We start from the raw sequence: 57,671 nt of genomic DNA, 5'->3' as shown, positions 1-57,671 counted from the left end.
AGCCTCAGGCATTGTTTTATTATAATCAGCTGGGTGTTTTAAGTGAGCGTCATCTTAAGCCCTTTGACAAGGCGCATGACGGGACTATCCTGGCAGAAGGGGCAGCCGCTCTAATCCTGGAAAGTGAGGAAAGCGCAAAAGCACGTGGTGCACAGTGTCTGGCTGAAGTTGCCGGCGGGATGGCATCAACAGAGGCGGCAGGACTATTTTCCCTGGAAGCTGAAGGGGAATCGCTCGCGCAACTGTTAGGGCGAACACTGGCAAGCTGCGGTTTAAGTGCTGGCGATATGGATTTAATCGTTGCGCATGGCAACGGAAATGCAAAATCAGATGACAGTGAAGCTTTGGCTATTCAACAGCTCTTACAGGGAGCTCCCGTTCCAGTGACTGCCTATAAATGGGCAATGGGTCATACGTTGACAGCCTCCGGCCTGCTCGATACTGTTTTGACTGTCAATGCAATTCAGGAAAACTGTATACCAGGGATTGCCAACCTGGCTGAACCCGCTCTTCATTGCGCTGAGCTTAATTTAAGCGCGGATTCTCGCGAATTTGCCAGTAACCGCAGCGCTCTCATAATCAACCGTGGTTTTGCTAGTATGAATGCCTGCGTGGTGATCAAAGCCTGTGACTGAATTAGCCGATAAAATCAATTCATTGCCCACAAGTTGGGCGGGTCGTTTAATGTACCGCTGCTTTCCCTATCGGAAAAAGGTCGTGATGGCCAATATTGATCAGGTTTATGGAGAACAGCTAAACAAGCATCAGAAACAGCACCTGGCGAAGGCATTTTATTCGCATTTGCTTGTATCAATCAAAGAAGGTTTGGCACTTCGCTTCATGAGTGAAAAGACGCTTAAAGAACGGGTCGAGGTCAAAGGCCATGAGCAAATGCTGTCTGTGGTTGCCCAAGGGAAAGGCGTACTGGTATTAACAGGCCATTTTGGCAATTGGGAGTTTGCACCGCTGGGAGGGATCCTTAATTTTAAGCAATTCCAAGGTCAGTTTCATTTCATTCGCCGTACTTTAGGGAACAAGACGATTGAGCGTATCTTGTTTGGCCGCTATTACCGGGCAGGATTAAATGTAATTCCCAAAAAAAATTCGCTCCAGCAGGTTTGCGATGCATTGGATAATAACCATGCGGTGATATTTGTCTTGGATCAGCATGCTTCGCTAGTGAATCGGGATGGGATTGCCGCAGAATTCTTTGGCAAAAAAGCGGGCACTTATCGAAGTCTGGCTAGTTTTTCGCGTCATACTGGCGTGCCGGTGGTGCCTGCTGCAGGCTATCGATTGCCGAATGGCAAACATGTTCTGGAGTTTTTTGAACCCATCGTCTGGCAGGACTATGAGAATACCCAGGAAGCCCTTTACCGCAATACGCTTGCTTATAATAAAGCCCTGGAGAAAATAATCCTGGCTAACCCGGCGCAGTGGATGTGGCTGCATAAGCGGTGGAAGCTGAAAGAACAAGATACAACGAAGCAAAAGTCTTAATCCTTGTCGAATCCCCAAGGCAAAGACCTCTCGAATCCCTCAGCGGGAGTCCTCTCGAATCCCTCAGTGGGAGACCTAACGAATCTCCCCTGCGGGAGTCCTAACGAATCCCCGCGGCTGCGACCGCGGGGCCCACACGAAGCCAATTTAATGTTAAGCACACTTGTTTATGACTACCTGTTAAACCCTATTTTTTGGCAAATTGTAACTTGTCTGACGATCATGCTAATCCAACAGGCATGGGCCCCGCGGTCGCTGCCGCGGGGATTCGGGGGGGAAACATTTTGTAGATAGCTATGGGTCTTCGCCGCGGGGATTCGGTTAGGCCTCCGAAGTTTAGAATTTCAGATTGTAATAATTGTGAAAAAAAAGTGTTTCTGTATAGAATTAACACATCTTTTTAAGCTAAACTAACTGCTTATATTCCTTCAATGAGCAAAAATGCCTGCCGTTCACTTGTTGTTAACACTTGTCGTCGTTGTAGTTTGGGGAGTTAACTTTCTATTCGTCAAATTGGGACTGGAGGAAATTTCTCCTCTTCTGCTCTGCGCCCTGCGCTTTGGGATGGCCAGTTTGCCTGCCATATTCTTTATAAAACCGCCGGCTCTCCCTGTTCGTACGATTATTTCCTATGGATTAGTCACCTTTGCCCTTCAGTTTACATTTTTCTTTGTCGGTATGTATGTAGGCATGACGCCAGGAATGGCTTCTTTAATCATTCAGACCCAGGTTTTCTTCAGCATGTTGTTCGCCCTGATTATCCTCAAGGAAAAACCAAATGTATGGCAGCTCATTGGCGCAATGGTGTCTTTTATAGGAATCGGGCTGGTTGCTCTCCACTTCGATAATCAGGTTTCTTTTACCGGATTTATATGCCTCTTGGGAGCGGCTGCTGCCTGGGGACTTGGTAATTTAATTATAAAAAAAGGACCGAGTGTTAATATGATGGCTGTTGTGGTTTGGGGGAGTTTCGTTGCATTTATTCCCATGCTGATACTTGCCATTGCGATTGATGGGCTGCACTCTTTCAGCAATACCATTAGTCATCTCAGCTGGAAGGGCATTGGCGCCTTGTTTTATATTGTCTACATGTCAACCTGGGTAGGTTATGGCGTATGGAACTGGTTGCTTAGCCGATACCCGATCGCGGTGATTGTTCCATACACCTTGCTGGTTCCAGTGGTGGGCATGATAAGTTCCTCCCTCTTTTTAGGCGAACCTTTCCAGCACTGGAAGTTAAACGCTGCTTTGCTCGTGCTTACCGGTTTGATAATCAATATTCTTAGTATCAAACTCCGTTCTCAGGTTAAATCGGGACCAGTAAACGCTGGAGGTGCCTCTATTTTACGCCGTGTTGAAGAAGAGGTGGAGCTTAACAAGTAATTACGAAAACTCGCCCAGCGCACCGGGCTTGATTTTTTCTCTGGTGGTTCTTTCGATTTTGTCGGAACAGGTATCTCCGTCTCCGCAATTTCGGCTGTAGGCTTCAGCTCCCTTGCCAAGGGGGCGAATGGGCCTGATTCGTTTTCCTGCGCTAGCAGCGATTGTATCTCTGCCATTTTCCCTTTTTGAAAATACAGGCTAAGTAATTGATGGCGATTATTAACAAGTAGCTCCTGGTGTTTAGCCAGCCATCGCTCAATTTTTCGATCCTTCAGTGCCTCTTTATGAATCAGCTGAGATACTTTATCAATTTGTTCGCGAAGCTGCAGCATATTGACTGGAGGCGGCTGCCATTCAAACTGCCGTAATGCTTCGTATAAGGCATTAAGCGCTCTCGGAGAGAAATCATGCTCAACATGCCTCAATAATAGTCCCAGTTCTTTCGGCAGGGAGGACGAGTCGCCGAGCGGTTGCATTTTACTATAACTCCAAAGGCTGGAGTCCACCCCCTGATGGAAGGGCAGCACATAGCGGGGAGTTCTGGGCGTTAACCATGTTTCCCAGCCATAGAAAAATGAACGCTTAAACCACAGACGCAAAGCAAGCAGCCAGCCCGACATCTCCATGGCCCTGGATTCGAATTGCGCTTCTTGTTTAGCCCGTTCGACATGGGGGAGCACCGCAGGATAATTCATTGCCAGCGGCTCTATCGTCTCACAAAAATGGATTAAGTCCTCGTAGTTTTTCTGCATCCCCATTGTTTGTAGAAACTTTTCCGCATTGAAACAAAGCAAATGCAATTTCATTGTATTGTTCAATAGATGAGGATGGTTTAGAAAGCAGTTAAACAGCGTTTGGCCTGTTGTTTGGGACAATTCGGCGCGGGTGAGAAGCCAGCTGATTTGCTCAAGGAATTTTTGCTGGTCATTGAAGGCTGTTGCTAAATACTCTTCCAGGCAGTTCTGCAATGCTTCTGGTTCGCCATGGTAATGGATTAAAAAATAACTTAAAAAACTAATGCTGTCCTCATTTCGAGCAATTTCATTTAACAGGGAATAATTTTCCCAGATTGGTGACGGCTGACTGTCTTTGCTATCGTCAGAAGAGGACAGATCACCAATTTGCCAAAGCGGCCTGGTGCCGGTTTGTGCTTTAAGCGAAACAGATTCCTGCATCCGCTTGGTATTAATTTGGCCATCATCGTAAAGTATTGAGCAATCAGAAAAGAGCGCATTGTTGTACCGATAGCGTTTAGTAATTTCTTCGATAGACTCTCTTAAGGATTCAAAATGCGGATCTTCGTAAAGACGAAGCAGGAGTTGCATACTTTGGTTCGAAAACACACCTACTCTTTGATACAGGTTTTGGATCATTTCGCAGATCAACTGGATCAGTGCAGGTTCCTCTTTTTCCCGGTGCATGTATAGATGAATGCAATAGTCAATATGTGACTCGTCACAACAGCTCGCCAAACCTTCCAGATTGTCTATCCTCTGCAATCCATATTTAAAGCCGGCTTCAAGAATAGTCCGAATAATTTTTTGCCGGGTCTGGTCATTTAATTTACTGACCAGAGAAAAAAAGTCGAGTACAACTTCCTGCAGCATGACTAAAACAGCTTGCGCCCCCGGCAGGGTGGCATAATGATTTAGCCAGTAAATTATAAGCGGTTCGCTTTGTTCGCCAACGCGGGCCAGTAATTGCTTCAGCAGGCCGGGGCTAAACTGGTTGAAGTGTTTCAGGGAGCAGATAAGTTCAGCTGCGGCATCCGCCTGAAAAAATTGCAGGATGGATTCGGATAATGAGCCTGGGGCCAGGGGGTGTAGAAGTGATTTTAGCCGCAGGGGTACATATTCCTGGCTGTTTGAAAGAAGTGCATTCAGCAGTGATTTACCAGGCAGCTGCTGGAGATAATCTGGTCGGCTGAGTAAATGGCTGAGCAGTAGTGTTTTTAAGCGGCTGTTGGTAATGGTTTTATATGCTTCGATGATGTTTCCTGCCGGCAGCTGGCTATCGAGCAGTAGCTGCAGGAAGGCTGTAATCGAATGCTCGTCCTGTAAAATGGATTGGAGGATAGATTCCTCTTGCAAAGCGATCTTTAGCCAGTCGCAACTGGCCAGGGTTTTCTTTTGAGCCTGTTGCCTGAGCCAATCCCAACTGATAAGCGGAGCAATTGAAGCGAATATGTTGTTAGTAATTGGAGTTGTCTGGACAATTTTTGTTAAGATCCAGAGGCGTTGCAATTCGGGAATGGCATGTAGCTGCTTACACAACTCCTCTGTTAGCCCTGCATTGATAAGTAGTTCAAGTGATTTTTCCAGCCACAGGGATTGTTCCATTTCGTCCGGATTAAAATGAAACAGCCATTTAGTCAGGCTTTCCACCAAATCTTCAGGGCATTTGCCCCAATAATAGATCCACAGCAGATAATGAAAATAGACGGCCGGATATTTTAGGTAAGCTGTTGCGCTCAGTGCTGCCATTGACTGTTGCAAAGATTCTTCAGGCGGTCCTGCTAAATCTGCAGCAAGAAAAAGCTTGTCCTGCAGTTGCGCATCAGGAGGAGTCCCAGCTTGCTCATACCAGCGGTTGAGACAGGCTTGTAAAGAGGCGATGGCACAGAAATGGGCTGCGTTATTTTTTTCTTCAAAAGGCAATTCACTTAACCAGGGTCTTAATTCTGCAACTGGTTCAATTGAAAAAAGTAATTTCTGCAAGGCGGTCAGCGAAGAAACCTGCTCCTCTTCAAGTTTTTGAAATTGGCTGGCATGTAATTCAGCGAGAGAAACAGGCAGTGGATCGGCTCCTGGAAAATAGCCGGCTAATTGCTGTTGTAGATAGCTTCTAATTTGCCTCGCACAGACCGCAGATAAATTCGGATCCTGGAGGAGTCTATTCAAGAACTTGTAATGCACAACCGGAGCGCTGCAAGCGGCTTTAATCGCAGCATCCAAAAGCACTTCGTTAAGGGAGTTAATGAGCTCTGGGGTTTTCTGGCTATCAAGCAGGTCGCTGAGGGTAAGCAAAAACTCTTTAATAGTCGCTGGATTAGGAGGATTGAAAATCGGCAAATAACTATTGAAAATGCTACCCAATTCCAGTCCATTTAATAAGGCGGAATGATCTTTCAATGAGGCGAGGCGCAAACGATCATATTTGTTTTGCCGGGACTTTAATGCTTCAGCGGCAATCATTCGGCAATGATTGTTAAGTTGTTCTCGAAATATTGGCAGGTGCTGGATTTCTGTATGAAGCCATTGCAGCTCAAGCTGCTGCCCCAGGGACTCAGGAAGAATCAATAGATAAAGTATATCGTCTGAAATATTGGCGGCTCTGGCTTTCTGCACCATCGACAGAAGCCTGGACGTATAATTTAATTGATAAAAATAACTGCAGGACAATAGTGAAGCAAGTTGCTCTCCATCCAATGCATAAAGCGCTTGCACAAACTCCTCAGTGGTGGGGTATTTCTTCAGTAATTTATTAAGCTTGGCGAGAGTATCAATATGTTCGCAGCTTTCGTCCTGTTTCAGATGGGCAATTAACATTGCCGGCGATACGGTGCTTAGAATTTTATGCAATAATTCCGGTGCTATGTTTAATCCCAATGGCGTAAACAAGCAGTTGCCCAGCAGCCATTCCTGAACCTCAATACGTTGTAAAAAACCAGGCAGTTTAAAAAAGCCGCTTAACAATTCATTGAATTGAATTCTAATTGAAAACTGATTCTTTTCCTGCCATTCCTTGTGGAGTGTCTGTGCCTTAGCCAATGCCTCGCTCTCGGCTTTGGGTAAAAGGGCAATGCGTTTTGCCTTAAGCCTGGCAAAATAGGAATCCGGATTGAATAAAGCATGCAGGCGGGGTGAGGTATAATATTCAATAGCAGTTAAATGGAGTTTAAATTGCTGCCATGCCTCTTGAATAGTTTTCATTTTCTCCAGTCTGAGTTTTTCCAGACAAGCTCCCTTGGGCGCATCCAGTTGAGCCGGGGCCGGATCAAGAAGCGCCTTAATCATATTGGGTAAATCGTTAACTAGCGGCTCAAAAACACCTCTTTTTTCTTGCTGTAATAGCGGCTGGATCACTGATTTGAACAAGGCTGAATCAACCCATACGCTGGAGGGGGTATTCGCCTCCCCTATTAGCTCCAGTAAAACCCCTTCAATGAGAGGAAGTCTCTGCAGCCAGCGGGCAGAAACAATGTTATTTTCCGCAATACTTTTGCGATTCCCCAATGGCTCATAAAATTCATTGAGCTTTAGTACTTCCTGTAGCTGCGCTACTTTAACCTGGAGGGCTGGAAGCGCATCAGAGAAGGTCAGGCAGTTTAAAAGCAGGGGGTGACTGCGCCAGCCTTGCCAGGGCGAAAGCCAGGCGCTTCGCACATAATGCTGTAATAACCCATTATCCTCTATGCGTATTTCCAAATCAGGATTTAACAAAAAATGCTGGACTTGCTGGCGCCGAGAAGGGGAGCCCATTAGAAGTTGATGCAATTGCTCCTGTTCTGCAGGTCTTGTTGTATAGTTTGCCAATACCGCAAGCGCCTGTTCGTCCGCATTTATTTTATCTAACCAATCCGAAAGGGGCCGATTCTGGCGCTGCAAATAGTCGAACAAGGTTTGAACAAAATTGAATTTAATCTGGTTAGGTGTTTGACTACTTAGTATCCGATACAGTTGGCCTGCAGAAGTTAATTCCGCTAACAGGGCATCAATTTGCTCTGGAGCCAGGCTATGAATCCCTTCAGGGTGTCTGGCAATTAAATCAACAAAAACAAAAAGTGTCTGGCTATGCAGGAAAATCTCGTACAATGTTTGTACCGATAGCACTTTGGCGAGGGTAATCAGTGAAGACCATTGTACGTCCTCCAGCTTGCTGCGCTGCAGTACCTCTACTGCTAATAGTTTCTGTCTATCGCTGCACAGTTTATGAAACAGTAATGCATATTGCTCCTCTGTCATTCGGGCCGGCGGCATCAGTAGAAGAAGTTGCAAAAACTGCTGACAGCACTCAGTCTCCATAAAAGGCTGATGTAAAATAATATCGAAATGATCCAGCAACATATTGATAAAAGGATGATGCTCGATATCTGCTTTTGATAAGTCCCTGAGCCAGATATCAATTGCTTTGGCAAATTCATTGCTTGCAAGAATAAGTGGGCTCCATGCACTATTTTGTTGTTGTAAAACAGCCATACTGTTAAAGGTAGTCTGCTGGAACTCCTGGACAAACTGGATATGATTGCGCTTATGAACTGCAGAATTGCCGGCAAGTTTTGTAAAAAAATCGATTTGATTGAATACCAGGACGCGATGGCTTTCCTGCTCAGGATTTAAAGTTAAATCCATAAGCATACGGTTAATTACAGGGATAACTTCAAGATTCACTAACTCGGGTTTAATCAGCCGATGTGCTTCAGAAAGCACTTGCTCTCTCTCTTCTGGCCTATGTAATTTAAGCTGTTCAAACAGCGTTGTATAATGAATTAAAGCCAGTGGTTGTTGCGCAAACTCAATAAACAGAGGTTGGAGATAAGGCCGTAATTCAGGAAGTGAATAGATAGAGCGCAGGAACGCCTGCTCCTTGGGCAATAGGGAAAAAAGAGCTGCCCTGTTCAAGTGATCCAGCCGGCCTGTTTTAATTAGCTGCTTTAACCAGCCTGAAAAATGCTGAACAATATAATCGGATCGACCGGCTTTAAGGATCCAGAACAAATCCTCCTGGGGGAGCGTGGCAAGCGTTTTTTTGAAATGCTGCAGTTGTGTAATAAATTGAAAAACATGCTTATCCAAAACAGGATTTTCCGCTTGTTGTTTAAGCTGGATAATCAGTTGCTGGATAAATGACTGAGGTGTTTTTCGTTGGTCAACCGCGTTTCTGACCTTATCCCAGTTACCTAATGTTGTGGGCTCGAGCGACTGAAAAAGAATTTTGATGAGGGCGGTGTCCGCGATATCATTAAGCAGTTTATTATCAATCTGGCTCAGGTAGTCGGGGCTTAGTATAGAGCGTTGTTCCTTGCCGAGCTTGACTGACAGATCTTCAAGAGCAGTTGAGTGCTTCAGTTGAAAGCAAAGAAATGTCTGGCATTCTGTTTCAGCATATTGTCCAGTATGAAGCAACTTCCAGCAGCTATGTTTTAGGGCGTTAAAATTTTTTTTACCCCTGTCGTCCAGGGAATTTTCAACTTTGTAAAGACTTTTAAAAATTTGCTGCAAAACGGCGGGTTGTCCTTTGTGAAAATGCAATAGCCGTAGCGCTTTCTCGTCCATTTCATCTGGTCTGTACTCAATTGTATTCAATACACGCACGGCACGAAGCCGCAAGTCGCTTTCGATTGCAGTAATCAACATGCCCTGGAGCATAGACGGAGTTATATTTTGAAGCAGGGATGAGCGTGAGCAAAGCGAATGCAGGCAGCGTGGTGTAGAGAATAAGTATTCGGCTATTGCGGGATACTTTGTCCATTGGTGTATGGCCGCATTCTCTTCCAGTGTGGTTTGCATACGTAAACATAATTGCATTAGCAATTGATGCAAAGGAGCAAGATAACTACTGTCCTGCTGCGATTTTTCTATCAGTTTGGCTATCAATTCAATAAGATGGACTGGCTCAAGCACTGGTAACACAGTATCGAGGATTTTCTGATGAACCTGTGGCGTCAGCAGCAGTAGATATTCAAAATAAGAATGCTTCTCCTTGTGCTTAAGATATTCACTTAAAAAATTAAATTTTTCCTCGCGGTTTTGATTGTCAAGAAAATAAATATAGAATCCATAAAATTCATCTTGATTAAGCTGATCAAGCAATAGTTGCTGTTCATTAGCGGGAAGGCTCCGTAAAAGACTTAAAAAATGGGGAAAGAACAGTGATTTATCGAGCGAATGGGCTGAGAGCGCGCGAAACCACTCAAATGACAATTTACTATGTCCGCTCAGGTTGCTCGTAATAAGCTCCAGAGGCTGCGCGCGAAATTCCTCTGGTAGAAAGAAAATATTCCTTGCGATGTTGGCACAATCCATTGCGGGGCTGATGGATGATTTCAATTTTTCACTCAATATGCGGCAATACTGTTTGCAAAGCGATTCTTCCTGTTGAAAAATCTGCTGTAGGGCGAGCACATGGCTGCAAATGGTAATCAGTTGTTCCACACCAAGCAGATTAAGCAAATTTTCAGTGAGTTGCGAGGATTGATTAAAATTCTGTGTTAAAAAATTAATGGTAAAACTGTGATCGGGAACTGTCTGATTTATTTCCTTCAAAAACAGCATGAGCAGGTCAATATCAGTTGTTTTTTTATACAGTTCACTTAAAAAGCGAATGAAAAATCCGACGTTAAGCTTTTCGCGCTGAAAGAATTGTCTGAATAGTTCTCTGCTGTTGCCTGTTTTATCGGCGCAGACTGCAATCATTGCAGGGAGGATTTCTCCGGTAAATTGCGAATCATTCCAATCAAATACCTGGTAATGGGACAGGGCTTCTGCGACTAACTTCTCCTGCAGGGTCTTTTCCGTACAGCTTTTTAGACTGGTTTGCATTAGCCGGTTGGCAAGATAGGGGCGATTAGCGACGATTTTCTGATAGGCGCTTTCAGAGGCGCTAGCCCTGACAGTTAGCACATTAATGAGGTTATCGTATTTAGCCAGGTAATTTTGCCTGGAAGCCGTAAAGCGTAAAACCTCCTGCTGTTCTCTGGCATAAGTAGAGGCAATGGCGGGCAATTTCAAAATGACTTCCACGAGTTGCTCATCTTCCAGTAGAAGCGCCAAGTTATTAAGACGCTGCACTGGCCATTCCGTTGGCGAGAGGAGCAGACAGATGCCAAGCCGTTGCAAATGTGCTTTGAACTCGTCATCGCTGCCGGCTTTTTTCTCGTCAATGTATTCAAAAAGCTCCAGGCTCCAGGCCGTTTCCTGTTCCAGGCTGTCCGTCAATGCGGCATACAGCATTTCGCATTGTGATGCAGATAAAGCGCTTAGCAAACCAGTTAAAGGTGTTTTTCGTTCAGCTGATTTGATCCAACGGCTTAAAACCAAGAGGCATTGAGGCCATAAAGCGGGAGCTGCGGTGATTTTTTCAAGGCTGGCCTTCAGTAGTTCTGAATCATTTTGCTCAAGATTCAGAGGTAGTAAATGAATGGATATTTTCGCAATGAGCATTTCCAGCTTGTCATCTGGATTGGCCCCAGCAAGAACATCCTGTAATGTTTGCAATGAATCGAAGGATTGTTGCCTGGCTAAATCATCAATAAGCTTGACCAGCAGCTCAGTGCCAGGTTTATCCCCTTCATAGGCTTTGGATAAAGAGAGGGGATCAGCTTTGGCAAGCAACGACTCGACAAAATGATTGGGCATTTAAAACCTCCTTGTTACAGCAACATCTAGCGTTCCCAGAAGCGGGGAGAAAACAGGATCAATAAAGAAAAAATTTCCAGGCGTCCGGCGATCATAGCAAATATGAGAACCCATTTGCTCCAGTGATTCAGAATGGCCATATTTTCGCTGATGGCCCCTAAGCCCGCCCCTGAATTGGATATGGAGATTGCAATTGCCGAAAATGAAGTCAGAAAATCATTGCCGAAGCCCATAAAAAGGAGCAGTAAGACAATAAATAAGGCAATGAATACAGAAATAAAACTCCACATGGATTGCAGAACAGGTTCAGGAAGGCAAATTTTGCCGATTTTAATGGGTACTATTGCATTGGGATGCACCAAACGAACCATTTCCCGTCTGGATTGTTTAAATATAATCAACGCGCGAATCACTTTAATGCCGCCGCTGGTTGAGGCAGCGCAGCCGCCCACCAGGCCAAGGAGAACAATTAAAATGGGCGTGAATGTCGGCCAATCATTGAACGGTTCAGCAAGAAAGCCAGTCGTTGTTGCCAGGGAGATAATATTAAACAAAACAGTGATTACTGTACTATGGCTCATATCAAAAAAATCATAAATAACCAGGCTGCCGGTCACAATCATCGTCGAAATTAATAAAAAACTGAGATAAGTGCGAAACTCTTCATCCCGCCAATAGTGTTTCAGGCTTCTTTTTTTGAAAGCAAAAAAATGGAGGGCAAAATTTGTGCCCCCAAGGAGCATAAAGAAACAGGCTATCAATTCAATTAGCTCGCTCCGATAGAAGGCAAAGCTATTATCATGCATAGAAAACCCGCCCGTTGACACGGTGGCAAAACTTTCGCCCAAGGCATCAAACCAGTCCATACCGCTTATCCAGTAACAAAGCATACAAAGCAGGGTTAGCAATACGTAAATGGACCACAAAGCCTTCGCTGTCTGCGCGATACGCGGCGTTAGCTTGCTATCCTTCATCGGGCCTGGGGTTTCCGCTCGATAAAGCTGCATACCCCCAACGCCAAGCATTGGCAGTATTGCGACTGCCAGAACCACAATTCCCATACCTCCCAAAAATTGCAGCTGCTGCCGGTAAAACAAAATGGCATGGGGAAGACTATCCAAATCACTAATAACTGTAGCGCCGGTGGTGGTAAGCCCGGAAACAGACTCAAAAAATGCGTCGGTGATTTGACTAGGACTATGAATTGCAAAAAGAAATGGCAGCGAAGCAAATAAAGAAAGGACTGTCCAGAAAAGGACGACTATCAAGAAGCCATCACGGGTTTTCAGTTCATTTCGATGTTGACGAAAGCTAAACCATAGGAAACAGCCGGTGCCAAAGGTGCATAGAAAGGCTGCCACAAAGGGCCATAAAAAGTTTTCTTGAAAAACGATATTAAAAATAATGGGGGTCAGCATGCTGATACTAAACAACATCAGCAGTACACCCAGAATCCTTAAAATCGTTTTAATCTGCATTTTTAACTCACAAAGCTTAAACTTACCTGGAAGAGGGATTCAATACTGCTGATATATTTTTTCTTTAGGATCAATAGAATAATATGATCGCCAGATTGTAATACCAGCTGAGAATCAACCATTAGTACTTGCCCTTCGCGAAAGATCGCGGCGATAGAACTGCCGGCTGGTAAATTCAATTGGTCCATGCTTCGCCCAACCACTTTTGAAGTCTGCGCATTCCCATGGATGATTAACTCTACAGCTTCTGCTTCACCATGCTGGAAACGATACACTTTTACCATATTACCGCGACGCAGCTTGGTCAGAATACTGCCTATGGTAATTAATTGGGGTGAAATGGCCTGGTCAATATTGCTGCCTTCAATTAAATCCACATAGGCATTTCGGTTTACGAGCGCCATAACCTGGCGGGCACCCAGACGTTTTGCCTGCAAACAGGACATGATATTCACTTCGTCATCATTCGTGACTGCACAAAATACATCAGTGAACTCAATATTTTCATTCACCAGGAGATCGCGATCGGCGACATCCCCTTGCAAAACCGTCCCTTTATGCAGTTGTGCTACCAATTCATGGGTGCGGTCGGGGCTGCGATCAATGACTTTTATCCGATAGCGTTTTTCCAGTGCCTGCGCTAATTCGGTGCCGATATGTCCACCGCCGGCAATAATAATACGACGATTAGGATGGGTATATCGTCCAAGGGCAATTAATGCCTGTTTAATTGCTTGCGGCGAGGCTATAAAAACCACTTCATCGCCGCCGTCAATCTGATGTTCATCGTCCTGTGGCTCAAGTACGGTTTTATCTCGAAAAACCATGACGACGCGTGCTTCAATGCTTTGCAGGTGTTCATGAAGCTGCCTGATGGTTTTACCCACCATTAAACCCGATGACATAGGCTTGATGGTTACCATCAATACATGGCCGTCTGCGAAATCAAGAACCTGAGAGACACCGGGATAATCAATCAGATTTTCAATGTGGTCCGTTACCAGCTTCTCCGGGCTGATGCAGACATCAACTGGCACATGTTCATTATGAAAGAGCTGGGGATATGTATAATAATTATGGGAGCGGATACGGGCTATTTTTGTAGGGGTGCGAAACAGGCTGTAGGCAATCTGGCAAGCCATCATGTTTATTTCATCGCTGTTAGTAACGGCAATAAGCATGTCTGCCTGTTCTATTCCTGCTTCAATCAGCACACTGGGGTAGGCCGCATTCCCGCGGACTGTCTGGATATCGAGGCGGTATTGCAGTTCCTGCAGACGTGTTTCATCCTGATCAATCAGGAAAATATCATTATTTTCTCTGGCCAGATTCTGCGCAAGGGTTCCGCCCACTTGCCCTGCGCCCAAAATTACGATGCGCATGGCAGTAAAATCCCTTCATAGACAAAGGTTGCAGGGCCTGTCAGATAGATTGGAGACTGCTTGTTTTGCCAGCGTACAGAGAGTTCTCCCCCCGGTAAATTAACCTGAATGGTCTCCTCCATCTGATAGAAGAGGCGTCCGATGGCCGCCGCGGCTACAGCTCCGCTGCCACAGGCTTGCGTTTCACCGCAGCCCCGCTCATAAACTCGAACCTGCAGACGATCATTGGATACAATTTCCATAAACTCGGCATTGGTCTGTTCTGGAAATAAGGGGTGAAAACTAATTTCTTCCCCAAGCGTTTTCACCGGCGCTTTCTGAATATCATTGACCAGTGTGACAGCATGCGGGTTGCCCACACTAATGGCATGAACTGCCACATTATTTCCTTTTGCCAGAGATAATATGTAGGATTCCTGCTGTTGCGTGACCAGGAAGGGAATTTCACTGGGATTTAAACGTGGGGGAGGCATTTCAATTGTTACCGAGTCATCCTTGTTCAGAATTAACTGCATGGTGGTGGTATGCGTTCCGACACGAATTTGTTTTTTAGTAGTTAGGCCGTAATGGAAGAGAAAGCGGGCGACGCAACGTGCTCCGTTGCCGCACTGTCCTACTTCTTGCCCATCAGCATTGATAATCCGATAAAAAAAATCCAGACCTTTTTCCTTCGCGGGTTCAACAATAAGACACTGATCAAAGCCAATGCCCTTATGACGGTCGCTAAGGTTTATTATCTCTTTGGCTGTCAAATCAACAGTCTGGTTAATTGCGTCTATGACGATAAAATCATTGCCTAAACCGTGCATCTTTGTGAATTTCAGACTCATGTTTGGCTCTCGGTTGGTCAGGAGTTGCTGGCTGTTTTCTGCTCCGGTAAATAGAGAGGTCCTTTTTGGCCGCAAGCTGAGACACTCATTGTTAAAGCAGTAAGGAGCAGGATTCGGCCAAGGATCTTTCCAGCTAATTTCATAGAAAACCCCGTGTCTATATTTTGATTATAATGAACGTCAGTTTGATATAAAAGAGAGCCGCTGTAAATGGTTCACAATTGGGTTTAGTCAGTGCTTTAAAAATTGCTCAGCATCGCGCCATTTTAAAGGCGTTCTCTGATTCAAGCTCGTCCAGCTTATTAAAAGTGTCGAGCAGGGCCTTGTTGACCCGCTGATGGGAGCAGGTGTTGATAATATGTTCTTTTTGCCTGTTTATTTTGCTGCCCTGCTCATTCGTTTCCGTCCAGCAGAGAATGTATTTCAATAATCGCGGTATACGGCTGCGTCCGGAATAATAGGGAATTACTTCAATCTCTATACTGCTGATGTGAGCTCCTTGCTTTTTTAGTTTTTTGGCGATGTCGTTTTCTACCGTTTCCAGAATGTTGTAATTGGCTGCAGCGGTTGCCGGAACAATGTTCTGTTGATCCTGACGGGCGGTAAAGCGCCAGGCGCCTAAATGGGTCCAGTGAAAATCATGCCCCTTGGATTTAACTTCAACAGGAATGCCATGGGCTTCGAATACATGTTTGCAGGTAGTTTTGAACAGGAAAAACTGGCTGCAGGGTCTGGGCTTGGCCCGGTTTTCTTCCATCTGTTGCAGTGTTGCTTTGAATGTCAATGCACCGGCAGGCTCCCATTCCTGTTTAATGCGGGAATGTATTGTTTCTTGTGAAATCTCCTCCAGCTCTAGTGCGCCCTTGAAATTATCACTATTGCGAGGGGTTATTGGCACATACACCTTCGCTGATTCTGTGCGGTGGACGAGCCGTACTTTTTGACCGCCCGGCGTTCTGCCTGTTTCGGTATTGATGTAACTACTGACAGGGCTGGCGGGAACAATTTTTGTAACGCGCAGTTTTTCTTTGAGAGGGGACTGGCAGAACTGGTTCCTGTCTTCCTCAGCCAGGATCAGCCGATTAGTGGAAAAATCTATTTCTTCAGAAGCATGATGCTTCCGCTTTTTGGAATGCTGTGTCTGGAACAAGGGGGCAGCGCCTCGTGGAAGATTTGGTTCCGCAAGTGCGGCAACCAGATTTTCATAAGGAATGTCCAGAAGAGAAGATAAATGGACGTGGAGGAAAAGCCGGGTTAAATGGCGGTTTTTCAAGGAATGAAAACGTTTGTATAATTCAAACCATACATAGGGAGTAAAACTCAAAACCCCATGGTTGGGTAACAGACGTAAAGCCCGAGCCCTGAATAGGTCAATCATTTCCTGATTAAAATGCTGCTGCAGGTAATTAAGGTTACTCCATCGGGTTATGCTAGAGCATGGCCTGGAGATGTACTTGCTGATGCAGTCTTCAGGCAGCCTCAATTGTAATGCCAGACCGTTTATCAGGTGAGATGCCTCTTCCTCTTTTCCTGCAGCTGCATATAATTGATGGGCTCTCTCCCAATCCTGTTGGGATAATTGAGTCGGCTGCATTTCCTGTATATATTGAAGGAATGATTCGATTTGCTCTGGCATTGTACTGCTTGTATAAGAATGATGCATCGGGGGCATCATTTTATCACTTATTTTGGACTTCCGCCAGAACCTGAATAAAAATATTGCTGCTTAAAAGCTCAACTATAGCCTTAGATAGTCATCTATTATTGCTTTTTCTTGCACTGTCGTAACTCATTGGTGATAATTTGTCTTTTTCTCGGAGGTCCTTGTTGAACGTTTACACAAAAGAGCCTAATACACCGCCCCTGGCTTCGATGATTTGGATGCATGGCCTGGGAGCTGATGCGTCAGACATGGCAGGGTTGGCGGCACAATATCCGATAAGCGCACTCCCCATTCGTCATGTTTTCATGAATGCCCCGATGCGAGCGGTAACAATTAATGGAGGCATGCATATGCCTGCCTGGTATGACATTGTCGGATTTGAGTTGACTGACCGCGAAGATGATGCAGGGATTAAAGAATCAGCAAAACAGATTAATGCGGCTATTCAATCACAGCTTGATGCGGGTATGAGCGAAAACCAAATTATTCTGGCCGGGTTTTCCCAGGGCGGTGCAATGGCCTTGCATACGGCATTGCATTGTCCTCATGCCCTCGCCGGCGTTGTCGCACTTTCCGGTTATCTACCCCTTGCTACTCAAAGTCAGTTCCATTTGCCTCGAAAGACTCCTTTTTTTATGGGCTATGGGCGTTTTGATAATGTGGTTTTACCCGAGTGGACTGCGTACTCTTATAAGCTATTGCAAGCGAATGGCTATCAAAATCTGAGCATCAAGGATTATCCTATGGAGCATTCCATTTGCCAGAGCGAGATTAATGATTTAGGGGACTGGTTAAAGAGTTTGTTGGGAGAAAAGGCATGACGATTGTACAAAAGTCACGCATTGTGAAGTTCAGCTGTGAGCAGATGTATACACTGGTCAATGAAGTCGAACATTATGCAGAGTTTCTTCCCTATTGCAGCCAAAGCATAATCCATCATCGTGATGCCGATGAAGTACAGGCAACACTGGTGATTGCAGCGGCTGGCATGAATAAATCATTTACCACTCGTAATCGTCTGCAAGCCAATAAAATGATTGAAATTCGTTTGGTAGATGGCCCCTTTAACCATTTGGAAGGTTTTTGGCGCTTTGATGAAGTTCCAGAGGGCTGCAAAATTTCTTTTGATTTGGAGTTTGAATTCGCAGGCAGAATGTTTTCCATGCTGCTTGGTCCTATTTTTGAGCAAATTACTAATAAAATGGTTGATGCTTTCTGCGAACGCGCTGAGAAAATATATGCTTGAAGTTGAATTGGTATTTATTCCGGCTGAAAATAAAATGTTTCAGGTGAAATGCAAACTGGCGGAAAAAGCCTGTGTAGGCAATGCGATTAAACAGTCTGGTCTGTTGCAGGCATACCCCGAAGCCCAGGATATGGAGTATGGCATTTTTTCAAAAAAAGTGACGGTGGATACTCTTTTGAAGGATGGCGACCGGGTTGAAGTGTATAGGCCCTTGACGAATGATCCTAAAGAGAAACGGCGGATACGGGCAAAGAAAGTTTAAGCTGTATTGCCATTCGTGCTCACTCGTTTGCCTCGGTTCCGAACCCGCGGCTGCGACCCATAACTATCTACACAAATGCGTCGAATCCCCGCGGCAACGACCGCGGGGCCCATGTCGGGTGGTCGAACATGCTCTTCAGATGAATTCCAATGTTGCCGAAAATAGCAATTAAATTTGTTAGAAACATGTCTTTTAAATATTATCCTAATTAGCAAAACCCATATTCTAAATAGGCTTCGTGTGGGCCCCGCGATCGCAGCCGCGGGGATTCGATATTTCTAATGCATTTGTGTTGAGACCTATGGCTTGGCAGCTAGGGCATGTGTTCGATTCGTGTTAAAACCCCATTACTGAAATACAGCGAAACATTCTTTATCTTCAGGGGCTCGCTGCCTTTGCGCCAGGTGTAGGCATAATCCCAACGGTTATTTGTAAAGGTAGGGCTTAAGAGACTGGTTCCCAGTAAAATGGCAACGTCCTGCTTAGTCATCCCCACCTTGAGCCGAGCGACTGTGGCTTGTGGTAGTAGATTTCCCTGTTGGACTATTCGCCTTGAAAAATCATAAGAGGCGCACGATGCAATGCTGAATGAAATTGTAAGAGCCAGTAAAAAACGAAACAATCGCATAATTTTGCCTGTCCTGAAAAATTTCGCCATAATACCATGTCATTCATAGAAAGACACTCCAATCGATTAGCTTTTTAAGGAGCCTGTGTGGAAGAGAGTCAACAGTTAAAAGACGCTGGATTAAAAATAACCATGCCGCGGCTCAAGGTTTTACAAATACTGGAGCAATCTAAAGAACATCATCTGAGTGCTGAAAATGTCTACAAGGCATTGTTAGACATGGGGGAAGATGTAGGCCTGGCTACGGTTTATCGCGTCTTGACTCAGTTTGAAGCCGCAGGCCTGGTTGCCCGGCACAATTTTGAAGGCGGATACTCTGTTTTTGAATTGACTCAGGGCGACCACCATGATCATTTGGTATGTGTAAAATGCGGACGGGTTGATGAATTTGTCGATGAAGTCATCGAAGAACGGCAGCGGCTCATTGCAGAGCGTGCCCATTTTAAAATGACCGATCATGCACTCAATATATATGGATTATGTCCAAATTGTCAGAAATAAGTAAAACTGCATTATACTTAGGTTCAAAAGGCCAGTATTTCAAGGACGTTACCAAATGAATGAGGAATTAGGCAAGGCTTATCAGGTGGGTGAGCTCCCCGCATTAGATCTTGGTGGAATCCTGGTTGACAACCAGTTATTACCTGATGCTCCCGTTAATCTCGTATTGAAGTCCTTTAACCGACATGGTCTGATTGCCGGTGCGACCGGAAGCGGTAAGACCAAAACCATGCAAGTACTTTGTGAGCAGTTGTCTCTGGCCGGTGTTCCCAGCCTGGTGATGGATATCAAGGGAGATGTCTCCGGTCTGGCGATGGCCGGCGTTGAGAGTGATTTTATACGCAAGCGTTGCCAGCAATTAGATTTAAGTTTTAACCCTCGTGGCTTTCCAGTTGAGATCCTAACCCTGAATGAAGAGCAGCAGGGGGTTCCTCTCCGAGCGACTGTTGCAGATTTTGGCCCCATCCTTTTTTCGCGCATGCTGGATATTAATGAAACCCAGGCTGGGGTAGTTACGGTGATATTTCAGTTTGCCAAGGAAGAGCAACTGCCATTAATTGATCTGGCCGACTTCAAAGCCTTGCTTCAGTATGTGCAATCGGATGCAGGTAAAGCGGAAATGGAGGCACGTTTTGGAGCGGTTGCTTCTTCATCAATAGGCATCATCACCCGTAAAATTATTGAGCTGGAAAGCCAGGGAGGCAACAGTTTTTTTGCGGAACCCGCTTTTAATGTGATGGATTTAATGCGCACAAACAATCAGGGCTTGGGTATTATTTCAATTCTTCGGCTTATGGATATGCAAGACAAGCCCAAACTATTCTCCACCTTCATGTTAAAGCTCTTATCTGACGTCTACCGAGTAATGCCTGAATTAGGTGATCCGGATAAACCTAAATTAGTGTTATTTATTGATGAAGCCCATCTGGTCTTCAATAATGCCAGCAAGGCTTTGCTTAATCTGCTGGATACAATCGTTAAACTAATTCGCTCTAAAGGCATCGGCCTCATTTTCAGCACGCAGACGCCCAATGATATTCCTGATTCAATTTTGAGCCAGCTGGGTTTGAAAGTACAGCATGCACTGAGGGCTTTTACCGCTAAAGATCGCCAAGCGATGAAGCTGGTGGCGCAAAACTTCCCGCCCTCCACGTATTATAATACGGAACAATTACTGACTTCATTGGGAATTGGCGAAGCCTTACTCAGTGCTCTTGATGGAAAAGGGCAGCCCACGCCGTTGATTCAGTGCATGGTGCGTGCACCGGAATCACGTATGGGGGCCTTGACTGAGCAGGAGTTATCTCAGGTTGTCAGCCAATCGACGCTTGTTATGCAATATCGTCGAAAGGTAAATACCCGTTCGGCGGCTGATATTCTGGCTGAAAGAAAAGAACAGGCCGCGGTGATGGATGAGAAGAATCATTCGGGTAAAACAGCAAAAAAAATACCTGAAGAGCCGTCCATAATCGATCAAATAAGTAAAAATACCTTGTTCCGGCAATTAGTTCGGCAATTTTTCCGGCAAATGACGCAGCAATTGCTTAAAATTCTGGGGATGAATAAGAAAAGCCGCTAGGCCGTGTTTGTAAACACAGAGCGGAGCTGCCTGGATAGGGCTCCGATCTGGATTGATTCGCCAAGGCTCGCAATGACGGTAGCGCCTCTGGGGATCTATTACTATACTTAAAACGACTAGTTGATAATAAAAAAGGGGTGACACGGAAGTGCTCTTTTTAAGTAATATGCAGAAATTGCGACATATCATTACTATAAAAGTCCTGGCTTCGTTTTCTTTGCTGCTCAGTTTGCTGGGTTTATCGCTATGGATATTTGCAGGCTATCCTTTTCAAATGGATGCCGGCAATCCCTATCCGATGCAATTTAATACGGCACTATGCATTGCTTTAAGCAGTATTTCGATCCTTGCCTTACCCTCCAGAAAACGCACCGCATTTTACTTAAGTCAGTTTGCCAATCTCGTAGCGGCGCTCTCCTTTCTGCAGTATTTAACAGGTATTAATTTTAATATTGATAATTTATTCGGCTATGCAAATTTAAATGTAAGCTATCCAGGACGGATGGCTCCTAATACCGCTTTGTGCCTGGTTCTGCTTAATACTGCAATTCTGATGTATTTAAAATGCCATTCCCGAATTGCCCGCTTTACACAGCTGACGCTTGTTTGTGTGGTTTTTGGCTTAACGTTGCTGGCTTCCCTGGCTTATTTTATGGAAATTAAAGCCATTTACCTCTGGTCAGGGTTGACAGCAATGTCTATTCATACCGCTTTGGCAATCATTTTCCTGAGCAGTTCACTCATTGCCTTGTTTTTGCTCCGCTTTAGAAAATTTTACATGGCATTGATTGAAACTATGGTCATAGTGGTTACTGGTACCCTGTCTTTTATTCTATTCTGGCAATTTTTGTACATGGATTTAGAAAATAATGTGCAGAGAAAAATCCAAAATGAAATGAGTGTGCTTTCAGCGTTGCCTACTTTTTTTCTTCTTTTCGGTTTAATCATAACCGGGTTGCTGGCATTTATTAATTATCTGAAGCACAACGTGCATTTAAAAAACGAGAAGCTTCACAGTCTGATGCAGAATAAAAGCCAGCAGTTCTCAGAGATAAAAACCAGGTATGAGCGCATCTATGAATATTCACCCGATATGCTTTTGTTCATAGATACTGGCAATCTGGTCACAGAATGTAATGAAACCTTTGTCGATACGATGGGTTATTTCAGAAAAAAAGGCATTCTGGGACGAAATGTATTTGATGTTTTGCATTTGAAAAATGAAAAAATAAGGCAGGATATCGCTAAAATATTAAAAGACCGGGGGGCAATTAAAAATCTGGAATTGACGTTAAGCAATCTCAACGGCGACGAGTTTCAAGTCATGCTGAAAGCCAGCCCCTTCCTGAATGAAAAAAAGGAACTGGTCGGCTACTCTTTCAGCCTGCGCGATACCTCTGACATACATGCATTAAAACAGGAGCTCATGGCTCGAGAATACAGCGTGAATCTGTTCCGTGAAAATATTGCGCTCTACGATCATATTCTCGACGAAACCACTGACGGTTGGTGGGATATTAATCTGGAAACCAGGGAGTGTCGATTATCAAGGAAATTATTGCGTTCCTTAGGTCTAAGTGAAAAGTTTTCGCATTCCAATGTCAATTTTTTTAAAGAGCACGTCATTCCTGAAGATTTTGCCATTGTTGAGAATAATCTCAAACAGCATATTCTTTCTAAAGGGCGTTTCCCGTTCAGGCAGGAACTGCGCTATCGGCATCAAAACGGGAAGCTGGTGTGGATATTTTGCCGTGGACAGGGAATTCTCGATCCCGATGGAAGAATCAGACGAATCGTGGGTACCCATGTTGATATCAGTGCATTAAAAATGACGCAGGCCAAGCTATCCCAGAAAATCAAGGAAATGGATTTAATTGATCAGTCGACCCACTTGATTTTGATGTCGGATGACATTGATAGCGCCCTGCTGAATTGTCTGTCCTTAATTGGCTTAACCACTCCTTTTTATAAGGGGGTACTCTATCGGTATATCCCTGCTGCCAACGAGATGATTGCCAGGGCAATCTGGACGAAAAAAGAGGTTGAACAGCAAACGCTGCTTGAGGGCGGATTTCCTGCTTTTTCCTATCGCTATGAAGAGGGTTTCATCGGGCGGGTGTGGAAAGAAGGTAAATCACAATTATCCAGGGTCGAGATGGAAAAAATGAAGGCAGTGGCGGTTAACAAATGGAACAAACAATCATTAGACCAGGTGGTGGCCATGCCTTTGTTTCTGAATGACAAGGTGGAGTGCATTTTCGAGTTCTATCCTGCTAAAAAAATGACGATTAATGAAAATGAATTAGGCTTATTTGATATGTTGGTTACTCAGCTTAGTCTGGCGCTGGAAAGGAAAAAAACGGATTATCTGTTGAAGCATTTAGCTTTGCATGATGAGCTGACACAGTTACCCAACCGCCGGGCCTGCCTGGAAATGCTGGAAATGACCTTAAGCCGTGCCAAACGAGGCAATGGCCGATTTGCCCTGATGTTTCTTGATTTGGATGGTTTTAAACACGTCAATGACAGTTTTGGGCACCATATCGGTGATTTATTGCTGGTTGAAGTGAGCCAGTTATTCAGAAAAGCTATCCGCCAACAGGATTATCTGGCGCGTTTGGCTGGTGATGAATTCATTATCATTATTCATGATTGGAATGACGAGCAGGTATTATCAGTCCTTGCTAACCGTCTGATCCAATCCCTTTGCCGGCCATTGGTGCTGGAAAATAATATTGTGAAGGTATCGGTAAGCATTGGCTGCGTTACCTATCCTGAAGCCGGAAAAAATATCGAGGAGATCCTCCGCCGCGCGGATTATGCGATGTATAAGGTGAAGCATGGAGGGAAGAACAGTTTCTCTGGATTCCGTACCTTGTAGATACACCCGCTATTTAACACGAACCGACAATTCCAGTATAAATTCAGCTACTTTTTCAGGGTTTTCCGGGTAGTTAACATAGGCATCAATCGCCACTTTTTTATTCACCCGTTCACCGCTGGTTTTGGACTCAAACAAGGCTGCCCTGACATCCTTTCCTTTGTCACAAACGAAGTAAACATCCGATTCCGGACGGCGAATGAAATTGGCATGGAAGGATTTAAAGACTAAAGACATATTCAGTTTCTCTTTGTCGGCATAATAAAATGCATGAAGCCCGCCTGCAACATCGGCACCCACTGCCAATGCACCAAAATACATCGAATGAAGGTGGTTGCGGCTGCGCCGGCGCAAAGGTATCTTCATGACAATCTGCTCATCTGTTAACACAAGAAGTTTAGGACGTAAATGGCCAATTAAGGGAACCTGGAAAGTTCCAAAGTACCAGAGAAAATACTTGAACCGTTTAAATAAGGTCATATCTTATCCTAAGTCGTAGTCCGGGCTGTAAAGCCCAGCCTTGCGTATTTGCTGGACTTACAGCCCAATCTGCATTAATGGTCTACAGTAAAAGTACCTGGCAATGTTTTCGGTATCCAGTTTGCGACAGGTGAAAACGCGTCTGCATGGGTGAAGGATGAAAAGATTGCAAGACTTAATAAAAATGATTTTATCAGTTTAATCATTATTTTTCTCGGCGAACGGACTTTTATTTTATCGTCAGCACAAAGTCATACTTTAATTAATCTCCACAAGCCAGAGCCAAAAGGGTATAATTGATTGTTTTTTGTTTTAGCAGGTCAGCCATGCACAGGATTAGTATACGCGGCGCAAGAACACACAATTTAAAAAATATTGATGTGGATATTCCGCGCAACCAGTTAACCGTGATTACAGGATTATCTGGCTCGGGGAAATCATCCCTTGCCTTTGATACGCTTTATGCAGAAGGTCAGCGGCGCTATGTGGAGTCATTGTCAGCTTATGCCAGGCAATTTCTATCCATGATGGAAAAGCCTGATGTGGACTCTATTGAAGGGCTTTCGCCCGCCATATCCATTGAGCAGAAAGCGACTTCCCATAACCCACGCTCCACAGTGGGGACGATTACCGAAATTTATGATTATCTGCGCTTATTATTTGCCCGGGTAGGAGAGCCGCGTTGCCCAACGCATCATCACAATTTGCATGCCCAGACGATTAGCCAGATGGTGGATCAGGTGCTGGCCTTGCCGGGTGAAGAGCGGGCGATGATTTTAGCGCCAGTGGTGAAGGAGCGCAAAGGCGAGCATCTTCAGTTAATGCAGCAATTACAAGCCCAGGGCTATGTTCGTGCCCGTATTGACGGCGAACTCTGTGAACTTGATGATCCGCCCAAACTCGCATTACGCCAGAAGCATACCATCGAAGTGGTGGTTGACCGATTCAAGATTAGAGAGGATATCGCCCAGCGCTTGAGTGAATCCTTTGAAAATGCACTTAATCTGGCAGAAGGTATTGCGATCGTCGCTTCTCTGGATGGCCGCTTTGACGAGATTGTTTTTTCATCCAAATTTGCCTGTCCGGAATGCGGTTACAGCTTAAGTGAACTGGAGCCGCGCTTATTCTCCTTTAATAATCCGGTGGGCGCTTGTCCTTCCTGTGACGGTTTGGGGGTGGATCAGTATTTTGATCCGCAGCGCATCATCCATGATCGAACAGCAAGCCTGGGTGCTGGAGCCATACGCGGCTGGGATAAGAAGACGACTTATTATTATCCTTTACTGGAATCGCTGGCCGACCATTATCAGTTCGATATCGAATTGCCTTTTGAGAAACTGCCCGAATCGGTTCAGCAGATTATTCTGTACGGCAGCGGTAAAGAGGAAATTGAATTCCGCTATCATCGGCCGCATGGCGGCAATATGCTGAAAAAACACCGCTTCGAGGGTGTTATCCCTAACATGGAGCGCCGTTACCGGGAATCTGACTCAAGCATGATGCGCGAGGAACTGGCGAAGTATTTGTCATCCCGCCCCTGCCAGCTTTGCCAGGGGGCGCGTTTGCGGGAAGAAGCCCGCAATGTGTTTATTCATGATATCAATTTACCCGAAATTGCCAATTACTCGATTGAAAAAGCGCACGAATTTTTTAAGCATCTGCATTTAAGCGGTTACCGCGGAGAGATTGCTGACAAAATTAATAAAGAAATTACCGAACGCCTGGGATTCTTGGTAAATGTCGGTCTGGATTATTTATCGCTGGCGCGGAGTGCGGAAACCCTTTCTGGCGGTGAAGCGCAGCGGATTCGTCTGGCTAGCCAGATTGGTTCTGGCCTGGTAGGGGTAATGTATATTCTGGATGAGCCATCTATCGGTTTGCATCAGCGCGACAATGATCGCCTGTTAAGCACACTGACTCATTTACGGAATCTGGGTAATACGGTCATTGTAGTGGAACATGACGAAGATGCCATTCGCTCTGCGGATTTTGTGCTTGACATTGGCCCGGGCGCGGGTGCCCATGGCGGGCGAATTATCGCTGCGGGTACACCAAAGGAAATTATGGCAGAAGAGAAATCGCTCACGGGGCAGTATCTTTCCGGGGTTCGATCCATCGAGGTTCCGAAACAACGTAAGCCGCTGGACAGCAAGCGTATGCTGCATTTAAGCGGGGTTTGCTGTAACAATCTGGTTAATGTCAATGTGAGTATTCCCTTAGGTTTGCTCACCTGTGTAACAGGAGTCTCGGGCTCTGGTAAATCCAGTTTGATTAATGACACCCTGTATCCACTGGCTGCAAACCAACTGAATCGGGCCAGTGTGATGACACCCGGTTCGCTTAAAGAAATCAGCGGCCTGGAACATTGCGATAAGGTTATCGATATTGACCAAAGCCCTATTGGACGTACCCCGCGTTCAAATCCGGCCACCTATACTGGTTTGTTTACTCCTATTCGTGAGTTATTCTCCGGAACCCCCGAAGCGCGGGCGCGCGGCTATCAGCCTGGCCGTTTCAGTTTCAATGTGAAAGGCGGGCGTTGTGAAGCCTGCCAGGGTGATGGTTTAATTAAGGTGGAAATGCATTTTCTGCCCGATATATATGTTGCCTGTGATATCTGCAAAGGGAAACGTTACAACCGTGAAACCCTGGAAATACAATACAAGGGAAAGAATATTCACGAAGTGCTTGATATGACCGTTGAGGATGCACGCAGCTTTTTTGATGCGATTCCTGTCATTGCCAGGAAATGCCAAACATTAATAGATGTCGGTTTATCCTATATTCGTCTCGGGCAGAGCGCGACCACCCTATCAGGCGGGGAAGCGCAACGTATCAAACTGGCGCGTGAATTATCAAAGCGCGATACCGGAAATACACTCTATATTCTTGACGAGCCTACGACAGGGCTGCATTTTCATGACACCCGCCAATTGCTGGGCGTGTTATTCCGCCTGCGGGATCAGGGAAATACCATTATTATTATTGAGCATAACCTGGATGTTATCAAAACGGCCGACTGGATTATTGATTTAGGGCCAGAAGGCGGCAATAAGGGCGGAAAAATTATTGCGACGGGTACGCCGGAAGACATTGCTAAAAATAAGGGATCTTATACGGGCATGTTTTTGAAGCCTTTATTGAAGAGGAGAAAAGAGGCAGTGCTTAGTTAACGGGCTGTCTTTGCGAACGCAGTGAAGCAATCCAGATCTTGTGCCGCATTCAGGCTCCGCTCTGGATTGCTTCGCCAAGGCTCGCAATGACGGGGGGAATGGCATAATACCCATTCGCTCCCCGTCTTTGCGAACAACGTGAAGCAATCCAGAAACGATCCTTGCTGGCACATCAATCTGGGTTGCTTCATCAAGACTCGCATCTCTGTTATACAGATAGCATTTCTGGCGCCGCCGCTTCATCGTTATGCGTATCCGGCCTGAAACTGAAAAAGGAAGGATTATACTGCCTTAACTCTTCACGCAGACGGTAACCCCAGCTGACAAACAAACCTAAACCCAGAAGGGTGATGAGAGGGGTTGATGTTGCCATCCCCAGGTACATAAATCCAACACCCCATAGTAAACCTGAGGGATTGGTCGCTGGATCACTGGTTCTCTGAAAATATTGGGCATGCTCAATTGCATTGTTATAGGAAACGGTAAAGCTGTCTTGTCCGGCTTTTGTTTCGAGTTCGCTCATAGCAGAAAACTATTAAAACTGTCATTTTATGAACCAAAAAAAGTAAAGTCAAGTGACTGACTGGTCGGTAACTAACCAGACTGAGCGGGGTGGAGAAATTTGATTTTTATCAGAAAGTTGCTATAACTTACCTTATAAAAACAAATTGGATGATAACATGGGAAAGTTCTTGCTATTCATTTTGGTGATCATTGCGCTGTTAGCTTTCTGGGTAATCAGCATCTATAACACCCTCATCGGGATGATCGAGGCGATCAACAATAATAAAAGGCAAATTGATATTCAGTTAGATCGCCGTTACAAGGTATTTGAATCACTGATTCAAACGGTCAACAAATACATGGATTATGAAAAGACTACGCTGAAGGATGTTGTGGCCCTACGTAATCAGGCGCAGGCGGCAAGAGCTGCAGGTGATGAAAAAACCAGAATGGCTGCAGAAAACCAAATCTCACAAATTGCATCCGGAATCAACCTGGTATTTGAACAGTATCCCGATCTGAAGGCCAGTCAGAATATGCTCCAGCTGCAAGAGGAAATTGTTAATACGGAAAATAAATTATCCTATGCCAAGCAGGCCTATAATGACAGCATAGAGCGTTATTATGCCAAGAAAAAATCCTTCGTAGAGGCCATGGTGGTTAACTTTTTTGGCGACAAACTGAATAAAGAATTTGAATACTGGTCCTTGCCTGAAGATCAAATCAAGGCTCGCGAAGATTACACTGTTAAATTTAACGAGTAAGCCATGCCGCTATCAGACTACCATGGGTCGGTAGGTGACTGGCGAGCCCAGTTGAAGAAAAACCAGCGTAAAACCAGGGTGGTCATCGCCCTGTTCATCCTGATTTATACCGGGGTGGGGCTGGTAGCGGATGTTTTCGTTCTGCAATCCACCCATCCCAATCTATCCCTCCAGCAAGCGTTCTATGCATTACTGACTCTGCAGATAATCCCTTATGCCACGCTTATTATGGGCGGAATTGCTGTGATTTCCTTGCTCATTACTTATGCCATGTATGATCGAATCATGCTAATGGGCACTGAGTATCGGGAAATTACCCCGGAAACAGCACAGAACCTACAGGAAAAACAATTATTTAATGTGGTGGAAGAAATGCGCGTTTCCGCCGGACTGAAATACATGCCTAAAGTATTTCTCATTGAAGCCAATTATATGAATGCTTTTGCCAGCGGTTACAGCGAAAAATCAGCGATGGTTGCCATTACCCGGGGGCTAATCGACAAACTCGATCGTGCGGAATTACAGGCAGTAATGGCGCATGAATTAAGCCATATCCGGCATCAGGATATTAAACTTACTTTAATGGTTGCTGTGCTGAGCAATATTCTGCTACTGGTCATCGATATGCTCTTTTATTCGATGATTTATAGGCGGGATAGACGGAATCAGGATAACCGCCTGTTTTTAATCATTATGGTTTTGCGTTGGGTCCTGCCCATACTGACAGTCGTCCTGGCTTTATTTTTAAGCCGTACCCGGGAGTACATGGCTGATTCGGGCGCCGTTGAACTCATGCGCGATAATGAACCCATGGCGCGTGCTTTATTAAAAATATCTGAGGATCATTCTACCAACGCAGAGGAATATACCCAGGAATATGGCAGAACACCCCATGAGCAGCTAAGGCAGGCTTCATATCTTTTTGATCCTTCCAGTATTGATCCGGTGAAATCCCTGTCGAGTGCTTTCTCTACCCATCCTCTGACTGAACAGCGTTTAGAGGCTATCGGGTTTAAGAAGAAGCAGAATAAATAGGCTTTTGAATCGCTTCTTCAAGCCCCGTAACGACGGCACCCGTCTTTGCGAATCCTTCGAGACGCCGCTAAGCGGCTCCTCAGGCCGAGCGGATTGTGGTTTTCCGCTCCAAATCCCAGCGGCATCACCATCCAATCCCTACGGCATCACCATCCGAATCCCCGCGGCAACGACCGCGGGGCCCACACGAAGATTTAGGATATCGGTTTTGCTAATTGAGGATAATGTTTGAAAGGCTTTTTTCTAATTGCTATTTCGGCAACATTGGAATTCATCTGAAGAGCATGCTCAGTTACCAGGCATGGATCCCGCGGTCGCTGCCGCGGGAATTCGGTGAAGCATCAAATCATTGGCTGAATCCGGCAACGAATCGAATAGTTCGTTTCAGTTTCTGGTTCAGTAAACGTTAACTCATCATTGTTATTGAGGGTAATCTTTTTATCGTGATAATAAACTCCCTCATTCTTCAATACATTCACCAGGTCTCCTCTCTGAAAAAGCCCGATGATATGTTTGATTAATGCTTTTGATGAGCTGTTATTAAAAATACCATGATAAGAGTTGATCACCTTGCTTTTATCGAGAATGCTGTCAATTTGTTTATCAATGTTCTTTTCAGAGTCCATGTGGGCTTTTAAAAAACTCTGATTGGCTAGCAAAAGCTCAATAAAGTTCAGGATATTTTCTGTTTTGACCGTTCGATACGACGACCAGAAGCTAAGCTTGGAACTGTATTTATTTTCCAGAAAGTCAAAAAGAGTGGAAAACTTATGAACGATCACAGTTTCATGATCCATTTCCTTCTCATAGAAGGCCATTCGTTCCTGTTGTTTTTCCAATTGGTGTAAGGCCAGGTTCAATTGCCGTTCAAGCTTTTCAATGATCGCCCGTTCCTGGCTAATGCTCGATTTCAAGGATTGAAAATCGTTTCTTAATTCCTCACTGGCTTTATTAAAGCTTTCCTCGTAGCGATTGAAGCGTTTGATAATACTTTCAATCCGGCCTTCCATTTCCTGTTTCAGCGAAAAGAGCTCCTGGCTGGCCTCCTTGGCCTCGGATGAGTCATTTCTGGAAAGTATGCCTCGTACCTTATCCAATTTGCCATCCAAAGCCGTACTTAGCTCCTTGATATCTTTTACATTATCGCTGAACTCGGAAAGAATGAGCTTAAAAATACCTTCATTCTTCTGTTCAATTTCTTCAATTTGCTGCAAGTGTTTTTTATTCTTATCTTTTAATTCCTGAACAATTTCCTCTGCTTGTTGAAATTGGTTCTTTACTTTGGCAATGTCGCTGGAAAGCCCAGCTATTTCTGCTTGCTGCTGCACATTTTGCCGGGTCAGGAGTTTGTTTCTGGTTTTTAATTTTTTTACTCGTTCACCATCCAAATCAATATGCTGAATCAAGGTTTTCATTTTCTCAATAATATCATTCAGCGCATGATGAAATTCATCTAAAGGATCGAGGGAATAGTCGCGAAACTGTTCTCTGATGTTATCCTGTAATTTAATTAATTTTTTATGATATTCGATAAATGAAAACAAATTGCCATGTTTTGGGTAATGAAAAACAAGCCGTTTCTCTTCCGAAACCAATGAGTTTTTTATGTCTTCCCAGCTAAACGCAGAGTCAGCCATTTGCTTTAGAATTTGATATAAAGTATGGGGGATATCGGCTTCTTTTTCTCCAAAAGCTAATTTATAACTGCTAACTTGCCCTCCTGAAATCTTTCCGGCTGTAAAAAAAGAGGAAATATGCAGTTTACCGGACAGTTTTTCAATGGCTTCATTTACCTCAGTCAGTTGGATCTGCGTGAATTTAAGCGAAGTAAATACTTCATTTTCGGAAGGGTCCACCTTGTTAAATTGTGCAGGTAACTCGGGGTTCAAGCCCAAAAGCCGGGTTAAATTATATTCTTCAAAAGTTCTGGCCACATTAAACAAATAAATTCTACTTTCTTTTGTAATATTATTGGGATCAAAGAATGCGCTGCTTTCAGACACATAATTTTTACCTAATGCATCCTGATTATATTGCATGCGCTGACGTAGAAACTCGAGCTCATTGAGGCAGCGTTGAAATACGGAGTTAGTAATAAACTCTTCACGCCGGATTAATTTATCCTGATCAATAATCTCGCTGGTTGAAATAAAGGACTGTCCTGGAGGGCTTGTTGGCAACTCATTACTGTCCATCCATTTGGGATCATTCATCAGATCCAGTAATTCCTTTATGTGCCTGTTTTTAGATAGTAAATCCGATAGGCGCTTCATGGTTTCCTGGTAGAGAATACCGATAACCAGGCGCTTGGAATGATATTCGCCTTTCTCTGACATTCCCTTAAAACCATATTGCACTGCCGATTGCAGGAAATCTTTTTCGAGTGCCTGGCAGATAAACAAAAGTTTAAAAATCGCTGTTATGTCGCGCGCTAATTGCTCTTTTGCATTTTTATCGATTGGCGTTTTAAGCGTGAAACCATTGCCTGGTTCCCAGGCAGCAATTTCTGCAAATAACTTTGGATTTTCGAATAAATCCTGGTAGCGGACAAACGATAGGGCATCATCGTCCTGGGCAACCTGATTGAGCTCCTCAGAGATCCTTGCCAAAGGTTTTAGGAGTTTGAAAATACCATTTTTATTAAACTCCACTTTTCCGGTAGCCTGTTTTGTATCCGCCCTCAGCATGTCCTGAGTCAACTTATAGGCTGAAATCTGCGTATCATCTTTAGCGGCCTGTGCGTCAAATAAGCGGGCAAAAATCTCCATTAAATGGTTGCTCATATCATAAATATCGCGCGTGCAATGGGCTGACATGGTTTGCACACTGATTTCACGCTGTTCAATGATTAATTGATCAATCAGCCCATCAAAATGTTCCTGTACTTTTTCCGCCAGTGTAGCCCGTTGTGTTTGCGTGGTCATAAAATATTCAAGAATCGTCTTGTTGCGATTTGCAACCAGGGCTTTATTGTTTAACACGTTGTTAAAATACGTTTTAATGATTGTTTTAAATTTTTCCAGACGCTCTTCGTTTTCCTGCCCGGGTAAGCTGGCAATTGCTTTCATTGCCTGAATGAGCAGAATGGTTGTGTTGTGCATAATTTGCACGGTGGCTACAGCAAGGGCACGGTTTTCAGATTTGATTTCCTGTCGATTGTTGAGGTAACTCTCAAAATATTCATCAATCGTTCGTTCTTTGGCAAAAGCCAGCGTATCGGGCGGTGTCAATGAGCGACTGCTTTGCTGCAGCTGATGAACCTGGAAAATACTGTCGTTTGCCTGAAGCGGGTGCAGCTTACAGAACTCTTCAAACTCGGGTTGCAACAGGTTACCGAGGTTCAATTGCAACTCGCAACCTTTGTCCAGATTGTTTAATTGTTTGATGGTGTTTTCGAAGATGCTTTTACAATTGGCATTGATGAACTCTGCGCCGCTTTTTGACAAGCCTTCCATTTGCATGATAAGTTTATTCTTGTCATGTTGCGCTTTTAAAGAACATATATAGCCTGTCACAACTGAACCGGCAACCGCACCTGCCCCACCTGCGATCACTTCGCTGGAAACCAACTTAGTGCCGATCATTGTGCTCAATAGTCCAAACATGTTCATCTCCCTTAATGCATCAATGAATGCTCTTCCGTGAAACGCTTAAACAATTCATTGAATTTTTCAACGTATTGTTTAAATCAGCATTGATTTGTTAACCATATAACAGGTTTGATAAAGTCGTCAACGCCTGTACAGCGAATAAAAACAATTTTTAGGAATGGGCATTTGGATTAAATAGTGTAGCAAAGATACGGCTTTTTAGCCTATGGATTTATGCTATGAAAAAGAGAGCCCAGGCGAATCGCATGTCGTTGCGCGCCCAGGTGTTTGGGGGGGTTAGGAGACCAGGCAGCATCCTGGTGCATCATCATTGCTGTCTTCCGGAGTTTCCTGTACAACAGGAAATAAATTGCCATAGACAATGAGTAAATTCTGCATAAAATCATTTGCGTCACTATTAAATGCCGCATGTTCGGGCAAGTGCCGGGAATGGTATTTTGCAGAAATATTATTTATTAGCTGCAGACAAAATGCATGTTGTTCGTTCCTGGGGGTAAGGGCGGCGAAGGCGCTTGAGAGAGGATTTTTTGGCTTGGGGGCATCTTCAAGCTCCACCATATAATTAAAGAGTGCCTGTATATCAAGCACATTCAGGCAGCGCATTAAGCTGGGATAATTGCACTCCAGACTGCAGTTGGTATTATCTAATAATTCAAGGCACAATTGGCGTAGTGGTTCTGCCTTGGCATTGAGAGGCAAGTCTACCAGTTTCTTGCGTGTCTCGCTTCGACGAACATCATTGTCTTCAAGGGTTTTTCTCCATCCCGCTATTTTTTGCAGGAGGGTCTCCTCAGTGAAATAGGTCATCTGCATCGGACTGGATTGTTTGGGAATGTCTTTGAAGACATTAACGGCATCCTCAAAATTATGAACGCCCTGTAATTTATTTTTTAGTAATGTAATCCGTTGACAAAACTGTGTCTCTTCTTCATTTGATTTAACAATGCGCTCAAGTTCCAAAATAAAATTCGAGAGAATAGTAGCTGACGACATATGACCTCCTTGCAGTGTTTATTCTCGCAATCCAACCCCTTTCTTTAGCAGTACCATATTGACACCAATTAATAATAACATCAACCCAAAAATAATGCACATCGATAAATTCATGTTCATTTCCTGCTTGCCAATCATCGCGTGACGCAATGCAGTAACCATATAAAGTATAGGGTTAAGATGGGATAACTTCTCCCAGAAAGGAGGCAACATCGCTGTGGAATAAAAGACCCCTCCGAGATAGGTTAACGGCGTTAGAACAAAGGTGGGAACCAGCATCACATCGTCAAAATTCCTTGCTACCATGGCATTGGTAAAACCCGCCAGGGAGAAAACAGCAGAAACCAGCAGTACGACCAATAAAGTCATTGGCAAATGGTGAAGATCAATAGGCACAAAATACCAGGACACCAGGAAAACCAGAAAAGCAACAATTAAGCCGCGCAGAACGCCGCCAAGCACATATCCCAGCAAAAGCAAGCCATCATGCATTGGGCTAACCAGCATTTCTTCGACGCTTTTCTGAAAGCGGGCAGTAAATAAAGAAGTCGAAACATTGCCGTAGGCATTCGTTATGACTGTCATCATAATCAAACCAGGGGCAATAAATTCCGGATAGTAAACCCCGTCAATCTTTCCAATTCTTGGGCCGATTAAAGTGCCAAAAATTAGAAAATACAGAGCTGTTGTTATAACAGGCGGTAGAAATACCTGGGAGCTGATACGAAACATCCGCACGAGTTCGCGTCGGACAACCGTATAGAAAGCAATCAGCTGTTGATTAATGGTCATGATTAATTAAATCCAGAAAAAGTTCTTCAAGGCGATTGGTTTTATTACGCAGACTTTGAATTTTGATACCTTTGGCGGTAAGCTCGGCAAATACATCATTTAGAGAAACATTATTGCTCACGCGAAGTTCGAAGGTGGTACAGTCAATAAGCTTGGTTTCAAACAAGGGCATTGGGGGTAATTGTTCGATGGGTTCCTGGGTATTAAAGACAAATGTCTGGTGATTCAGGCTATTTAAGAGATTTCGCATGGATGTGTTTTTTATAATCATCCCCTCATCAATAATGGCGATATGCTTGCAGAGCTGTTCTGCTTCTTCCAGGTAATGCGTGGTTAAAATAATGGTTGTGCCTTCTGCATTAGTTTGGGTTAGAAAGTCCCACATGCTGCGGCGAATTTCAATATCGACACCTGCTGTCGGCTCATCAAGGATGAGAACGCGCGGCTGATGCATAAGGGCTCTGGCAATCATCAGGCGCCGTTTCATTCCACCCGATAAATGCCGAACGATACTATTGCGTTTTTCCCATATACCCAATTGCTCCAGCAGGACATGTGCGCGGATTTTCGCCTTGCGGCGGGGGATCCCGTAAAAGCCTGCCTGATTCAGGAGGATCTGCTCGCAGGTTTCAAAAATATTAAGATTGAACTCCTGGGGCACTAAACCAAGGCAGGATTTGGCGAGATAGGGATGTTCATCCAAATCATAGCCGCAAATGCGAATGCTGCCTGACGTTTTAATCAGCAGAGTGGAAATCAGACCAATGGTCGTTGATTTCCCGGCCCCGTTTGCTCCCAATAAAGCAAAAAAATCGCCGGTTTTGACGGTCAGATCAATTCCCTTTAAGGCCTCAATTTGATTGCCATAGGTTTTGCGTAGTTGTCTAATTTCCAAAGCGTTCATGCTGGACATACTGATTGGAGAAAGATCCAGTATAGCTAAAATCCTCAGTTTGGGGAATTTAAGTGATCACTAAACTCATCTTCCTCATCTTCCTCCTCCTGCTCCTCATTTGAGGATACATTCCCTAAATTAGCCTTTCTTATCTCCTCAAGTTTTTTTAATACCTCTGTGTTACACCAGTCTGGAAGGAATTTTTTTTTTTATCATCAGCGCTCGCCTCAGTGTCATCTATTTTGTTCAGATTTTTCAGGACATGCTCCAGTTCTTCTTGCACGCTCTTAAAAAATGGCGTTTGCCCTGTCCGTTTGACTACTGTCTGAAGTTTGATAGCCCGTTTTGCCGTAACCTGCTCCCCTTGCGGGACGGTTGCCGGACGTGGGGGAAGACCTGGCGGAGGAGGGGGCGCTGCCGGCGGTTTTGCTGTGGGTAAGGGACTTGATTTTGAAGAAGTATCTGGCTCAGGGGATGCAGTGATGATCACGGGGGCTGTAGCCGGTTGTTTCTCTGCTTCTTTGATCACAGGCTTTGCAGGAAGCTGTATCCCCGGCGGTTCTTTGTCATTTACGGCATGCGGGTTCACCGAATGGCTGGCTTTCTGTATAAGGCCCCATGCTTCGTTGTAGCGATTAACCTGTTCTCTAAGATTTTGTAATTCATCTTCCTTATCGCCCCGATGCCGTTCCAGTTCATCGTTTTGCAACTTCAGGTCGAGTATTTGCTGAGATAGCTGTTCTATCTGGGTCTGCAGTGTCTGTATCTTGTCTCTGTAAGCTAAAATTTCTAAACAGTGAGCATTTCTTTCCTTGAAAATAGCTTCCATTAAGTTGCCTGTAAGGCTGGTTTTCGCATTGATTTTTATCATTAAAGCAGTGCCGAGGTGATGCTCATCCTTCCTGTTTTTTGCATGCTGCTTGTTAAACTCTCCCATATGGGTTAAGAAAATCGGATCATCCGTGAGGAGCTGCAGGGAGGAACGGTTTAAATAATCGAGCAAATTGTCTTCATCAAAAACATCAGGTGTTGTACTAAAACAATTGTAAAGGGATTTGATATTCTCGAGAATTTTTTCAGCATGGACATCTTTTTTCCAGGAGGCCAAGGATAAATAGCGGCTTAAATTACTTTTTTCATATTGTTCAATTAAGGTACTAAACAGCGAAATAAATTCTTTGCTGAGGCTCATTTTCCACTCCCTGGATTTGAAAAGGGCAAGTCCCTTCAATCCATTTAATAGCAATCGGCTAATAAATTCAACAGACTGAATTAATAATTTGATCGGTATTCGAGCGCTTCAACCATCCGGCAATGCTGATACGGGTTTGCTGCGTTAACTCAACTTCATGGGGGAGATCGCTGGTGAAGCAGATAAATCGATCCGCCTGCGGTAAAACAGAGGTCAGGAGTTGTTCTTCTTTATTGTAAAGTTTTAAAGCGCCGCCGTATTCAGTTTGCCAGGTTTCATTGAGATAATAAACACAGGAAATACGCCTGCTTTTATCATTCTGAAATTGATCGACGTGTTTTTTATAGAAGGTGCCGGGTTGATAAATGGCATAATGGGTTTCGAACTGATTTAAACCGAGAAACAGAACGTTGTTTAACTCGCGAACGATTTGATTTATTTTTTGAAAATAAGTGCTGACTGCCAAATCAAACTCATCGGGATCGAGCCAGAGAATGCTGTCACCGCGGATTTCATGTTGACTTATCGCCGAATTACCAACACGTGCCAGCCTGAAACGCTGGTCTGCATCGCCGCTTAAAGCGTTCGTCCTAAGCTGTTTAGCGTGTTCGCCGCCCAGAAAATTATCTACAATATGAAAGCCTTGGTTGCAAAGATCATCAATCAGATTTGAGTCGACCAACATGGACATCCACAAAAAAGGAGAAATCATAGTCCATTTTTGAATGGAGAGCGAGGATTTATCAGAAATCCTTTACCTCTACATTAGCAAATCCTTTGACTGCTACGTTCTGCGTTTTATCCGCAGAATCCAGCGATCTTGCCAGGCGCCTCGAGCCCGCGTGCAAAGCCATAGGTATCTGCACAAATGCAGTCGAATCCCCGCGGCAGCGACCGCGGGGCCCATGTCTGGTGGCCGAACATGCCCTTCAGAGGAATCCTATGTTGCTGAAAATAGCAATTAATTACAGTTAGTAACAAGTCTTTCAAACATTATCCTTAAATTAGCAAAACCAATATTCTCAATAGGCTTCGTGTGAGCCCCGCGGTCGTTGCCGCGGGGATTCGGATGGTGTTGCCCCCGCTATTTCCCATTCAGCAATCTGCGCCGTTCCTGCCAGTCAGGCAAAAATTGAGTCATGAATCGTTTAAACCGATGATTATGGCTCGCTTCAAGCAGATGAACCATCTCATGTACGAACACATATTCAATGCATTCAAAAGGATGGTGAATTAACTGTAAATTCAGACAGATACGCCCTGTTTTCGTATTACAGGAACCCCAGCGGCTCTTCATCGAGCGAATGTCAAAATAGTTGGGGAATACCTTAATGAGCGGCTGCCATTTTTCAAGCAATATTTTAATATGATTAGTTAACTCCTGGCGATACCAGCTATTCAGTAAACGATCGATAGTGTTTCCAGGCTGGAGTGAGTAATGTAATGTCTTATCATTGAGTCCATGAATCTGATTGCTCTCCTGGTCCTGTAACCCCAGAAAATAGGTTTTTCCCAGATATTTTATTTGATCTGCTGGAAGAGGATGAGGCTGACGGTGTTCTTTGACCTGCCGATGCTTTTCAACAATCCAGGCTCGCCTGCTTTCTATAAATTGTTCGATTGATGAGTTTGCCATTTGTAATGGCGCGCTGACAACAATGTCACCATGTGGTGCTGTTATTTTTAAATAAAGATGCTTAATCGGCTTTCGGATAATTGTAACAAGCAATTCCTTCGTTATAATTTGTTGAACCACGCTGCCATCCCGATTAACTCAAAAGCCCATTATAACTGCTCTATCGTTCTGCCGGTATACATGGGCTGTCAACGTATTCACCATTAATCTTCAGCACCATATTAACGCTGCGTCGATGATAGCGTGAGAGTAAATCATATTGGGCTTTAGTCATATAACCATAGCTGTTACCGCAATAAACCAGCGAGTGAGCCGAAGCGGAGGGGCCCGGTTTCAAAGGTAAATCACATTCCCATCGAAAACGGGTAATATCGCAGTTTGCAAATGATAAGGAAACTGGCAAGATGAACAAAAGGGACGCTATACTTTTTTTCATGGCAGGCTCTTTTTATTATTGTTTAATTACCATATCGGCTATTGCCATTATTTCTTTAGTGGGATAAGCCCTTGCAAGGAGTAGCAGCGTGGCATTAACAACCAAGGATTATCTCGATTTTTTACGGGCGGGTGACTATCTCCGTGCACTGGACTGGATCATTTATCTTGAACAAAAATGCGGTGCAAAGCCTGGGAGCGGCGATGATTTGTTGCCGATTGCTACATTTGAATTAATCCGATATGGATTTCGTTTGGAAGACATGAAGCATATTAGCCTTCTTTATGCTGCACAGGGTGAAAGTCTGTTTAAGGGCGCAGCGGGATATGGTTGTACTCAGTTCATAAGCGCTGCGCTTCAGTATGTCGTTTATTTTAAAAATAGCCAACTGATGTTCTATGCAACCAATGATCCCTGGGGTTCGAATGAGCAGTGGGACAGCAAGGCGGTTCTCGAATATATGGGAAGAGAAAATCCCGTTCTTACAGCCACTAAAAACAACAAAATGCTTGACATAGAATTTGAACAGCTTGACAAGGATTCTCAGAAGCTCGAAACCGAGATTGCAGTATTAAGAATGAATGTTGAGTTCCTGGAGCCCTATCGTGAAATCTGCAGTGATTATATAGAACAGCTTGGGAAGACTGACTCCATGGCAGAGTCCGTCCGTCTGGGGCTGGTAAAGTTACTCAACGACTATTTGAACAAATCAATGAAAACGACGATCGACTGGGAGAAGGTAAAATTTCTACTGGATGAAATAAAAGCGCAGCAGCCCCTTGAATGGGAACTCCATTATTTGCGAAGAATGCAGCCGCCGATGAGTTTTCGCGAGATGGTCGAGGCTCCGCAAAGCTGGCTGTTATTTTTGGGCAAGAACTGCATCCAGACCGTTATTGGATGTGACAACTCGCCTGCTACAGACAGGAAGCTCCAGGTGAAAAGTGCTTGATTTTTGCACACATAAGGGTATAATAGTGCAAATTTTACGCACTCCTGGAGAGTAATTATGGTTGATGTTGTCGTGGTCGGTGCTGGTCCTATCGGGCTTCTCTATGCCTGGTCGATGAAGAAAATAAACCCCGCCTTAAATATTGTCATTTACGAAAAATACAGTGAATACCAGCGCAAACACACGCTTGTAATGAAATGGGAACATATGGAAGCGATGATGAAAGCGACTGAAACAGAAAACCATCCTCGTTTGAAACCTTTGCTTGAAAGACTAAAAAAAGATCCGCATATCCGCACCAGCGAGCTTGAAGAATTATATAAAGATTTAAGCCAGGAAACCGAATCTGGTTTTGATCCTTCCAAAATTATCATTGAAGAAATTACCGAAGAAAATATCAGGGAAAAAGTGCTTGAAGCCTATCCTGACGCTAAAATGATCATTGGCGCAGACGGAACGCATAGTGTTGTGAGTCAAAGTTTTTTTGGCGAAGAGAATCAAGTCAAGCATGAATTTGATTACGTATTGCAGCTTCGATACGAAATTAATGGCGAGTATAAAGACTCCGGGATAGCAACAGCAGCTTTTTATCAGGAAATGGCTCGCAATGGCCTCATCGCTAATGAGTATGTCGGCCACTATGCGGATGGCAAAACGCCGATTACCATGCAGATGATGATCTCGAAAGAGGTATTTCAGCATCTGACAAAAGTAGCTGTATCCAAAAAGCCAATTTACTTAAATTCTGACGACAAGGACAAAATCCCGGAGCATATACGACATTTCCTTAGCCGTTATCTGGAGCATAAAATTCAAAAATGCCATAAGGAACGCTCTTTAATAGATATGAAGACTGTTCGTGTCAGTGTAAATGAAGCGCCTGCCACGCATGCCAAACAAGTGAGCAAACAGGTAGAACGACAAGACGGATCCAGGGTGAATGTGCAATTAGTGGGTGATGCCAGTCTGGGTCTTTCCTATTTTATGGGCTTGAATGCCGGAAACGAAGCCGCAGCAATTTTCATCGGCTCCATGAAAGAACAAATTAAAGATAAGTTTGCAAATACTGAAGCTGTGGAGGCGGGGTTGGCTGAGTACCAGAAATGGTTCACAGAGGAGTTTGCGCCCAGAAAAGTGAATCAGGTATCGCAATACAGCAAGCGCAATATCCGTATCCCGATGCGATTCATGGAAAAAGTGGCCTTATTCAAAGGGGTTTCAGTGATGGAAGATAATGATGCTTCCGAGGGCTTGCTGAATGCCTATTTTAATTTACAACAGGCTCCAGCCCATGAGGTAAGATTGGAAAAGGAATGGAGAAAATACCCGCATCGCAGCTATGATCCCGTGAGATTGGGGGACTGGTCTTATATTCCTGTCAGGCATCACCTCAAGAAGATTATCAAATTATTCACGGATTTTTTCACCCCCTATAAATCGACTGATTCCTATTATCCTCTTAAGCAGGATATGCGGCAGCCTTTAATGGGTCTGGCTAATTTGGGCAGCGGTTTTGCCAAAACCCTTGTCGGCTTATTTACTTTAAATCCCTGGCGATTTGTGGATGGTGTTTTCAGCTTGTTGAGGGGAGGTATTGAAATAGTAACAACGCCTTTGACCTGGCTGCTAAAACCAATTACCAGAGGATTTTCAACAATGGTTTACAAGGCGATCTGGGGACCCAAGCGAATTGAAGACAATAGCAGTATGCGCAAGATCGCCAAACTGGGCAGAAAGTCTATCGATCAATTTGAAGAAACACTGAAAGATCATGAGCCAAGCGCTCAATCCACCTATGATATTCTGGCGATGTGCGATGATATGCATCGTAAATTCAAAAAAGCGATGCGTCATACACAAATTACTGATATTGCCCATGATGAGCATATTGCTTACAAAGAAGTCATGAAAGATGGGGTAGTAGACCCGAAAGCGGTCCGTCAATATTTTTCGCTGTTCAATCAAAAGCCTCAGATGGAGACGAGGAATTATGACAGTGCGGAACATCAGACTGGTTTAGGTAAAAATTAAACCTCGATCTGTTCGACCTGAGGAGCCGCTTTAGCGGCATCTCGATGGTCTCGCTGGGTATCCGCGCATAAAGCGCGGTAACCAGGCGTTTTCATACAAATCAGAAGACTAAATCAATCTTCTTTCTTGGTGGCTAACTTCTCTTTGATACGGGCAGCGCGGCCTGCCAAATCACGCAGATAATACAATTTAGCACGGCGAACGTCCCCGCGGCGTTTTACAGTGATGCTGTCAACGATAGGGCTGTAAGTTTGGAATACACGCTCAACACCAACGTTATGAGAAATTTTACGCACAGTAAACGCAGAGTTTAAGCCGCGGTTGCGTTTGGCAATTACAACGCCTTCAAAAGCCTGTAAACGCTCACGGGTGCCTTCTTTCACTTTTACCTGTACTAAAACGGTATCACCTGGGCTGAAATCAGGAATATTTTTGCCTTGCATCTGCTCGGCATTCAGCTGATCAATAATGTTAGTCATGAATCATCACTCCTCAAGTATGGTCTGTCGCTGCGAGAGCCAGTTATTCAGGATGCTTCCTGATGCTGCAGGCATACTGCTGTCAGCGGAAAGTAACACCCCAGTTGCTTTATCAGGAGTTTCTGTGCTCGTTTTGAAACTCGCTCAGTAACTCTTTGTCCAAATCGCTTAAATCGATTTTTTCCAGTAAATCCGGTCTTTTCAACCAGGTATTTCCTAAAGATGCCTTGCGCCGCCACCGCTCTATATCCCGATGGTTCCCATTTAACAAAACTTTCGGTACATCGAGGCCGTTCACCGAGGCTGGCCGGGTGTAATGCGGACAGTCCAGTAAGCCATTCATAAACGAATCCTGCTCTGCAGAATCCACATGGCCCAGACTGCCGGGCAATAAACGCAAAATTGCATCAATAAAAATCATGGCGGCCAGTTCGCCGCCGCTCATTACGAAATCCCCAACAGTCCATTCTTCATCAACATGCTGTTGGATAATTCGCTCGTCAATTCCTTCATACCGTCCTGCTATAAAAAGCAAAGACTGCTTCTGTGCAGCTATTTCATTCAGGTCTTTTTGCCTGATTTGCCTGCCCTGGGGACTCAGATAGATAGTCCGAAATCCTGAAGGCAGAATGGTTTTGGCATGCTCTATTGCGGCATGCAAGGGCTCATACATCATTACCATGCCAGGACCACCGCCATAAGGCTTGTCGTCAATTTGGCGATATGGCCTGTTTGCCCAATCCCGGGGTGTCCAATGGTCAATTCGAGCCAAGCCCTGCTCAAGCGCTCTGCCAGTAACACCATAACTCAAACTGTCAAAAATCTCTGGAAGGAGACTAATCACACCGAGATGTAACATTAGAAGTCGGCATCCCAATCGACCAGAATGGTTTGCTGGCTTAAATCAACCTTTACAACATATTGACCGGGTAGATATGGAATCAGATAGCGGCGCTCTCCCTTTACAATCAGAACATCATTGGAGCCTGTCGCTATTACTTCAGTGACCGTACCTAATAATTCATTCGATTGGTTAATCACTTTAAGCCCAACAAGTTGATGCCAATAAAACTCACCCGGGTCCAGCACAGGCAATTGCCTGCTATGAATCGCAATGTCAATGTTTGTCAGACTGGCCGCTTTTTCCCGCTCATCATAGCCTTTGACTTTAACCAGGATGTGCTTGTCGCTCAGTTCAACTTGTGAAAGTTCAACAGGTTGCCACTGTTTATTAATTGACATATGCCAGTCTGCATAGTCGAGAATATTATTACGCGGTTCTGTAAACGAATGAACGGTAATAAGGCCTTTAATGCCATGCACTCGACCAAAACGACCTACAATAATCCAGTCAGCTGCATCACTCACGTTATTCAGCGTCAGCTTTCTTCTTATGTTCTTTAACAAGAGCGCTTACACGGTCAGACAACTGAGCGCCAACATTGGTCCAATGGGCTAGCTTATCCATTTCAATGTGAAGACGAATTTCCTGTCCCTTGGCGATTGGGTTAAAATAACCGATACGTTCGATATAGTTTCCATCACGACGTTTGCGGCTGTCTGTAACAACCATATGGTAAAAAGGACGCTTTTTAGCGCCTGCTCTTGATAAACGTATAACGACCATTATTTTCCTCTTCTAAGAGTGGTTACGTAAAAATGCCGTGTATTGTACGAAAATTCACACGACATGTGAAGTCATTCTGACAATTATTTGAAATCGTCGGGTAAAATACCCTTCATGCCAGTTAAACCGCCCAATCCACGCATCATTTGTTTCAGTGCGCCGGGCTTGGCGATTTTTTTCATCATTTTTTGCATTTGCTCATATTGCTTTAATAATCGATTTACATCCTGAATCTGTGTGCCGGAGCCTTCTGCAATCCGCTTCTTGCGGGAACCAATAATAATTTTAGGCATACGGCGCTCTTTTTTAGTCATTGAGTTGATGATAGCAATGGTTTTTGCCAATGCTTTATCATTCACCTGAGACATCGCCTGCTGCGGAATTTGGCTCATGCCGGGCAGTTTGCTCATCATGCTGCTGATGCCGCCCATGTTATTCATTTGCAGAAGTTGCTGTTTGAAATCCTCCAAATCAAAACCACGCCCCTTTTTCAGCTTTTGTGCCAGCTTTTCGCTGGTCTTCTTATCGGCTTTGCGCTCAACTTCTTCAATCAGCGTCAGGATGTCACCCATTCCCAAAATACGGGAGGCGACCCGATCGGGATAGAATGGCTCGAGGGCATCAATTTTCTCACCTGTTCCCATGAACTTGATGGGCTGGCCTGTAATCTGCTTCACGGATAAGGCCGCTCCACCGCGGGCATCCCCATCCGTTTTGGTTAGGATAATACCAGTTAAGGGCAGGGCATCGTGAAAAGCCTTGGCCGTATTGGCTGCATCCTGTCCCGTCATACTGTCAACGACAAATAAGGTCTCCACTGGCTTGACGGCATGATGCAATGCTTTGATCTCATCCATCATCTCGCTATCGATATGCAAGCGGCCCGCGGTATCGAAAATGACGACATCCATATATTGTTTTTTAGCGCTATCCAGTGCGCGCTGGGCTATATCAAGTGGATTCTCTTGCGCATGCGCTGGGAAAAAAGTAATGCCAAGCTGTTCGGCTAGCAATTGTAATTGTTCAATCGCTGCGGGACGGTAAACGTCCACACTCACCAGCATGACTTTTTTATTTTCCTGCTCTTTTAAATGGCGGGCGAGCTTGGCCGAAGTAGTCGTTTTACCAGACCCCTGCAAACCAGCCATGAGAAAAACAGCCGGCGGCTGTGTTTTAAAGTTCAGTTCGGCTCGTTCACTGCCCAAGATGACAATGAGTTCGTCATGGATAATTTTGACCAGCGCCTGTTCTGGCTTAAGTTTATCATCGACCGCCTGGCCGAGTGTTTTTTCCCTGACCTGTTCTATAAACTGTTTTACAACCGGCAAAGCAACATCAGCTTCCAATAAGGACATGCGTACTTCGCGGAGTGCCTGCTGAGTATTTTCTTCAGTAAAATGGCTTTGGCCAGTTAATGTTTTAAACGCTTGCGTCAACCGTTTAGTTAAATTATCAAACATGGATGCCTGCCTGATTTAAAAAACAATCATAGTACCACAGGTGTTTCTCTCTGTGTAATCTTTACTGTATAAAGAGTATAATTCAGTTTGCAATTTAACCAGCCAAGGAATCCAAGTGCAGTTTTCACTGGTCACGCTGTCGATCGCCCTGTTCATCCTGATTATTTTTTCCGCCTTTTTTTCGGGCTCGGAAATCGGAATGATGTCCATCAACCGTTATCGGTTGAAGCATTGGGTTAAAAATAATAATCGACAGGCCGTTCGTGTGTTTAAACTGCTGCAACGCCCTGACAAGTTGCTTGGAGTCATATTAATTGGCAATACATTTGCCAATATCATGGCTTCAATGCTGGCCACTTTAATTGGACAGCGTTTATTTGGGAGCACCGGTGTGGCGCTGGCTGCGCTGTTGCTCACCCTTATTATCCTTGTTTTTTCCGAGATGCTGCCCAAAACGCTGGCCGCTTTGCATCCACAGCAAGCCGCCTTTCGGGTTTCACTGCCATTGATGCTGCTGCAAAGAATTCTGGCACCGCTGGTCTATATAATCAGCGCCTTCAATAATGGCATTTTACGGCTCTCCGGTATCTCCCTGGACAAAGTACAGCGGGACGCATTGACCGGTGAAGAGCTGCGTTCTGTTGTTAATGAGGCAGGCGGTTTGCTGCCCGCAGAACATCAGGGGATGCTAATCAGTTTGCTGGATTTGGAAGAGGCAACTGTGGAAGACATCATGATACCGAAAGTCGATATTGTTGGTATTGATTTGGAGCAGCCCTGGCATGAGATTCTTGATGAGCTTGAAACAGCGCAACATACGCGCTTGCCATTATTTCGCAACAGTATTGATGATTTGGTCGGGATGGTGCATGTCCGCAATGTATTAAATCTCGTCCTTGAGGAAAAACTGGATAAGGAAGGACTGCTCAGAATTGCCGATGCCCCCTATTTTGTCCCGGAGGCGACTCCGCTTAATGTACAGCTCCTCAATTTCCGCAAGGAAAAAAAGCGTAGCTGCTTTGTGGTGGATGAATATGGCGATTTGCAAGGGCTGGTAACCATTGAAGATATTCTTGAAGAGGTCATTGGGGAGTTCACAACCGATATTGCTGCATTGAGTAAAGATATTGTACAGGAAGAGGATAATACAATCATTGTTGATGCCAGTATCACGCTCAGGCATCTAAAGCGTGGACTGGGCTGGCAATTACCGATGATAGGGCCGCGAACCTTAAGCGGTCTTATTATCGAGCATCTGGGGTATATTCCAACCGCCGACAGCTGCCTGCAGATAGAGGATTTTCAAATTGAAATCCTCAAGGTGGGGGACAATATGGTGAAAACGGCAAGGATGAGGAAGATAAATAAAAAAGAGAACCAGGGGGACTAGCCCCATACTCTCTACACAACTGTTTTTCCCGCTCCGAATCCCCGTGGCTGCGACCGCGGGGATTCGACTGTATTTGTGTAGATAGCTATGAGCTAGCCCCCGGGGTGCGTTGCATCAGGCCTGGGGATTTATTAGACGCCTGCTATTAATCAGTAAATAGACTCCTGGCAGAACAAACAGGGTAAACAGGGTGCCAATTGCCAGACCGCTTACCAAAACCGTTCCAATGGCATGCCGCGACTCCGCTCCCGCATCATGTGACAGTAATAAAGGGATGGCGCCAAAGATCATTGCTCCCGTGGTCATCAATATAGGGCGCAGCCGAAGCGTGCAGGCCTCTTTTACCGCCTCACTGGCTGTAAGCCCTTTTGCGCGCAGCTGATTGGCAAACTCAACTATTAAAATCCCATGTTTACTGATTAACCCTATCAGGGTAATTAAACCTACCTGTGAATAGACATTTAAGGATTGCCCTGAAAAATAGGTGGCGGCTAGAGCGCCTGAACAAGCGAGTGGCACTGTGAAAAGTATAATTAGCGGGTCAATGAAATTTTCAAACTGGATCGACAGGATTGCATAAATAAACATAAGCGCTAACAGCAAGAGAAAGAGCATGGTATGCGAGGATTCCGTATAGGCCTTTGCAGCGCCGCTCCAGGTCAATTTATATTGGCTGGGTAATTCGTCTTTGGATAATTTCCATAATTGTGCCATTGCCTTATCGATAGATGTTTTGGCTGGAAACTGGACATGCAATGTCGTCGAGCGCATTTGCTTGTAGTGCTCCAGGGTGGAGGGCTGGGATTTTGATTTCATAGTTGTGAACGCGCCTAGGGAAACGCGCTTGCCCTCAGGAGTCGTCAGATAGAGTTCATTCAGGGTCCAGGGGTTGTTGTTTCCTTTGACCGTTAAATTGTAAAGGACGCTATCTTTTTGAAAACTGAGCGATTTATCGGCACTAAAAAACACTTCAATGGTCTTGGCAACCTGTCCTGGGCTTAGTCCCAATTTGCCCAAGGTATTATTATCCAGTTCAATGGAATAACCCATGGTGTCAAGTCGTAAATCATAACTGATGGATTCAAACGCTTTGCTGGAATCGAGCACCGCTTTTAATTTTTCAACGTGATCAAATAAGTCGCGGAAACTGTCGGGGGCGGAAATAACCAAAGATAGCTCGGCCCCTTGGCCGGCATCATCAATGCCGGGTAGGCCGCTGTTCCAGCTCCAGACAGAGGGATCGACTGAAGGGATATTTTTAAATTCAGGCCTTAAGTGCCCCACGATCTCTTCTGCCGAGCGTTTTCTCTCGGCATGGGGTTTTAGCGGCAGAACGATACTGGCTCCCCAATCGCCCATAAAAGTTAATTTATAATCAGACTCGCGAATGGAATTGGTAGTTTTTTCGAATTGACTGACTTTCCGGTCCAAATCATCCAGCGATTCACTGCTTAATGGCGGGGTATATACGCCAATTAGACCCCTGTCTTCCTTGGGAGCGGTTTCGGAAGGTGTATTTAAATAAAGCAGGATGCAAATGCTGATTGTGGCCAGTGACGCGAGGACTGCAAACCATCGCTTACTGATTACCCATTCCAGCAGGCGGTTATAGCGTTCTGTCAAGCGGGATAACAAGATGTCAATTTGCGGCCAGCGTGGATTGGCATGAGAACCCAGAAATGTTGCGCACATCAGCGGCGATAAGGTCAAAGCTACCATTCCAGATACAAAAACACTGCCTGCCAAAGCCACTGCAAACTCTACAAATAATTGCCCTAGCATCCCGTCAATAAAAGCAAAGGGCATGTACACGCTTGCCAGGGTAAAGGTCATCGCCACGATTGCAAAACCTATTTCCTTGGCACCCAGTAATGCAGCATTGATAGCGGTTTCGCCCCTTTCAATGTGACGCCAGATGTTTTCCAGTACAATAATGGCATCATCCACTACCAGTCCAATAGCAAGAACCATTGCCAGTAAGGTCATCAAATTGATAGAGAAGCCAAACAGTTTTAAGAAAATCATCGCGCCAAGTAGTGATATCGGGATTGTTACCAGCGGAATGATAGTCGCCCGCCAGTTTCTTAGAAAAAGGAACACGATGATGAGTACCAGCAATACTGCTTCAAGGATTGCGGATTGAATGTTTTTTAACGATGCATTAATAAATTGCGATTGATCAAGAATGATATTGGCATGTACTGAAGACGGCAGGCTCTGTTGAACAGACTGCAGCGTGGTACGCACCTGCCTGGATACCTCAATGGGATTGGCATCATTAGCCCTGTTTACAGATAATACAATTCCTGCATGGCCATTAACGCGTACGCGAACCTGGCTGTTATCGCTCTCTAATTTAACATCGGCAAGGGACTTTAAAAAAACGGGGTGTTTTCTATCGGGTTTAATAAGCAGATTCTCATAATCTTCGACTGATCTTAATTCGGAGTTTAAGGTGCTGGGGATTTTATTCTGGTAGTTTCCGGCCGGTAAAGAGACACGGCTTTTCTCAAGGGCGCTAATCACTTCATCGACATTGATCCCGAATGCGTATAACTTTTTGGGATCAAGACTGATATTGTAAGTATAGGGCTGCCCCCAGACTCTTACGGAAGAAACCCCTGGCACGCTGCGAAACTCATTCTTCAGCCTTAAATTGGCAAAATGCGTCAGCTCTGCAAAATCCATGGTACTTGATTCTACTGCAATGCCGATAAAGGGAAGGCCTGTGTTTTGCCGTTGTCGTTCAATGCGCGGGGATTTGACTTCGGTAGGTAAAAATGATTTGGCCAGACCCACTGCATCCTGTGTAGCGCTGAGAGCTCTATCCATAGGGGTGCCGATACGAAAGGTCAGGGTAATTTCAGACGAACCGCTCTGGGATTGAGAAGTAATGGTATCCAGGCCCTCAATACCGGATAAACTGTCTTCTAAAATGTTAGTCACCGCGGTTTCGACCAAATCAGGGCTGGCATTCGGGTAGCTGGTGCTCACGCTGATTGTCGGAAAAGTAATATCCGGGTACTCTCTAAGCGACAATGATTGAATGCATAATAATCCTACTATTACGACGAGCGCATTCAGAATAATGGTCACTACAGGGTGTTTAATAAAGTAGCTGGTAATTTTCATAGTTAGGAATGTTTGGTTGGGTTATCAGGGATGTATTCGCTGACGGACATTCCCGGGTATAAGCGTTCCTGCCCTTTAATAATAAGCTTTTGGCCTTCCTGCAAGCCTTCAGTAATTTCCAGGGATGACTTGTCTTGTAACCCCGTTTTAATAGCCACCAGCTCGATTTTTCCTTTGCTCATAACATATACAAAAGGAGCGCCATTTCTCAAGAAAACTGCGGAGGACGGCACTACGATTACCTTTTTATGCTCACGAACAACCAGATCAAGCTCCACGGTGGAACCAATGAGGCAGTGCTTGCAGACAATGTCGATGTCGGCAGGACACATATGAGTGTCTTCGTCCAGCATGGGTTGCACATGGGAGAGTTTGTAATTATGGTTAAGCAATTTGACGGTCTGGCCTGCCTTGATGGAGGGCAATGCGGTGCAGGGCAGGTCAATATCAACAGCCAGGGAATCCGGGTCATACACCGTAACGATTGCATCTCCCTGGCTGACTTGCATACCCTCCCGTTTTTTGTAAACGCCAATTATGCCGTTAAAAGGGGCATAGAAGCGCAGGGTGTCTAAATCAAGCTTGGCCTGGGCAAGTTCTTTTTGGGTGGCAACCCAGGTTTGTTTCTGCTGATCCGCTTCTTTAGGGCTGACATATCCCTTTTTAACCAGATCTGCCAAACGCTGATATTGGTCATGGGCAATTTGTTCAGCTGCTTCAGACAATTGCAGCGATTTTTCATTGTCAGGATTATCAATTTTGGCAATCAATTCATTTTTGGTAATGAATTGGCCGGTATTGGCTAGAATATCAAGGATGCCGCTGCCTTTAGCCGTTAAAACTGCTACATGTTTGGGGCGAATGGTGCCCAGGAGATGAATGGTTTCCTGGATATTACCTTTAGTTAAAGTAATCGTCTCCACAACCTTGTCGCTTTTGTCCTGGCCTTTGATGGATGGAGAGCGGAAAAACCAATAGGCAACCAGTAAAAGGATAATAGCACTGAAAATAAGGCTTTTTTTGGCGAATTGAACTTGTTTAAAGCTAAAGTTTGCCATGATTGACTCTCTAATCATTGATAAAGTTTGAGCGAAACCTGGTCATCCTAACACAAATGCATCGGAGATTGGACAATCTTATGGTGAATCCAGTTCAAATCTTAATGACCTTCCCCTGGTTCCTTCATCACTTCTACAAGTGCGGTAAAGAGGTAGCCGCCATTTCGAATCGTTTTTATCAGGGCAGGTTTTTTAGAATCCCGCTCAATTTTCTGCCTCAAGCGGCTGATTTGCACGTCAATGCGGCGATCATAGGGGTGAAGATCAGAGTGTTTGGTTATTTGTAAGAGGAACTCGCGGCCTAATATTTGCTGAGGCTGGCGAACAAAGGCGTAAAGAAGATCATATTCACCGGCGCTTAATAACAGTTCCTGATGCGCTTCGTCAAAAACCTGCCGCGCAGCTGGATAAAGACGCCATTCTGCAAAAAGAAAGACTTCCTTTTCACCCTCTGCATTCTGTTTGGCACGCGCTACTCTACGGCCAATCGCGCCAATACGCGCATGTAGTTCACGAGGATGAACTGGTTTCACTAAAAAATCATCAGCTCCTGCTTCCAGCATATTGATACATAATTGTTCATTCACAGTGTTGCTTATGATAATCAGTGGCACGCGGAAGCGTTCATAAAGCTGGTGGACTTTGATTGTTTTTGCTTCGATTAGATTGGCAGCAACCAGCAGGGCGACTGGTTCCTTAGTTATTTCATCAAGTTTTGACATACTTTCAACGGGAATAATGTCAAAGTTAAATTTATTAAAATAATCAATAAGTTGGCTTTCTGGAGGCGCATCGTCAATTAGGAAAATAGATTTGCGATGCATGGGCATAAATAAATCTCCATTGATATTAATACGATTAACTCATCACAATTATATACCTATTGCGCTTTAATTACTCGTTTATTTAATGAAAGTCAGCAGCCGATTTCAGGGATATAGGCGCTGAAATTTGTTATTGTTCAAAGCCTTGAGTCTACGCTACAATCAAAAGAGCAGCAGTAAGATGGCATTTCCTGGATACGAATTAATGAGGCAGGGACGTAAGGGATGATTAAAACCATACAGGTACCATTACCTTGGCTAATTGATGAGAATTGCCGGGTAAAAGCTGAATTAAAATATGAAATTAAAGTGTATGAGGCTAAACTAAAGCCCCTGCTTGATTCCTCTGCCCCTCACTCAAAAACTCGTTTGATTGTTGAATATTGCCAGGAGTTGATTAGGCTGTATGAAAAATTGTCGCGCCTGATCCAACCCGGCGAAAACTCGAGCTGGGAATCATGCCATCTATTTGAAACGATCTATTCACAATGCATTTCAAAGATTGAAAAATACCAACTGAAATGGATGCAGGGCGGTACAGATGATTATGAAGCCAGAATTATCAATAGCCTACTGTATTACTATAAAAACTTAATGGCCCTGGTTCTTGATCAGGAGCCCCAGCCAAAGAGGGCGGATAGCGAATTGCTGGCTCCTATGCTTAGAAAGATTATACAAGCTCAGTCCGTGAACGATTGGCTCAATGCAATAATTCATTTCGCCAACCGGTTTAATGATAAAGTCAATTTAGCCAAAGAGCAGTTTCTGCATTTAAATGAGCGTGACTGCCTCGGTTTTTATCAGCAAATGTCCGAACCTGCCTGTGTAGAGTTAATCAATGCCTTATTTTTTTATAAAACCCAGCCAACACTTTTATATGGCAGCTGCTTAAATCCAGAAAGAGAAATTACCATCAAAAATACCCTCTGCCAGCTGCATTATTTTATCGAAGTCATTCATCAGACCATTTTGCAAAACATGAAACAAAGAGGATATAACCCAATCCAGGATTATCTTTTTCATGGGGATGAGTTACCGCCTGGGATTTGTGTCGAAATTAATGAGATGACTCGCGACATTATCAAGACTGCGATTGAACAATGTGAAATACCCAATTTCTTATCGACTAATGATTTGATTCATGAGGGCTTGAATGATTTATTCCGGGCCTATAAATATTGGTTTAATCCAAACCGTCTTATCGATGCGTCCATGTATTTACGAAGCCAGTTAGCTTCTTCAGTATCCGAATCAGCTGATAAAGAATTTGCCCGGCAAATGGCTATTTTGTATCAGCAATTAAGCACCGAACAGTGTATCGATTTGTATGGCTATTTTTCGAATAAAGATACGCGTTATCTCATGAGAACCCTGCAGGCAGGAGCGAAGGGCCTGATGATTCACGATATGGAACCTCTCTCCGACGCCGGGCGTAATGCCGTTATCTGTGTGTGTAAAACACTCGAAGATGTGATGGATGCCTTATTAATTGAATTACAAAACCGCCATATTTCACTGGCCGCTTATCCGGATTCTAGCCAGGATACGATTGCTAAACCCGGCAGCCGTAATCTGCAGGCGTTAAGACGTATTGTGGCTTTATATTCATCACCGGTAAGGGAGAAGAATTCGCGGTTAGAGGAGTTATTTAAATCGTTGGAGCAGCTTCAATTGTCAGCCGGACTTTAATGTTGCTTTACAACCCATTTCTGCTCACTGCGGCATCTCCTTAAACGCTGACGGCGTCTTGGGATAGCTTTGTAATTGCACATGATAGAATTTCAACAATTGCCTCAGCATTTTTTCTCTGGGTGATTGTTTGGCAAAATCCGATTCGGCCTCGTCAGTCCATTTCCCTGTCTTTAAATCAAGTATCACGGTGATATAAGTTTCATCGTCAGGATAAAGGGCAAGCAGCCAGTCACCATCCAGTATTCCATAGAGCTTCATTGCATTGATCAGCGGCCAGCGGTCAGGGCGAATTTCCAAATCATCCGTTTGCGGGTTGACCCAGAAAAGAAGTCTGCCGTATTCAACTGCCTTTTCATTGCTTAGCGCTGAGTTGGGTAAGAAACCACTTTCCAGCATGACCGGACGGTTTGGTTCATCGAGGTGTGTGGCTGAACCAAGAAAGCCTGCCAGGGAAATGCCATCAGACAGGGGAAGCGGATGGATTCCCAGATACGAATAGATAGTCGGTGCAATATCCATTAATACGACGCGATCCTTGATCGTTTTAATTGGACTCACGACAATTCCTTGTTGATAACTGATCATGCTCAGTACACAGAAAAACTGATCAGGGCTTAATAAATCAGAGCCATGGCCTGCGCTTCGCTGCAATTCGGTTGCGGTTTTACGGGGAAAGTAGGATTCCAGCCGGCTTGAGCTTTTGCCCTGATATAAGGTGGGATCAATTTTCCTGGATCCTTTTTTATATAAAACTTCACCATGATCACTTAATACAATAACCAGGCTGTTATTAACAAGCCCTGTTTTTTTGAGAAAATTAAATAATATTTCAACCTGCTGATCAACCTTGTGCAGCGCTGCATAATAAAGCCCTTCACGTTCTTCCAGGCTATATTCATTTTTGACCTGCGCTGCTGACGAAGCTGCCCAGGCATAGGGCCAGTGCGGCAGGGTAAAATGTACAGCCAGAAAAACAGGCTTTGCCGTATCCAGTTCCAGGATAGAATGCTGCAACTCCTTATTGAAGGTTTCAGGATAATAGGAAAAATGACCGGCGCGGTTCGTATAGTTATAAGGTAACAACCAGCGGCTAATACGAAAATTTATTAGCAGGTTGCTTAGCGGGAAATCATAAAAGGAGCCAAGCAATACATCATTGGCGCCGGTTTTAGGACCTATTATTTTCTCGAATCCAAATTCTTTTCCCAGATTGTTAAATCGCCGATCGTCTGTGGCAAAAACTGTTTGATAGCCTTTCCTTTGCAGTGTCCAGGCAAGGCTTGCGGCACTGTTAATTTCTTTTTTGGAAATTAAATTTTCTCGTGCCCTATGGTGGAGAGGATGCAAGCCGGTTAGCAGGCTCGCCCAGGCAGAGTACGTACGTGCTAGCGGGCTGACTGTATTACTGAAGTGCAGGCTATGTGCTATAAATCCCGCAAGAAAGGGCATGTTTTCCCGGTTGACTTGATCGGGACTTAAGGAATCCACTCCAATAATAATGACATTGGGCGATTCTGTATTGGAAAAGTGGCTTTCCTTTTTCGACCATGGAATCAGGAACAGTATCAGAAAAGTGATAAGTACACCGCTTATGATCAAAGGTTTTAGCATTAGTAAGCGGGTAAAAGTGATAAAACCCGCCAAAAGTAACAGGCTAAGAGAGCTAAATAATAGGGTAATTAACAGGACTGGTGGAAAGTCAAAGAGTTTGCTAAATACGCTTAGAGGGAAAAAATAGCCGTTAAGGCTCAAAATGGCGATGAAGGAAGTAATCAGAATGATGAAAACCCACCGGTCCAGGCGTTCTTTCGAAGTGGGCTTCGGCGCAATTCCCCATAATAAAGCGGTCTGCAGCAGGGATAGCAAAACATATAAAAAGAGTTGCAGGACAAGGGCTAGAAATAATTCAAAGTAAACCTGCCAGGGCAATGCTACGGCATGAATAAAGCTGGCGCTCAATGAAAAGCTGTAAATAAATTGAAATAATAGAAACAAACCATTAAAACTCGCAAAACTGAAAAAGCCCTGTTTCGCAAGTTGCCTTGAACTGGCTTCCATTTATGAGTCCTGCTTGGCAACGCTTGTGTTCAAATGCCAATTGTATACATAATTATCAATTGTATTGATGTGCTTAAGCTGCTGCTTTAGTGGTTCTTTAGCAAATTGTTTAATATGGTTAATCACATTCTGCTTTGTTTCGCCAAAGTCTTCACTAAACCAGTCATATATCTTGGAAACAACCAGTTCGCCCTCGATAACCTGTACGCCACGCAAGGAATTAACATATTCAAAGGCAGCCTGATTTAATTGTTCATCCAGTTTTTCACCGGTATATGCCTGCCGGCTAAGATTGGGGGCGCCAATTGCACCATTATTCAGGGCATAGTGGCTTCGAGAATCATTCCAGATTGGCCGTATAATACGATTCTGGATTTCATCCAGAGATAAGGAAATATTATTCACGGTAATCAATTTAGCACCCCAGGGGCCAATACTGAACAAGCCTGGTGAGATATTAATTTCATCGATACTGTTTACGGGATAGTAACTGGCCACAGTATGTACAGTGATTGCATTATAGACATTAATCCAGTAAGCCAATTGTTCTGCTCGATTAAAATTACTGATACTAACGGTTGACATCCGCTCGATATATTTCTTTAAAAGTTGGCGGTCATTTTCCTTCAGGCTGGGGTAATCGACCAGATTAATTCCTTCTTCATTGGTTATTACATGCTTTTGCAGGAATTCCTGCCACTCTGTATGTTGAATGATTGCCTTTGACAGCGGATTGTTAACCTCCCATATAGGCCACAAACTTTTATTAAAAGAGGCAAAAATATTACCGGTTATGAAAAGCAATAAAAAGAGTACTGAGATTCTAAGACATTTACTCATTCACAAGGGCTCGATTACGTAATGCGTTACCAATAGTATTGACGTCAAGGAACTCCAACTCGCCGCCGGAGGGAATGCCTCGTGCCAGCTGACTGATACGAATGCTGCAATCACTAAACAGTTCTCGAATAAAATGGGTGGTGGTTTGAGCTTCGACTGAAGGGCTTAGCGCAAGAATGATTTCCTCAATTTGCTCAGCCAATACCAGGCGGCGTAAACGTGGCAAGCCGATGTCTTCAGGTCCCAGGCCATCGAGTGGCGAAATTTTACCCATTAATACAAAATAGGTTCCCTTAAACACTCTGCTTTGTTCAATAGCGGCCACGTCGGCAGGCGTCTCCACAACACATAGAGTGGATTGCTCACGTGTTTTGTCCTGGCATAAGAAGCATAATTCGGTTTCTGTATAATCATTACAGCGTTCGCAATGTCTGATATGTTGCATGGCTTGCTCCAGGCAGGCAGCAAGATGCAGGCCGCGTTGACGCTGATGTTGCAGCAAGTGAAAAACCATACGCTGAGCAGATTTTGGACCTACTCCAGGCAAGCAGCGCAGTGCTTCAACAAGCCTCGTCAACGCATTCATAACTCTTATTTTTCCCCGTCTTTGTCTTTCATGAAATCGGTTGGGATATTCAAACCGGCAGTCAGCTGACTGATTTCGTCTTTGGACGCTTTTTCGACTTTGCGATTCGCATCATTGATGGCTGCTGCAACCAGATCTTCCAGCATACTGACCTCTTCTTCCATTAGTGAAGGCTGGATTTTAACTTCCACTGCATCGTGATTGCCTTTCATTTTAATACGAACCATCCCGCCGCCAGATTCGCCAGTAACTGTCAGCATATTCAGTTTTTGCTGAGCTTCCTGCATTCTTTGCTGCATTTTTTGGGCTTCTTTCATTAGATTGCCAAGATTTTGATTCAT

The 57,671-nt window shown here is 44.5% G+C and carries 45 protein-coding genes (2 of these 45 running past the window's edge); 16 read left to right on the top strand and 29 right to left on the bottom strand.

Annotation, left to right across the window (positions count from 1 at the left end):
* From DYH42_RS13835 to DYH42_RS13825, 3 genes are all read left to right on the top strand, one after another.
* On the top strand, nucleotides 1-635 hold the final stretch of the coding sequence (locus DYH42_RS13835; RefSeq protein ID WP_058525148.1) for a beta-ketoacyl-[acyl-carrier-protein] synthase family protein. The gene continues 646 nt to the left of window position 1, outside the view; only the last 635 of its 1,281 coding nucleotides appear in the window; its start codon lies beyond the left edge, outside the window; it ends in the stop codon at nucleotides 633-635.
* A 49-nt stretch (nucleotides 636-684) separates the two neighbouring features.
* A complete protein-coding gene (locus DYH42_RS13830; protein WP_420324136.1) occupies nucleotides 685-1,500 on the top strand; it encodes a lysophospholipid acyltransferase family protein in 816 nt (271 codons plus the stop codon).
* 441 nt (nucleotides 1,501-1,941) lie between these two features.
* Nucleotides 1,942-2,883, top strand: coding sequence for an EamA family transporter (locus tag DYH42_RS13825; protein WP_065232865.1), 942 nt, complete (start codon nucleotides 1,942-1,944; stop codon nucleotides 2,881-2,883).
* Here the strand turns inward: DYH42_RS13825 and DYH42_RS13820 are convergent.
* The 6 genes from DYH42_RS13820 to DYH42_RS13795 all read right to left on the bottom strand — a co-directional run bounded on the left by DYH42_RS13820 (nucleotide 2,802) and on the right by DYH42_RS13795 (nucleotide 16,566).
* On the bottom strand, nucleotides 2,802-11,240 hold the full coding sequence (locus tag DYH42_RS13820; RefSeq protein ID WP_058525146.1) for a hypothetical protein: 8,439 nt from the start codon (nucleotides 11,238-11,240) through the stop codon (nucleotides 2,802-2,804). The two genes, DYH42_RS13825 and DYH42_RS13820, sit on opposite strands and share 82 nt — an antisense overlap.
* 26 nt (nucleotides 11,241-11,266) lie before the next feature.
* Nucleotides 11,267-12,718: a TrkH family potassium uptake protein gene (locus DYH42_RS13815; RefSeq protein WP_058525145.1), complete on the bottom strand. Its 1,452-nt coding sequence runs from the start codon at nucleotides 12,716-12,718 to the stop codon at nucleotides 11,267-11,269.
* A gap of 2 nt (nucleotides 12,719-12,720) precedes the next feature.
* A complete protein-coding gene (gene trkA / locus DYH42_RS13810) occupies nucleotides 12,721-14,100 on the bottom strand; it encodes a Trk system potassium transporter TrkA (RefSeq protein ID WP_058525144.1) in 1,380 nt (459 codons plus the stop codon).
* Nucleotides 14,088-14,930 (bottom strand): diaminopimelate epimerase, encoded by an 843-nt coding sequence (dapF, locus tag DYH42_RS13805; RefSeq protein ID WP_058525143.1) that lies wholly within the window; start codon nucleotides 14,928-14,930, stop codon nucleotides 14,088-14,090. The genes trkA and dapF overlap by 13 nt, the downstream gene beginning before the upstream one ends.
* Before the next feature lie 17 nt (nucleotides 14,931-14,947).
* Nucleotides 14,948-15,073 carry an LPS translocon maturation chaperone LptM gene (gene lptM, locus DYH42_RS16860; RefSeq protein ID WP_083503215.1) on the bottom strand — a complete coding sequence of 42 codons (126 nt, stop codon included), beginning with the start codon at nucleotides 15,071-15,073 and terminating at the stop codon, nucleotides 14,948-14,950.
* 107 nt (nucleotides 15,074-15,180) lie between these two features.
* Entirely contained in the window at nucleotides 15,181-16,566 is a 1,386-nt protein-coding gene (locus DYH42_RS13795; RefSeq protein ID WP_058525142.1) for a DNA/RNA non-specific endonuclease, read from the bottom strand.
* A 191-nt stretch (nucleotides 16,567-16,757) separates the two neighbouring features.
* On the opposite strand from DYH42_RS13795, the gene DYH42_RS13790 reads away from it, so the two are divergent.
* The 3 genes from DYH42_RS13790 to DYH42_RS13780 are packed head-to-tail and all read left to right on the top strand — an operon-like array spanning nucleotide 16,758 to nucleotide 18,101.
* Complete coding sequence (locus DYH42_RS13790) at nucleotides 16,758-17,414, top strand: alpha/beta hydrolase (protein WP_083503214.1); 657 nt, start codon at nucleotides 16,758-16,760, stop codon at nucleotides 17,412-17,414.
* The gene (locus DYH42_RS13785) at nucleotides 17,411-17,839 is read left to right on the top strand and encodes a type II toxin-antitoxin system RatA family toxin (protein ID WP_058525141.1); all 429 of its coding nucleotides are present in this window, start codon (nucleotides 17,411-17,413) and stop codon (nucleotides 17,837-17,839) included. The genes DYH42_RS13790 and DYH42_RS13785 overlap by 4 nt, the downstream gene beginning before the upstream one ends.
* A complete protein-coding gene (locus DYH42_RS13780) occupies nucleotides 17,832-18,101 on the top strand; it encodes an RnfH family protein (RefSeq protein ID WP_058525140.1) in 270 nt (89 codons plus the stop codon). Before DYH42_RS13785 ends, DYH42_RS13780 begins: the two co-directional genes overlap by 8 nt.
* 313 nt (nucleotides 18,102-18,414) lie before the next feature.
* Here DYH42_RS13780 and DYH42_RS13775 read toward each other — a convergent pair whose 3' ends face one another.
* The gene (locus tag DYH42_RS13775; RefSeq protein WP_058525139.1) at nucleotides 18,415-18,759 is read right to left on the bottom strand and encodes an outer membrane protein assembly factor BamE; all 345 of its coding nucleotides are present in this window, start codon (nucleotides 18,757-18,759) and stop codon (nucleotides 18,415-18,417) included.
* A gap of 57 nt (nucleotides 18,760-18,816) precedes the next feature.
* On the opposite strand from DYH42_RS13775, the gene fur reads away from it, so the two are divergent.
* From fur to DYH42_RS13760, 3 genes are all read left to right on the top strand, one after another.
* The gene (fur, locus tag DYH42_RS13770; RefSeq protein ID WP_058525138.1) at nucleotides 18,817-19,230 is read left to right on the top strand and encodes a ferric iron uptake transcriptional regulator; all 414 of its coding nucleotides are present in this window, start codon (nucleotides 18,817-18,819) and stop codon (nucleotides 19,228-19,230) included.
* Nucleotides 19,231-19,285: 55 nt separating this feature from the next.
* Nucleotides 19,286-20,809 carry a helicase HerA-like domain-containing protein gene (locus DYH42_RS13765; protein WP_058525137.1) on the top strand — a complete coding sequence of 508 codons (1,524 nt, stop codon included), beginning with the start codon at nucleotides 19,286-19,288 and terminating at the stop codon, nucleotides 20,807-20,809.
* Nucleotides 20,810-20,975: 166 nt separating this feature from the next.
* On the top strand, nucleotides 20,976-23,690 hold the full coding sequence (locus DYH42_RS13760; protein ID WP_058525136.1) for a diguanylate cyclase domain-containing protein: 2,715 nt from the start codon (nucleotides 20,976-20,978) through the stop codon (nucleotides 23,688-23,690).
* Between the two features lie 9 nt (nucleotides 23,691-23,699).
* Here DYH42_RS13760 and DYH42_RS13755 read toward each other — a convergent pair whose 3' ends face one another.
* Nucleotides 23,700-24,170, bottom strand: coding sequence for a PaaI family thioesterase (locus DYH42_RS13755; RefSeq protein WP_058525135.1), 471 nt, complete (start codon nucleotides 24,168-24,170; stop codon nucleotides 23,700-23,702).
* A gap of 326 nt (nucleotides 24,171-24,496) precedes the next feature.
* Here DYH42_RS13755 and uvrA point away from each other — a divergent pair, with 326 nt between their 5' ends.
* Nucleotides 24,497-27,343, top strand: coding sequence for an excinuclease ABC subunit UvrA (gene uvrA, locus DYH42_RS13750; RefSeq protein ID WP_058525134.1), 2,847 nt, complete (start codon nucleotides 24,497-24,499; stop codon nucleotides 27,341-27,343).
* A 208-nt stretch (nucleotides 27,344-27,551) separates the two neighbouring features.
* Here uvrA and DYH42_RS13745 read toward each other — a convergent pair whose 3' ends face one another.
* Nucleotides 27,552-27,866 (bottom strand): hypothetical protein, encoded by a 315-nt coding sequence (locus DYH42_RS13745; RefSeq protein WP_058525133.1) that lies wholly within the window; start codon nucleotides 27,864-27,866, stop codon nucleotides 27,552-27,554.
* Between the two features lie 157 nt (nucleotides 27,867-28,023).
* On the opposite strand from DYH42_RS13745, the gene DYH42_RS13740 reads away from it, so the two are divergent.
* Nucleotides 28,024-28,611: a LemA family protein gene (locus DYH42_RS13740; RefSeq protein WP_058525132.1), complete on the top strand. Its 588-nt coding sequence runs from the start codon at nucleotides 28,024-28,026 to the stop codon at nucleotides 28,609-28,611.
* Between the two features lie 3 nt (nucleotides 28,612-28,614).
* On the top strand, nucleotides 28,615-29,646 hold the full coding sequence (gene htpX, locus DYH42_RS13735; RefSeq protein ID WP_058525131.1) for a zinc metalloprotease HtpX: 1,032 nt from the start codon (nucleotides 28,615-28,617) through the stop codon (nucleotides 29,644-29,646).
* 341 nt (nucleotides 29,647-29,987) lie between these two features.
* On the opposite strand, the gene DYH42_RS13730 is transcribed toward htpX, so the two are convergent.
* From DYH42_RS13730 to DYH42_RS13690, 8 genes are all read right to left on the bottom strand, one after another.
* Nucleotides 29,988-33,251: a coiled-coil domain-containing protein gene (locus DYH42_RS13730; protein ID WP_058525130.1), complete on the bottom strand. Its 3,264-nt coding sequence runs from the start codon at nucleotides 33,249-33,251 to the stop codon at nucleotides 29,988-29,990.
* Nucleotides 33,252-33,533: 282 nt separating this feature from the next.
* Complete coding sequence (locus tag DYH42_RS13725) at nucleotides 33,534-34,250, bottom strand: hypothetical protein (protein WP_058525129.1); 717 nt, start codon at nucleotides 34,248-34,250, stop codon at nucleotides 33,534-33,536.
* Nucleotides 34,251-34,268: 18 nt separating this feature from the next.
* Complete coding sequence (locus DYH42_RS13720) at nucleotides 34,269-35,042, bottom strand: ABC transporter permease (RefSeq protein ID WP_058525128.1); 774 nt, start codon at nucleotides 35,040-35,042, stop codon at nucleotides 34,269-34,271.
* Nucleotides 35,032-35,946 (bottom strand): ABC transporter ATP-binding protein, encoded by a 915-nt coding sequence (locus DYH42_RS13715; RefSeq protein WP_083503217.1) that lies wholly within the window; start codon nucleotides 35,944-35,946, stop codon nucleotides 35,032-35,034. The genes DYH42_RS13720 and DYH42_RS13715 overlap by 11 nt, the downstream gene beginning before the upstream one ends.
* 157 nt (nucleotides 35,947-36,103) lie before the next feature.
* Nucleotides 36,104-37,129, bottom strand: a complete 1,026-nt coding sequence (locus DYH42_RS13710; protein ID WP_058525126.1) for a hypothetical protein — start codon at nucleotides 37,127-37,129, stop codon at nucleotides 36,104-36,106.
* Nucleotides 37,130-37,196: 67 nt separating this feature from the next.
* A complete protein-coding gene (locus DYH42_RS13705; protein ID WP_058525125.1) occupies nucleotides 37,197-37,814 on the bottom strand; it encodes a 2OG-Fe(II) oxygenase in 618 nt (205 codons plus the stop codon).
* A gap of 399 nt (nucleotides 37,815-38,213) precedes the next feature.
* Nucleotides 38,214-38,885, bottom strand: a complete 672-nt coding sequence (locus DYH42_RS13695) for a M48 family metallopeptidase (RefSeq protein ID WP_058525123.1) — start codon at nucleotides 38,883-38,885, stop codon at nucleotides 38,214-38,216.
* Between the two features lie 40 nt (nucleotides 38,886-38,925).
* On the bottom strand, nucleotides 38,926-39,201 hold the full coding sequence (locus DYH42_RS13690) for a hypothetical protein (protein ID WP_058525122.1): 276 nt from the start codon (nucleotides 39,199-39,201) through the stop codon (nucleotides 38,926-38,928).
* An 88-nt stretch (nucleotides 39,202-39,289) separates the two neighbouring features.
* Here DYH42_RS13690 and DYH42_RS13685 point away from each other — a divergent pair, with 88 nt between their 5' ends.
* Together DYH42_RS13685 and DYH42_RS13680 are read left to right on the top strand one after the other, a co-directional pair.
* A complete protein-coding gene (locus DYH42_RS13685; RefSeq protein ID WP_058525121.1) occupies nucleotides 39,290-40,153 on the top strand; it encodes a helical bundle domain-containing protein in 864 nt (287 codons plus the stop codon).
* 57 nt (nucleotides 40,154-40,210) lie between these two features.
* Entirely contained in the window at nucleotides 40,211-42,184 is a 1,974-nt protein-coding gene (locus DYH42_RS13680; protein WP_058525120.1) for a hypothetical protein, read from the top strand.
* Between the two features lie 113 nt (nucleotides 42,185-42,297).
* Here the strand turns inward: DYH42_RS13680 and rplS are convergent, their stop codons facing one another.
* The 5 genes from rplS to ffh all read right to left on the bottom strand — a co-directional run bounded on the left by rplS (nucleotide 42,298) and on the right by ffh (nucleotide 45,750).
* Nucleotides 42,298-42,663: a 50S ribosomal protein L19 gene (rplS, locus tag DYH42_RS13675; RefSeq protein ID WP_058525119.1), complete on the bottom strand. Its 366-nt coding sequence runs from the start codon at nucleotides 42,661-42,663 to the stop codon at nucleotides 42,298-42,300.
* 112 nt (nucleotides 42,664-42,775) lie between these two features.
* Nucleotides 42,776-43,522: a tRNA (guanosine(37)-N1)-methyltransferase TrmD gene (gene trmD, locus DYH42_RS13670; protein WP_058525118.1), complete on the bottom strand. Its 747-nt coding sequence runs from the start codon at nucleotides 43,520-43,522 to the stop codon at nucleotides 42,776-42,778.
* Nucleotides 43,522-44,031, bottom strand: a complete 510-nt coding sequence (gene rimM / locus DYH42_RS13665; protein WP_058525117.1) for a ribosome maturation factor RimM — start codon at nucleotides 44,029-44,031, stop codon at nucleotides 43,522-43,524. Before rimM ends, trmD begins: the two co-directional genes overlap by 1 nt.
* 1 nt (nucleotide 44,032) lies before the next feature.
* Nucleotides 44,033-44,290 carry a 30S ribosomal protein S16 gene (rpsP, locus tag DYH42_RS13660; protein ID WP_058525116.1) on the bottom strand — a complete coding sequence of 86 codons (258 nt, stop codon included), beginning with the start codon at nucleotides 44,288-44,290 and terminating at the stop codon, nucleotides 44,033-44,035.
* Nucleotides 44,291-44,373: 83 nt separating this feature from the next.
* Nucleotides 44,374-45,750 carry a signal recognition particle protein gene (ffh, locus tag DYH42_RS13655; protein ID WP_058525115.1) on the bottom strand — a complete coding sequence of 459 codons (1,377 nt, stop codon included), beginning with the start codon at nucleotides 45,748-45,750 and terminating at the stop codon, nucleotides 44,374-44,376.
* A 115-nt stretch (nucleotides 45,751-45,865) separates the two neighbouring features.
* Between ffh and DYH42_RS13650 the strand changes: the two genes are divergently transcribed.
* Nucleotides 45,866-47,140, top strand: coding sequence for an HlyC/CorC family transporter (locus DYH42_RS13650; protein WP_058525114.1), 1,275 nt, complete (start codon nucleotides 45,866-45,868; stop codon nucleotides 47,138-47,140).
* Nucleotides 47,141-47,254: 114 nt separating this feature from the next.
* Here the strand turns inward: DYH42_RS13650 and DYH42_RS13645 are convergent, their stop codons facing one another.
* From DYH42_RS13645 to DYH42_RS13635, 3 genes are all read right to left on the bottom strand, one after another.
* Entirely contained in the window at nucleotides 47,255-50,272 is a 3,018-nt protein-coding gene (locus tag DYH42_RS13645) for an efflux RND transporter permease subunit (protein ID WP_058525113.1), read from the bottom strand.
* 2 nt (nucleotides 50,273-50,274) lie between these two features.
* Entirely contained in the window at nucleotides 50,275-51,330 is a 1,056-nt protein-coding gene (locus tag DYH42_RS13640) for an efflux RND transporter periplasmic adaptor subunit (RefSeq protein ID WP_058525112.1), read from the bottom strand.
* Between the two features lie 101 nt (nucleotides 51,331-51,431).
* On the bottom strand, nucleotides 51,432-52,160 hold the full coding sequence (locus DYH42_RS13635; RefSeq protein WP_058525111.1) for a response regulator transcription factor: 729 nt from the start codon (nucleotides 52,158-52,160) through the stop codon (nucleotides 51,432-51,434).
* Nucleotides 52,161-52,379: 219 nt separating this feature from the next.
* Here DYH42_RS13635 and DYH42_RS13630 point away from each other — a divergent pair, with 219 nt between their 5' ends.
* The gene (locus tag DYH42_RS13630; RefSeq protein WP_058525110.1) at nucleotides 52,380-53,843 is read left to right on the top strand and encodes a hypothetical protein; all 1,464 of its coding nucleotides are present in this window, start codon (nucleotides 52,380-52,382) and stop codon (nucleotides 53,841-53,843) included.
* A 24-nt stretch (nucleotides 53,844-53,867) separates the two neighbouring features.
* On the opposite strand, the gene DYH42_RS13625 is transcribed toward DYH42_RS13630, so the two are convergent.
* The 4 genes in view from DYH42_RS13625 to DYH42_RS13610 are tightly spaced (at most 5 nt apart) and all read right to left on the bottom strand, a layout consistent with a single transcriptional unit that may run on beyond the window.
* Nucleotides 53,868-55,904: a sulfatase-like hydrolase/transferase gene (locus DYH42_RS13625; RefSeq protein ID WP_058525109.1), complete on the bottom strand. Its 2,037-nt coding sequence runs from the start codon at nucleotides 55,902-55,904 to the stop codon at nucleotides 53,868-53,870.
* The gene (locus DYH42_RS13620) at nucleotides 55,905-56,744 is read right to left on the bottom strand and encodes a DUF547 domain-containing protein (RefSeq protein ID WP_058525108.1); all 840 of its coding nucleotides are present in this window, start codon (nucleotides 56,742-56,744) and stop codon (nucleotides 55,905-55,907) included. It abuts the gene before it with no gap.
* Nucleotides 56,737-57,330 carry a recombination mediator RecR gene (recR, locus tag DYH42_RS13615; protein ID WP_058525107.1) on the bottom strand — a complete coding sequence of 198 codons (594 nt, stop codon included), beginning with the start codon at nucleotides 57,328-57,330 and terminating at the stop codon, nucleotides 56,737-56,739. Before recR ends, DYH42_RS13620 begins: the two co-directional genes overlap by 8 nt.
* A 5-nt stretch (nucleotides 57,331-57,335) precedes the next feature.
* Nucleotides 57,336-57,671, bottom strand: partial view of a YbaB/EbfC family nucleoid-associated protein gene (locus tag DYH42_RS13610; protein ID WP_058525106.1) — the 3' portion only. Its footprint extends 6 nt past the window's final position; only the last 336 of its 342 coding nucleotides appear in the window; its start codon lies beyond the right edge, outside the window — the gene reads right to left on this strand; its stop codon occupies nucleotides 57,336-57,338.

Origin of the sequence: Legionella birminghamensis, from assembly GCF_900452515.1 — a bacterium.
Classification (GTDB): domain Bacteria; phylum Pseudomonadota; class Gammaproteobacteria; order Legionellales; family Legionellaceae; genus Legionella_C; species Legionella_C birminghamensis.
The sequence above is the reverse complement of the archived record's forward strand: the minus strand, read 5'-3'. Positions and strand labels throughout refer to the sequence as shown.

What these genes read in the sequence shown, in the direction of transcription:
- DYH42_RS13830 (WP_420324136.1), top strand. Translation starts at nt 685, where the DNA reads ATGTACCGCTGCTTTCCCTATCGGAAAAAGGTCGTGATGGCCAATATT.
- DYH42_RS13760 (WP_058525136.1), top strand. Translation starts at nt 20,976, where the DNA reads ATGCAGAAATTGCGACATATCATTACTATAAAAGTCCTGGCTTCGTTT.
- DYH42_RS13720 (WP_058525128.1), bottom strand. Translation starts at nt 35,042, where the DNA reads ATGACCATTAATCAACAGCTGATTGCTTTCTATACGGTTGTCCGACGC.
- rplS (WP_058525119.1), bottom strand. Translation starts at nt 42,663, where the DNA reads ATGACTAACATTATTGATCAGCTGAATGCCGAGCAGATGCAAGGCAAA.
- DYH42_RS13730 (WP_058525130.1), bottom strand. Translation starts at nt 33,251, where the DNA reads ATGTTTGGACTATTGAGCACAATGATCGGCACTAAGTTGGTTTCCAGC.
- DYH42_RS13645 (WP_058525113.1), bottom strand. Translation starts at nt 50,272, where the DNA reads ATGAAAATTACCAGCTACTTTATTAAACACCCTGTAGTGACCATTATT.
- DYH42_RS13635 (WP_058525111.1), bottom strand. Translation starts at nt 52,160, where the DNA reads ATGCCCATGCATCGCAAATCTATTTTCCTAATTGACGATGCGCCTCCA.
- DYH42_RS13795 (WP_058525142.1), bottom strand. Translation starts at nt 16,566, where the DNA reads ATGCCAGAGCAAATCGAATCATTCCTTCAATATATACAGGAAATGCAG.
- rpsP (WP_058525116.1), bottom strand. Translation starts at nt 44,290, where the DNA reads ATGGTCGTTATACGTTTATCAAGAGCAGGCGCTAAAAAGCGTCCTTTT.
- DYH42_RS13785 (WP_058525141.1), top strand. Translation starts at nt 17,411, where the DNA reads ATGACGATTGTACAAAAGTCACGCATTGTGAAGTTCAGCTGTGAGCAG.
- DYH42_RS13815 (WP_058525145.1), bottom strand. Translation starts at nt 12,718, where the DNA reads ATGCAGATTAAAACGATTTTAAGGATTCTGGGTGTACTGCTGATGTTG.
- DYH42_RS13690 (WP_058525122.1), bottom strand. Translation starts at nt 39,201, where the DNA reads ATGAAAAAAAGTATAGCGTCCCTTTTGTTCATCTTGCCAGTTTCCTTA.
- DYH42_RS13740 (WP_058525132.1), top strand. Translation starts at nt 28,024, where the DNA reads ATGGGAAAGTTCTTGCTATTCATTTTGGTGATCATTGCGCTGTTAGCT.
- trkA (WP_058525144.1), bottom strand. Translation starts at nt 14,100, where the DNA reads ATGCGCATCGTAATTTTGGGCGCAGGGCAAGTGGGCGGAACCCTTGCG.
- DYH42_RS13620 (WP_058525108.1), bottom strand. Translation starts at nt 56,744, where the DNA reads ATGAGTAAATGTCTTAGAATCTCAGTACTCTTTTTATTGCTTTTCATA.
- ffh (WP_058525115.1), bottom strand. Translation starts at nt 45,750, where the DNA reads ATGTTTGATAATTTAACTAAACGGTTGACGCAAGCGTTTAAAACATTA.
- lptM (WP_083503215.1), bottom strand. Translation starts at nt 15,073, where the DNA reads ATGAAATTAGCTGGAAAGATCCTTGGCCGAATCCTGCTCCTTACTGCT.
- DYH42_RS13705 (WP_058525125.1), bottom strand. Translation starts at nt 37,814, where the DNA reads ATGTTGGTCGACTCAAATCTGATTGATGATCTTTGCAACCAAGGCTTT.
- DYH42_RS13625 (WP_058525109.1), bottom strand. Translation starts at nt 55,904, where the DNA reads ATGGAAGCCAGTTCAAGGCAACTTGCGAAACAGGGCTTTTTCAGTTTT.
- DYH42_RS13680 (WP_058525120.1), top strand. Translation starts at nt 40,211, where the DNA reads ATGGTTGATGTTGTCGTGGTCGGTGCTGGTCCTATCGGGCTTCTCTAT.
- DYH42_RS13755 (WP_058525135.1), bottom strand. Translation starts at nt 24,170, where the DNA reads ATGACCTTATTTAAACGGTTCAAGTATTTTCTCTGGTACTTTGGAACT.
- recR (WP_058525107.1), bottom strand. Translation starts at nt 57,330, where the DNA reads ATGAATGCGTTGACGAGGCTTGTTGAAGCACTGCGCTGCTTGCCTGGA.
- DYH42_RS13715 (WP_083503217.1), bottom strand. Translation starts at nt 35,946, where the DNA reads ATGAACGCTTTGGAAATTAGACAACTACGCAAAACCTATGGCAATCAA.
- DYH42_RS13745 (WP_058525133.1), bottom strand. Translation starts at nt 27,866, where the DNA reads ATGAGCGAACTCGAAACAAAAGCCGGACAAGACAGCTTTACCGTTTCC.
- dapF (WP_058525143.1), bottom strand. Translation starts at nt 14,930, where the DNA reads ATGAGTCTGAAATTCACAAAGATGCACGGTTTAGGCAATGATTTTATC.
- DYH42_RS13825 (WP_065232865.1), top strand. Translation starts at nt 1,942, where the DNA reads ATGCCTGCCGTTCACTTGTTGTTAACACTTGTCGTCGTTGTAGTTTGG.
- DYH42_RS13630 (WP_058525110.1), top strand. Translation starts at nt 52,380, where the DNA reads ATGATTAAAACCATACAGGTACCATTACCTTGGCTAATTGATGAGAAT.
- trmD (WP_058525118.1), bottom strand. Translation starts at nt 43,522, where the DNA reads ATGTTACATCTCGGTGTGATTAGTCTCCTTCCAGAGATTTTTGACAGT.
- DYH42_RS13725 (WP_058525129.1), bottom strand. Translation starts at nt 34,250, where the DNA reads ATGTCGTCAGCTACTATTCTCTCGAATTTTATTTTGGAACTTGAGCGC.
- DYH42_RS13820 (WP_058525146.1), bottom strand. Translation starts at nt 11,240, where the DNA reads ATGCCCAATCATTTTGTCGAGTCGTTGCTTGCCAAAGCTGATCCCCTC.
- DYH42_RS13640 (WP_058525112.1), bottom strand. Translation starts at nt 51,330, where the DNA reads ATGGCAAACTTTAGCTTTAAACAAGTTCAATTCGCCAAAAAAAGCCTT.
- DYH42_RS13765 (WP_058525137.1), top strand. Translation starts at nt 19,286, where the DNA reads ATGAATGAGGAATTAGGCAAGGCTTATCAGGTGGGTGAGCTCCCCGCA.
- DYH42_RS13710 (WP_058525126.1), bottom strand. Translation starts at nt 37,129, where the DNA reads ATGAGCCTCAGCAAAGAATTTATTTCGCTGTTTAGTACCTTAATTGAA.
- uvrA (WP_058525134.1), top strand. Translation starts at nt 24,497, where the DNA reads ATGCACAGGATTAGTATACGCGGCGCAAGAACACACAATTTAAAAAAT.
- DYH42_RS13775 (WP_058525139.1), bottom strand. Translation starts at nt 18,759, where the DNA reads ATGGCGAAATTTTTCAGGACAGGCAAAATTATGCGATTGTTTCGTTTT.
- DYH42_RS13780 (WP_058525140.1), top strand. Translation starts at nt 17,832, where the DNA reads ATGCTTGAAGTTGAATTGGTATTTATTCCGGCTGAAAATAAAATGTTT.
- htpX (WP_058525131.1), top strand. Translation starts at nt 28,615, where the DNA reads ATGCCGCTATCAGACTACCATGGGTCGGTAGGTGACTGGCGAGCCCAG.